The 56,742-nt window shown below is 69.6% G+C and carries 48 protein-coding genes, 1 other RNA gene and 1 pseudogene (2 of these 50 cut by a window edge); 35 read left to right on the top strand and 15 right to left on the bottom strand.

Features of this window, described 5'->3' with window-relative positions; all coding sequences use genetic code 11:
* Positions 1–657, top strand: partial view of a phosphoserine phosphatase SerB gene (gene serB, locus O5O54_RS04620; RefSeq protein ID WP_279479347.1) — the 3' portion only. The gene continues 225 nt to the left of window position 1, outside the view; only the last 657 of its 882 coding nucleotides appear in the window; the start codon falls outside the window, past its left edge; its stop codon occupies positions 655–657.
* Positions 657–1,217 carry a GNAT family N-acetyltransferase gene (locus O5O54_RS04615; protein WP_279479345.1) on the top strand — a complete coding sequence of 187 codons (561 nt, stop codon included), beginning with the start codon at positions 657–659 and terminating at the stop codon, positions 1,215–1,217. The genes serB and O5O54_RS04615 overlap by 1 nt, the downstream gene beginning before the upstream one ends.
* Here the strand turns inward: O5O54_RS04615 and O5O54_RS04610 are convergent.
* The 5 genes from O5O54_RS04610 to O5O54_RS04590 form a co-directional block, all read right to left on the bottom strand.
* Positions 1,214–2,824 (bottom strand): Do family serine endopeptidase, encoded by a 1,611-nt coding sequence (locus O5O54_RS04610; protein WP_279479343.1) that lies wholly within the window; start codon positions 2,822–2,824, stop codon positions 1,214–1,216. The genes O5O54_RS04615 and O5O54_RS04610 overlap by 4 nt on opposite strands.
* Positions 2,825–2,946: 122 nt before the next feature.
* Entirely contained in the window at positions 2,947–3,981 is a 1,035-nt protein-coding gene (locus O5O54_RS04605; protein ID WP_279479339.1) for a protease modulator HflC, read from the bottom strand.
* On the bottom strand, positions 3,978–5,207 hold the full coding sequence (gene hflK / locus O5O54_RS04600) for an FtsH protease activity modulator HflK (RefSeq protein ID WP_279479337.1): 1,230 nt from the start codon (positions 5,205–5,207) through the stop codon (positions 3,978–3,980). The genes O5O54_RS04605 and hflK overlap by 4 nt, the downstream gene beginning before the upstream one ends.
* A 134-nt stretch (positions 5,208–5,341) precedes the next feature.
* On the bottom strand, positions 5,342–5,869 hold the full coding sequence (locus tag O5O54_RS04595) for a dihydrofolate reductase (RefSeq protein ID WP_279479336.1): 528 nt from the start codon (positions 5,867–5,869) through the stop codon (positions 5,342–5,344).
* Between the two features lie 4 nt (positions 5,870–5,873).
* On the bottom strand, positions 5,874–6,668 hold the full coding sequence (locus tag O5O54_RS04590; protein ID WP_279479335.1) for a thymidylate synthase: 795 nt from the start codon (positions 6,666–6,668) through the stop codon (positions 5,874–5,876).
* Between the two features lie 213 nt (positions 6,669–6,881).
* On the opposite strand from O5O54_RS04590, the gene ssrA reads away from it, so the two are divergent.
* The 4 genes from ssrA to O5O54_RS04570 all read left to right on the top strand — a co-directional run bounded on the left by ssrA (position 6,882) and on the right by O5O54_RS04570 (position 8,320).
* Positions 6,882–7,240: a transfer-messenger RNA gene (ssrA, locus tag O5O54_RS04585) on the top strand.
* A gap of 52 nt (positions 7,241–7,292) precedes the next feature.
* Positions 7,293–7,895: an SspB family protein gene (locus O5O54_RS04580; protein ID WP_279479333.1), complete on the top strand. Its 603-nt coding sequence runs from the start codon at positions 7,293–7,295 to the stop codon at positions 7,893–7,895.
* Positions 7,896–7,898: 3 nt separating this feature from the next.
* Positions 7,899–8,099: a DUF4169 family protein gene (locus O5O54_RS04575; RefSeq protein WP_279479330.1), complete on the top strand. Its 201-nt coding sequence runs from the start codon at positions 7,899–7,901 to the stop codon at positions 8,097–8,099.
* Entirely contained in the window at positions 8,096–8,320 is a 225-nt protein-coding gene (locus O5O54_RS04570) for a ribbon-helix-helix domain-containing protein (protein ID WP_279479329.1), read from the top strand. Before O5O54_RS04575 ends, O5O54_RS04570 begins: the two co-directional genes overlap by 4 nt.
* 6 nt (positions 8,321–8,326) lie before the next feature.
* On the opposite strand, the gene O5O54_RS04565 is transcribed toward O5O54_RS04570, so the two are convergent.
* Positions 8,327–12,091 carry an AsmA-like C-terminal region-containing protein gene (locus O5O54_RS04565; RefSeq protein WP_279479327.1) on the bottom strand — a complete coding sequence of 1,255 codons (3,765 nt, stop codon included), beginning with the start codon at positions 12,089–12,091 and terminating at the stop codon, positions 8,327–8,329.
* Between the two features lie 182 nt (positions 12,092–12,273).
* Between O5O54_RS04565 and O5O54_RS04560 the strand changes: the two are divergent.
* Positions 12,274–14,850: pseudogene (locus O5O54_RS04560) on the top strand (ATP-dependent helicase); the annotation flags it as partial.
* A 170-nt stretch (positions 14,851–15,020) separates the two neighbouring features.
* Here O5O54_RS04560 and O5O54_RS04555 read toward each other — a convergent pair.
* The 3 genes from O5O54_RS04555 to O5O54_RS04545 all read right to left on the bottom strand — a co-directional run bounded on the left by O5O54_RS04555 (position 15,021) and on the right by O5O54_RS04545 (position 17,793).
* Entirely contained in the window at positions 15,021–15,638 is a 618-nt protein-coding gene (locus O5O54_RS04555; RefSeq protein ID WP_279479323.1) for a hypothetical protein, read from the bottom strand.
* Positions 15,635–16,111, bottom strand: coding sequence for a hypothetical protein (locus O5O54_RS04550; RefSeq protein WP_279479322.1), 477 nt, complete (start codon positions 16,109–16,111; stop codon positions 15,635–15,637). Before O5O54_RS04550 ends, O5O54_RS04555 begins: the two co-directional genes overlap by 4 nt.
* A 167-nt stretch (positions 16,112–16,278) precedes the next feature.
* A complete protein-coding gene (locus O5O54_RS04545) occupies positions 16,279–17,793 on the bottom strand; it encodes a chromosome partitioning protein ParA (protein WP_279479320.1) in 1,515 nt (504 codons plus the stop codon).
* A 221-nt stretch (positions 17,794–18,014) separates the two neighbouring features.
* On the opposite strand from O5O54_RS04545, the gene O5O54_RS04540 reads away from it, so the two are divergent.
* Entirely contained in the window at positions 18,015–18,512 is a 498-nt protein-coding gene (locus O5O54_RS04540) for a BA14K family protein (protein WP_279479317.1), read from the top strand.
* Positions 18,513–18,639: 127 nt separating this feature from the next.
* Complete coding sequence (locus tag O5O54_RS04535) at positions 18,640–19,128, top strand: BA14K family protein (protein ID WP_279479315.1); 489 nt, start codon at positions 18,640–18,642, stop codon at positions 19,126–19,128.
* Between the two features lie 4 nt (positions 19,129–19,132).
* Here O5O54_RS04535 and O5O54_RS04530 read toward each other — a convergent pair whose 3' ends face one another.
* A complete protein-coding gene (locus O5O54_RS04530) occupies positions 19,133–20,953 on the bottom strand; it encodes an aminopeptidase P family protein (RefSeq protein ID WP_279479314.1) in 1,821 nt (606 codons plus the stop codon).
* A 194-nt stretch (positions 20,954–21,147) separates the two neighbouring features.
* Here O5O54_RS04530 and O5O54_RS04525 point away from each other — a divergent pair, with 194 nt between their 5' ends.
* From O5O54_RS04525 to O5O54_RS04515, 3 genes are read left to right on the top strand one after another with little or no spacing between them, the layout of a single operon-like run.
* Entirely contained in the window at positions 21,148–22,944 is a 1,797-nt protein-coding gene (locus O5O54_RS04525) for an acyl-CoA dehydrogenase C-terminal domain-containing protein (RefSeq protein ID WP_279479312.1), read from the top strand.
* Between the two features lie 22 nt (positions 22,945–22,966).
* On the top strand, positions 22,967–23,209 hold the full coding sequence (locus O5O54_RS04520; protein ID WP_279479310.1) for a hypothetical protein: 243 nt from the start codon (positions 22,967–22,969) through the stop codon (positions 23,207–23,209).
* Positions 23,209–24,417, top strand: a complete 1,209-nt coding sequence (locus O5O54_RS04515; protein WP_279479308.1) for an acetyl-CoA C-acetyltransferase — start codon at positions 23,209–23,211, stop codon at positions 24,415–24,417. Before O5O54_RS04520 ends, O5O54_RS04515 begins: the two co-directional genes overlap by 1 nt.
* Before the next feature lie 8 nt (positions 24,418–24,425).
* Here O5O54_RS04515 and O5O54_RS04510 read toward each other — a convergent pair whose 3' ends face one another.
* Positions 24,426–25,211, bottom strand: a complete 786-nt coding sequence (locus O5O54_RS04510) for an EAL domain-containing protein (protein ID WP_279479306.1) — start codon at positions 25,209–25,211, stop codon at positions 24,426–24,428.
* A gap of 149 nt (positions 25,212–25,360) precedes the next feature.
* Between O5O54_RS04510 and O5O54_RS04505 the strand changes: the two genes are divergently transcribed.
* Positions 25,361–27,562, top strand: coding sequence for an FAD-dependent oxidoreductase (locus tag O5O54_RS04505; protein ID WP_279479304.1), 2,202 nt, complete (start codon positions 25,361–25,363; stop codon positions 27,560–27,562).
* Between the two features lie 22 nt (positions 27,563–27,584).
* Here the strand turns inward: O5O54_RS04505 and O5O54_RS04500 are convergent, their stop codons facing one another.
* The gene (locus O5O54_RS04500) at positions 27,585–28,616 is read right to left on the bottom strand and encodes a YihY/virulence factor BrkB family protein (protein ID WP_279479302.1); all 1,032 of its coding nucleotides are present in this window, start codon (positions 28,614–28,616) and stop codon (positions 27,585–27,587) included.
* A 314-nt stretch (positions 28,617–28,930) separates the two neighbouring features.
* Here O5O54_RS04500 and O5O54_RS04495 point away from each other — a divergent pair, with 314 nt between their 5' ends.
* From O5O54_RS04495 to O5O54_RS04475, 5 genes are all read left to right on the top strand, one after another.
* Positions 28,931–29,575, top strand: coding sequence for a helix-turn-helix transcriptional regulator (locus O5O54_RS04495; RefSeq protein WP_279479300.1), 645 nt, complete (start codon positions 28,931–28,933; stop codon positions 29,573–29,575).
* Positions 29,576–29,663: 88 nt separating this feature from the next.
* Positions 29,664–29,876 (top strand): dodecin, encoded by a 213-nt coding sequence (locus O5O54_RS04490; RefSeq protein ID WP_279479298.1) that lies wholly within the window; start codon positions 29,664–29,666, stop codon positions 29,874–29,876.
* 84 nt (positions 29,877–29,960) lie between these two features.
* The gene (locus O5O54_RS04485; protein ID WP_279479296.1) at positions 29,961–30,788 is read left to right on the top strand and encodes a phosphogluconate dehydrogenase C-terminal domain-containing protein; all 828 of its coding nucleotides are present in this window, start codon (positions 29,961–29,963) and stop codon (positions 30,786–30,788) included.
* Between the two features lie 13 nt (positions 30,789–30,801).
* Positions 30,802–31,830 carry a Gfo/Idh/MocA family oxidoreductase gene (locus tag O5O54_RS04480; protein ID WP_279479294.1) on the top strand — a complete coding sequence of 343 codons (1,029 nt, stop codon included), beginning with the start codon at positions 30,802–30,804 and terminating at the stop codon, positions 31,828–31,830.
* 1 nt (position 31,831) lies between these two features.
* Positions 31,832–33,757: a hypothetical protein gene (locus O5O54_RS04475; RefSeq protein WP_279479293.1), complete on the top strand. Its 1,926-nt coding sequence runs from the start codon at positions 31,832–31,834 to the stop codon at positions 33,755–33,757.
* Here the strand turns inward: O5O54_RS04475 and O5O54_RS04470 are convergent.
* The gene (locus O5O54_RS04470) at positions 33,745–34,458 is read right to left on the bottom strand and encodes a transcriptional regulator NanR (RefSeq protein ID WP_279479291.1); all 714 of its coding nucleotides are present in this window, start codon (positions 34,456–34,458) and stop codon (positions 33,745–33,747) included. The two genes, O5O54_RS04475 and O5O54_RS04470, sit on opposite strands and share 13 nt — an antisense overlap.
* A 120-nt stretch (positions 34,459–34,578) precedes the next feature.
* On the opposite strand from O5O54_RS04470, the gene oiaX reads away from it, so the two are divergent.
* Both oiaX and O5O54_RS04460 read left to right on the top strand, forming a co-directional pair.
* Positions 34,579–35,856 (top strand): 3-oxo-isoapionate-4-phosphate decarboxylase OiaX, encoded by a 1,278-nt coding sequence (gene oiaX / locus O5O54_RS04465; RefSeq protein WP_279479288.1) that lies wholly within the window; start codon positions 34,579–34,581, stop codon positions 35,854–35,856.
* Between the two features lie 3 nt (positions 35,857–35,859).
* Positions 35,860–37,185 (top strand): four-carbon acid sugar kinase family protein, encoded by a 1,326-nt coding sequence (locus O5O54_RS04460; protein WP_279479287.1) that lies wholly within the window; start codon positions 35,860–35,862, stop codon positions 37,183–37,185.
* Here the strand turns inward: O5O54_RS04460 and O5O54_RS04455 are convergent, their stop codons facing one another.
* Entirely contained in the window at positions 37,186–39,003 is a 1,818-nt protein-coding gene (locus tag O5O54_RS04455; protein ID WP_279479285.1) for a glycoside hydrolase family 15 protein, read from the bottom strand. It lies immediately after the preceding gene.
* A 347-nt stretch (positions 39,004–39,350) separates the two neighbouring features.
* Here O5O54_RS04455 and O5O54_RS04450 point away from each other — a divergent pair, with 347 nt between their 5' ends.
* The 11 genes from O5O54_RS04450 (at position 39,351) to O5O54_RS04400 (ending at position 51,003) form a co-directional block, all read left to right on the top strand.
* Positions 39,351–39,560: a cold-shock protein gene (locus tag O5O54_RS04450; protein ID WP_055890979.1), complete on the top strand. Its 210-nt coding sequence runs from the start codon at positions 39,351–39,353 to the stop codon at positions 39,558–39,560.
* A gap of 21 nt (positions 39,561–39,581) precedes the next feature.
* Positions 39,582–39,878, top strand: coding sequence for a hypothetical protein (locus O5O54_RS04445; RefSeq protein ID WP_279479278.1), 297 nt, complete (start codon positions 39,582–39,584; stop codon positions 39,876–39,878).
* Between the two features lie 52 nt (positions 39,879–39,930).
* Entirely contained in the window at positions 39,931–40,392 is a 462-nt protein-coding gene (locus O5O54_RS04440; protein ID WP_279479276.1) for a CYTH domain-containing protein, read from the top strand.
* A gap of 82 nt (positions 40,393–40,474) precedes the next feature.
* Positions 40,475–41,422, top strand: coding sequence for a CHAD domain-containing protein (locus tag O5O54_RS04435; RefSeq protein ID WP_279479274.1), 948 nt, complete (start codon positions 40,475–40,477; stop codon positions 41,420–41,422).
* A 59-nt stretch (positions 41,423–41,481) separates the two neighbouring features.
* The gene (locus tag O5O54_RS04430) at positions 41,482–42,261 is read left to right on the top strand and encodes a pseudouridine synthase (RefSeq protein ID WP_279479273.1); all 780 of its coding nucleotides are present in this window, start codon (positions 41,482–41,484) and stop codon (positions 42,259–42,261) included.
* The gene (locus tag O5O54_RS04425) at positions 42,258–43,415 is read left to right on the top strand and encodes a winged helix-turn-helix domain-containing protein (RefSeq protein WP_279479272.1); all 1,158 of its coding nucleotides are present in this window, start codon (positions 42,258–42,260) and stop codon (positions 43,413–43,415) included. Before O5O54_RS04430 ends, O5O54_RS04425 begins: the two co-directional genes overlap by 4 nt.
* Before the next feature lie 113 nt (positions 43,416–43,528).
* Positions 43,529–44,665: a GGDEF domain-containing protein gene (locus tag O5O54_RS04420; protein ID WP_279479269.1), complete on the top strand. Its 1,137-nt coding sequence runs from the start codon at positions 43,529–43,531 to the stop codon at positions 44,663–44,665.
* Positions 44,666–44,883: 218 nt separating this feature from the next.
* On the top strand, positions 44,884–46,107 hold the full coding sequence (locus O5O54_RS04415; protein WP_279479267.1) for a YeeE/YedE family protein: 1,224 nt from the start codon (positions 44,884–44,886) through the stop codon (positions 46,105–46,107).
* A gap of 73 nt (positions 46,108–46,180) precedes the next feature.
* The gene (gene lepA / locus O5O54_RS04410; protein ID WP_279479265.1) at positions 46,181–47,995 is read left to right on the top strand and encodes a translation elongation factor 4; all 1,815 of its coding nucleotides are present in this window, start codon (positions 46,181–46,183) and stop codon (positions 47,993–47,995) included.
* Positions 47,996–48,145: 150 nt separating this feature from the next.
* Complete coding sequence (gene purU, locus O5O54_RS04405) at positions 48,146–49,030, top strand: formyltetrahydrofolate deformylase (RefSeq protein ID WP_279479263.1); 885 nt, start codon at positions 48,146–48,148, stop codon at positions 49,028–49,030.
* A 200-nt stretch (positions 49,031–49,230) separates the two neighbouring features.
* Positions 49,231–51,003: an HWE histidine kinase domain-containing protein gene (locus O5O54_RS04400; protein ID WP_279479261.1), complete on the top strand. Its 1,773-nt coding sequence runs from the start codon at positions 49,231–49,233 to the stop codon at positions 51,001–51,003.
* 268 nt (positions 51,004–51,271) lie between these two features.
* Here the strand turns inward: O5O54_RS04400 and O5O54_RS04395 are convergent, their stop codons facing one another.
* The gene (locus O5O54_RS04395) at positions 51,272–52,657 is read right to left on the bottom strand and encodes an HD-GYP domain-containing protein (RefSeq protein WP_279479259.1); all 1,386 of its coding nucleotides are present in this window, start codon (positions 52,655–52,657) and stop codon (positions 51,272–51,274) included.
* A gap of 233 nt (positions 52,658–52,890) precedes the next feature.
* On the opposite strand from O5O54_RS04395, the gene O5O54_RS04390 reads away from it, so the two are divergent.
* The 4 genes from O5O54_RS04390 to O5O54_RS04375 form a co-directional block, all read left to right on the top strand.
* Entirely contained in the window at positions 52,891–53,385 is a 495-nt protein-coding gene (locus O5O54_RS04390; RefSeq protein ID WP_279479257.1) for a MarR family winged helix-turn-helix transcriptional regulator, read from the top strand.
* 101 nt (positions 53,386–53,486) lie between these two features.
* Positions 53,487–55,127 carry a glucan biosynthesis protein G gene (locus O5O54_RS04385; RefSeq protein ID WP_279479256.1) on the top strand — a complete coding sequence of 547 codons (1,641 nt, stop codon included), beginning with the start codon at positions 53,487–53,489 and terminating at the stop codon, positions 55,125–55,127.
* Entirely contained in the window at positions 55,124–55,459 is a 336-nt protein-coding gene (locus O5O54_RS04380) for a hypothetical protein (RefSeq protein ID WP_279479252.1), read from the top strand. The genes O5O54_RS04385 and O5O54_RS04380 overlap by 4 nt, the downstream gene beginning before the upstream one ends.
* 230 nt (positions 55,460–55,689) lie before the next feature.
* A protein-coding gene (locus O5O54_RS04375; RefSeq protein WP_279479251.1) for an OpgC domain-containing protein crosses the window boundary here: on the top strand, positions 55,690–56,742 show its 5' portion. Its footprint extends 123 nt past the window's final position; only the first 1,053 of its 1,176 coding nucleotides appear in the window; its start codon is at positions 55,690–55,692; the stop codon falls past the right edge of the window.

Here is a 56,742-nt window from a genome sequence, read left to right as displayed (position 1 = left end):
CGCCGCAAGAGGATTCTCCTGGCCGACATGGATTCCACCATGATCGACCAGGAATGCATCGACGAACTGGCCGCCGCGATCGGCATCAAGGATCAGGTGGCCGCCATCACCGCCCGCGCCATGAACGGCGAGATCGCCTTCGAGCCGGCGTTGCGCGAGCGCGTGGCGCTCCTGAAGGATCTCCCGGTCTCCACGATCGCCGACGTCATCGCCGACCACATCACGCTCGCCGAGGGCGGCGCGACACTGGTGCGCACCATGAACGCCAACGGCGCGCACACGGCGCTGGTTTCCGGCGGCTTCACCGCGTTCACGCAAGTCATCGCAGAGCGTCTCGGCTTCGCCGAGAACCGCGCCAACATCCTGGACGTCTCAGGCGATGCCTTGAGCGGCACCGTGGCGGAGCCGATCCTTGGCGCCGAGGCGAAGCTCTCGGCCCTTCAGGACATCGCCGCCCGGCTCGGCACGACGCCGGCCGACGCCATTGCCGTCGGCGATGGGGCGAACGACCTGCCGATGATCCTCGCCGCCGGCACGGGCGTCGCCATCCACGCCAAGCCGGCGGTGGCCGCCAAGGCTCCACACCGGATCGACCACGGCGACCTGACCGCCCTCCTTTTCCTCCAGGGCTACCACGCGAGCGAATTCGCCGGCTGATGGACGGCCTCCAGACCGACCGCCTCACCCTGCGCCGCTGGCGCGCGGCGGATCGGCCGGTGTTCCACCGCCTCAACGGCGACCCCGTCGTCATGCGCTTCTTCGACAAGCACCTGACGCGCCAGGAGGCCGACGCGACCATGGACCGCTGGAACGCGGGCCTCGACGCCAACCGCATGTCGTTCCTGGCCGCCGAGCGCCGCTCGGACGGAACGGTGATCGGCACGATCGGCCTGTCGCCGGTGGTCGAGGACATCTATTCCTTCGCCCCGACGGTGCAGATCGGCTGGCGCCTCCTCCCGGAAGCGGAGGGGCAGGGCTATGCCACGGAGGGCGCGCGGGCCTGTCTCGCCTACGGCTTCGACACGCTCCACCTGCCCGAGATCGTCGCCCAGTGCGTGGTCGAGAACCGGGCGTCAGAGGCCGTCATGCTGCGCCTCGGCATGCGCCTTCGCGGGACCTTCGACCATCCCAAGGTCTCGGCCGGGACGCACCCGCATCTCGTGCGCCACAGCCTCTATGCCCTGTCGGCCGACGACTGGCGGGCGGCCCAAACCTAGTCGATCGGCACCACCGTGAAGCGCAGGTCGCCCGAGCGGTCGGCCAGCAGCAGAAGCGCGTTGCGGCGACCGTCGGCCTTCAGCTTGGCGAGCTTCTCGCGCGCGTCGGCGGCGTCCTTGACCGCCTCCTGGCCGATCTCCTTGATGATCGTGCCCGGCTCGATGCCCTTCTCGCCGGCCGCCGAGTTCGGCGCGACCTCGGTGACCACGACGCCCGTGAGGTCGTCGCCGAGGTCGAAGCGCGACTTCAGTTCGTCGTTGACGTCCGAGAGCTGCAGGCCGAGCGCGGCCGCGGGGGCGGGAACGCTCGGCGCCGCGGGATCGGCGTCGGCGGGCGCCTCGTCCTCGCCCTCGTCCGTCGCGTCCGCATCTTCCAGGCGTCCGAGCGTCACTTGGACGGAAACCGGCCGGGCGGGCTGGTCGAGGCTTTCCTTGCGCAGGATGTCGAGGGTCACCGTCTTGCCGACGGCGGTCTCGGCGACGATCCGCGGCAGGTCGCGCGAGGTCGCGACCTCGCGCCCGTCGAAGCGGGTCACCACGTCGCCGATCTCGATCTGGCCGTTGTCGGCCGGCCCTTCCGGGATGATGCCCATCACGAGCGCGCCCTTGGCGCTCGGCAGGCCGAGCCCTTCGGCGATCTCGTCCGTCACCTCCTGGAGCCGGATGCCGAGCCAGCCGCGGCGCGTTTCACCGAACTCGCGCAGCTGCGCGACGACGTTCTCGGCGAGCAGCGAGGGAATGGCGAATCCGATGCCGATCGAGCCGCCCGTCGGCGAGATGATCGCCGTGTTGATGCCGATGACGTTGCCGTACATGTCGAACAGCGGCCCGCCGGAATTGCCGCGGTTGATGGCGGCGTCCGTCTGGATGAAGTTGTCGTAGGGGCCGGCCTGGATGTTGCGCCCGCGCGCCGAGACGATGCCGACCGTGACCGAGCCGCCGAGGCCGAACGGGTTGCCGATCGCCATGACCCAGTCGCCGATGCGCACGGCGTCGCTGTCGCCGAAGCCGACGGCCGCAAGCGGCGTCGGCGATTCGACCTTGAGGACCGCAAGATCCGTCTTGGGATCGACGCCGACCACGGTGGCGTCGAGCTGGCGCCCGTCGGCGAAGTTGACGGTGATCTCGTCGGCGTCGGCGATGACGTGATTGTTGGTGACGACGATGCCCGATGGGTCGAGCACGAAGCCGGAGCCGAGCGACTGGACGCGGCTCGACCCGTCGCCTTCGCGCCCGTTGAGAAGATCGTTGAAGAAATCCTGGAGCGGCGAGCCGTCGGGGGCGTTGAGCGGCGGCGTCGCCGGGGCGGGCGCGCCCTCCACCTTCTGCGAGGTCGAGATGTTGACCACGGCTCCGAGCAGCCGGTCGGCGAGGTCAGCCACCGACGCCGGCCCGATCATGCGCGGCTGCGCCGAGCCGGGCTGAGCCGGCACGCCGGGCGCGGCCGGGTCGATGGTCGTGGCGGTAGGCGGCTGGGGCGCGATCGGCTGCCCCTCCGAGGGAGGCGCGATCACGCCTTGCGCGCGCGCCGGGCCGGCTGGATGGATCAGAAGCGCGAGCGCCGCTCCGGACAGAGCGAGGGCGAAGCGGGCGGTCGTGCGGGACATCCGGGATTCCTCGGGCCGGGAGCATGGGCGGCAGGCCTCTGAGTAGAAGCCAAGCCGATAAAAACGTCTGAATCAAGAAGCCCGCCGCTGGGGACCAGCGGCGGGCTTCGGGGTCGGGACCGTCAGTTGGCCGGCGCGGGCGCCGCCGGGGCAGCGGGCGCTGCGGGTGCCGCAGGCGGCGCAGGCGGCTCGGCCGGAGGTGCGGCGGCTGCGGGCGCCGCGGCCTGGGCGGCCTGGGCGGCCGGTGCCGGAGCCGCACCCGCGACAGGCGTTCCGCCGGGACCGCCGGCATTGTCGAAGTAGCGGAAGAACTCCGAATCGGGGCGCAGCAGCATGGTCGTGCCGCCGTTCTCCAGCGCCGTGCGATAGGCCTGCATGGCACGGTAGAACTGGAAGAACTCCGGATCGCGCTGGTAGGCGGCGGCGAAGATCGAGGAGCGTTCCGCCTCGCCCTCACCCTGGAGGATCTCGGCGTCGCGCCGCGCATCCGCCACGGTCTCCGACACCGAGCGGTCGGTGGAGGCGCGGATCTCGCGGGCCGACACGCGGCCGCGCGCCCGCACCCGTTCGGCCTCGGCCAGACGCTCGGCGCGCATGCGCGCGAAGGTCTGCTGCGAGACGTCGTCGGTGAGATCGGTGCGGCGGATGCGCACGTCCACGAGGTTGATGCCGAGCTGGGTGGCGTCGGGACGGATCTGGTCGCGGACCTCGACCATCATGGCCGCGCGCTCTTCCGAGAGCGCCGATTCGAAGTTGCGTCGGCCGTAGACCTGGCGGACGGCATCGTCGAAGCGGTTGCGAAGTCGCTGCTCGGCCTGGTCGACCGAGCCCGAAACCGCCTGGCGGAACCGGGCGGCGTTGTCGATGCGGTACACGAGGAACGCGTCCACGATGTAGAAGGCGCCGCCCGAGACCTGGACGCGCATGTTGTCGAGGTCGAGGCGCAGGAGGCGGTTCGGCAGGACCTGGATGTTGTCGGCGCCCGCGAAGTTGAAGGGCAGCTTGAAGTAGAGGCCGGGGTCGGTGACGACGCGCTGGATCTGGCCGAAGCGCGTGACGACGGCCTGGTTGCCCTCGCGCACGACGAAGACCGAGTTGTAGAGCACGAAGAGCGCGGCCAGGACGACCGCAAGAAGTGCGTAGACGCGGTTGCTCATCGGGTGCCCCCCTGGATGCTGGACAGGTTGGTCCCCTGATTGTTGCCTTGCGTGTTGGCGGGAGCGGTCGGGTCGGGCGTCGTGGTGCCGCTCGGCTGGATGGTGCGCGTGCCGCCGACGGCGTTGGGCGCTGCGGCGCTCGGGCGTGGGAGCTCGTTCAGCGGCAGGTAGGGCACGACGCCTTGGCCGCCGCCGGTGGCGGGGTCCATGATCACCTTGGACGAATTGCCGAGCACGCCTTCCATGGTCTCGAAGTAGAGACGCTGACGAGTGATCTCCGGCGCCTTCTCGTATTCGCCGAGGATGGCGGTGAAGCGCTGCGATTCACCCTGCGCCTCCTGCACGACGCGGTTCTTGTAGGCGGCGGCGTCCTCGCGGATCTGCACGGCCTCGCCCTGCGCGCGGCCGAGCTGCTCGTTCTGGTAGCGGCGCGCCTCGTCCACGAACTGCGCCTCGTTCTGCTCGGCGCGCTGCACCTCCTCGAAGGCGTCGGCGACGTCGGACGGCGGGGCGGCGTCCTGGATCGAGATCGTGTTGACCTGCAGGCCGGCGCCGTAGGTGTTGAGCGTGTCCTGCGTGATGGCGCGGACCTGCTGGGCGATGCCGGCGCGGTCGTCGCGGAAGACGTCCTCGACTGGGCGGCGCCCGACCACCTCGCGCATGGCGCTTTCCGCCACCTGGCGCAGCAGCGCCGGCGGGTCCTGCACGTTGAACAGGAAGTTGCTGGGGCTCGCGACCTGGTAGTTCACCGTGAACTGCACGTCGACGATGTTCTGGTCGCCCGACAGCATCAGGCCGGAGCCCTCGCCGCCCTGGTTGGAGCCGATCACCATCTGGCTCTCGGAGGTCTTCACCGTCTCGACCGTCTCGAAAGGCCACAGCACGAAGTGCAGGCCCGGCTCCGAGACCTGCTCGTTGGGCTTGCCGAACAGGAGCTCGACGCCGACCTCGTCCGGCTGGACGGTGTAGACGGCGTTGAGCAGCCAGACCACGGCGAGACCGGCGAGCGCGAGGCCCGCGATCGCCGCGCCGCCGCCGTTGCCGGGGCCGCGCCCGCCGCCGGGCATCGCGCGGCGGAGCCGGTCCTGGCCGCGACGCAGGATGTCCTCGAGATCAGGCGAGTTGTTGTTGCCGCCGGGGCGCGGCCCTTGCGGTCCCTGCCCCCAGGGCCCACCGCCACCGCCGCCTTTCCAGCCGCCGTTCCCCGTCTGATTGCTCCAGGGCATGGATGTCCTTCCGTCAAACCCAAGGCGCGCGCGGGCCAAACATGCCGCGCCGCGTCGTCAACTCCTTATAGGAACCGGAAAAACGCGTTTCAACGCGCGTCACGGGCGAATGATCGCCCACCCTGGCGCCATGGTTAGCGCAGCGGTGCGACCCGCTCCCACCGCTGGTAGCGCGTCGGGGCGCTGTCGCGCGGATCGATCGCGCCCGGTTCCTCCGCCACCAGCGCGAAACCGGCCTCGGCGAGATCGGGAAAGAAGGCGTCTCCCGCCGGCGCGGCGTCGATCACGGTGCGCTCGACACGGGCCGTCGCCCCCAGGAATTGCCGGTAGATCTCGGCTCCTCCGGCGATCACGATTTCGTTCGCGCCGCGTCGATCGGCCGCTCGGGCCGCCAGGTCCAGGGCCTCGTCCGTCGATCGGGCGAGAATCGCCCCCTCGAAGGGCAGGCTGGAGGCGCGCGTCAGGACGATCGTGTCGCGCCCGTCGAGGACGCGGCCGATGGATTCGAGCGTGCGCCGGCCCATGATCATCGGCTTGCCCATGGTGAGCGCGCGGTAGCGCTTGAGGTCGGAGCGGATCGACCAGGGCATGGCGCCGTCCAGCCCGATCACGCCGTTGGCGGCCGTCGCGACCACCGCGACGAGGGGAAGCGCGTCCGCCACCGTCTCAGACCGCCACCGGAGCGGCGATGTGGCCGTGCGCCTCGTAGCCTTCGATGGCAATGTCCTCGAAGCGGAAGGCGAAGAGATCGGTGACGTCGGGATTCAGTCTTAGGCGCGGCAGCGGCAAGGGCTCGCGCGTCAGCTGGAGGCGGGCCTGCTCAAGATGGTTGTGATAGAGATGCGCGTCGCCGAGCGTGTGGACGAAGTCGCCGGGCTCGAGGCCCGTCACCTGCGCCACCATGTGCGTCAGGAGCGCATAGGAGGCGATGTTGAAGGGCACGCCGAGGAAGATGTCGCCCGAGCGCTGGTAGAGCTGGCAGGACAGGCGCCCGTTCGAAACGTAGAACTGGAACAGGCAGTGGCAGGGCGGCAGGGCCATCTCGTCCACCATGGCCGGGTTCCAGGCCGAGACGATCAGGCGGCGCGAATTGGGGTTCTTCCGAATCTGGTCGACCACGTTGGCGATCTGGTCGATATGCTCGCCCTTCCCGTCCGGCCAGGAGCGCCATTGCGAGCCGTAGACGGGGCCGAGGTCGCCGTTCTCGTCGGCCCACTCGTCCCAGATCCGCACGCCGTTCATCTTGAGATACGCGATGTTGCGATCACCGCGAAGAAACCAAAGAAGTTCGTGAATGATCGACCGCGTGTGAAGACGCTTCGTCGTCACGAGCGGGAAACCTTCAGACAGGGTGAAACGCATTTGGTGACCGAAAACCGAACGCGTACCCGTGCCCGTCCGGTCCATCCGATCTACCCCGTCGTTCAGGACGAGCTTCAGAAGGTTCTGGTAAGTGTGCATGATGCAGCTCCGCTGGGTGCGGAATTAGGCCGCAGAAGTGGTTTCCAACCAGCAAAGCAAGCTGGTTAACAATCAGCTAACCCCTTGTTTCAGATTCAGTTTTCAGAGTCGAGTCCGTTATGCGGACACGATGCGTTCTAAAATCCTGAACGGACAGGAGGGACGAGGCGGCACGCTGATGCGGCGCGAGATGCCCGCATTTAGCTTATTTCCTGTCTTTTCAGCGACCTGCCAAATCCCTATATTCGGCGCGCCGGGGCTTGCTCCGGCTATGGCGATAAACGGCCGATGGAATAAACCTTTCGGACCCGGGGGCGGTACCCGGCGCCTCCACCTGAGCCCAGCCTCGTCGCTGGGTTGAGGCGGGGGCGAAATAGGATCGACGAGGGTGTAAAGATCGTTCTTTCGCTCGGCATGGTACCACCGTTATCGGGCTGAAAAAGTAGTTGCCAACGACAACTATGCGGAAGCCCGTCTCGCCGCTTAATGCGGTGCGATAGCTTCGAATCAAGCCCTAGGGGTTCGCACTTCTAGGCGGGGCTCGGAGGTGCCTGGCAACAGAAACCTCCACTTCCTTTCGGGCGCCGTCGCCCGCAGTCAGGCGTTGCGAATTCAGGACCACCGATGGGCCAGGACCTTATCCGATACGATGTTCTGGCGCAGGACGCCCTGCGCGGCGTCATCCGCAAGGTGCTGGGCGAGGTGGTCAAGACCGGCCTGCCCGGCGAGCACCACTTCTTCATCACCTTCCTGACCTCGGCGCCCGGCGTGCGCCTCTCGTCGCGCCTGCGCGAGAAGTACCCGGAGCTGATGACCATCGTCATCCAGCACCAGTATTGGGACCTCTCGGTCAACGACACGTCCTTCGAAGTGGGCCTGTCCTTCTCCGACATTCCCGAACGCCTGCTGATCCCGTTCTCGGCGATCCGCGGCTTCTACGATCCGGCCGTCAACTTCGAGCTCGAGTTCGACGTGCGCGACATGGATGCCGCCAATTCGCAGGACGAGGGTGCCCCGGCGCCCACCGCGCTCGCGCCCGTCTCGCCGACGGCGACCGCCATCAAGCCGCTGCCTTCCAAGGCGGCCGCCCCTGCGGCCAAGCAGCCGGCCAAGGCGGCGAAGGACACCAAGTCCGAAACCGCCGAGGCGCCCGCCGACGACAAGCCGCAGGGCGAGAAGTCCTCGGCCGACGTCGTGTCGCTGGACGCCTTCCGCAAGAAGCCCTGACCTTTGGGCGAGGTCGTCAACCTGCGCCTCGCCCGCAAGCGCGCCGCCCGCGCGGCCGACGAAGACGCGGCGGCCCGCAACCGCGCGCGCCACGGCCTGTCGAAAAGCGAGCGCGAGGCCGCGCGGCGAGAAGCGGCCGAAACCGACCGACACTTGGACGGCGCCCGGCGCGAGCGCGCGGACGACACATCGCCGTCCGAATGACGGACAAGCGCTCGCTGTCGATCCGGGGACACCGGACCTCGATCAGCCTCGAGGACGCCTTCTGGACGGAGCTGCGTGCCATCGCCGCCCGGCGCCATTCGAGCCTTGCCGCCCTGATCGCCGAGATCGACGCCGAGCGTCCGCCCGGCACCAACCTGTCGTCCGCGATCCGCCTGCGGGTGCTGGCCGACGCGCTCGCGCGCGCCGGCGACGGCGCCTGACGCGACTCAGAGCTGGTTGGGGTTGCTGACGCCCGGCAGTCCGCCGAAGCCCGTGCCGGGCGATGCCGGAGGCGGCGGCAGCGGTTGCAGCTCGAAGTCGGCCGGCGGCGAGGGACGCGGCGTGGCCGCCCGCGCCGCGGCTTCCGCTTCGGCCTGCGCGGCGGCTCGGGCCGCCGCCTCGCGCGCGGCCGACTCCTGCGCGGCGGCCCGGCGAGCCGATTCGGCCGCCTCCGCCGCCCGAGCCGCTTCCATGCGCCGGCGCTCCTCCGCTTCGCGCCGCGCCGCCTCCTCGCGCTCGGCGGCTTCGCGCGCCAGGCGCTCCTGCCGCAGATCCTCGCGCAGCCGCTCCCTTTCACGATAAAGGCGCGCCTCGCGCCGCAGCCGCACGGTCTCGCGCAGGTCGTCCTCGATCGCCTCGATCCGCTCCTCTTCGCGCCGCGCGGCGAGTTCGGACAGGTAGGCGGCCAAGGGCTCGACGGAGGCCTGGAGCACGGGCGCGTCGAGCGGACCCTGGATCCGATAGGCGACCGACGGCGCGGTCCCTTCCACGGTCTCGTCGGCCGGCGGCGTCATCTGGAGCGCGAGTTCCGCCTCGACGCGCCCGGCGCGCAGATCGAGGGCACCCGTCCCTTCCAGCACGGCTCCGGCGAAGTCGCGGCGCAGCGGCGCGGTGCGCAGGACGCCCGCCCCGAGCGTCCAGTCGGCGGTGAGGTCCCCGAGCGATGCGCTGGCGCCCGCCGACAAGCGGTCCACCAACGCCGCCACGGCCGGCAGGCCCGGCTCGAAGCCTTCGGCTTCCGACGCTTCCACCACAGGGGCGAGAAGGTCCGGCCTTACGCCCCGCAAGGTGCCGTCCGCCAGGGTCAGACGTCCGCGTCCGTCGAGCGATGCGAGAAGGGCGGGCCAGGATTCGCCCCCGCCCGTCAACATCCCGGACAGGTCCAGCCGGCCGGCCAGAAGTCCCGCGCCGGCATCCAGCGGCCGTCCGGCCAGGGCCATGTCGAGACGGGTCGAGAGGATGCCGGCCGCATTGCGCACCTCGCCGCCTCCCGAAAGGCGCCCGCCGCCCGCCAGCTCGGCCGACAGGTCGGAGGCGGCCAGCCGCGTGCCGTCTCCCTCGACCGTCGCGGACAGGCCCGACAGGGAGAGGCCGAGCCCTTGCGCGCGCTTGGCCCCGAGCGCCAGCCGGAAGGCGCGCCCCGGCAGGAGCGGCGCGGCAAAGGCGGGCGGCTGGCCGCCCTCCCCCGCGACGGCGGCGGCCAGATCGACGCCCGTCGCCAGGCGGCCGAGCCAGTCGAGCGACAGGTTGGACATGGCGAGCCGACCGGAGACCGGCCCGCCGGCCGGCGCGGTCAGGGCGCCGGAGAGGCGCGCTGTGCCCAGCGTCGCGGCGAGGCCGTCGACAGACCAGCTTCCGTCGGCGAGCGAGACGGTCGCCTCGCCGGAGGCGGGCAGGTCGTCCAGCGGCTGGCCGAAGGCGAGAGCGAGCCGGGTCGCCCAGGAGGCGAGATCGTCGCTGCGCAGCCGAAGGGCGAGGACGGCGGCGCGAAGCCCCTCCGAGCCGATCGTCGCCGATCCGTTGGCCGAGAGATCGGTGCCCGGCGCGGCCAGTTGGATCGAGACGTCCGACGCGGCGCCGGGCTCGCCCGAGAGGGCCAGCGTCGCGCTGAGCGGCATCGTCTCTCCCAAGGGAAGGACGGCAAGGCCCGCCTGCGCCAGAAGCACGTCGGCATCGGCCTGGTTGAGGTGGAGGTCGAGGCCGAAGCGTCCGTTGCGCTCGGCGGCGGCGAGCCCGTTCTCCAGCGCGACGCGCAGGTTCAGCTCGGTGCCGGCCGCCGTGCCCCAAAGCTCCACCGCCAGATCGTCGCGGTTCGTTCCCTGCGACGCCGCAGTGCCGGTGAGGGACAGGGGTGCGAGCGACGGGGCGCGCCGGGCGAGCGCTTCGACCAGCGGGCTCGCGGGCAGGCGGGCACGCAGGAACTCGGCAAGCCGGGCGGGATCGGCCGAGGCGATCTCAAGGCTGAGATCGGGTCGCGGCGTGCCGAACGGGTCGGCCAGCGTGCCCTCGACATGGAGGTCGGTGCCCGCGAAGGCCGTGGCGTCGAGGCTCGCGATGTCGGCAAGGCCCCGATCGAAGGTGAGGTCGGCATCGAGGCTCGCGGCCTCGACATCGCCCCATCGTGCCGGGCCGGCGGAGAACTGCAGCTCGAACCGTTCCCCCTCGCGCGGCGCGCCGCCCTGCAAGGCCAGGAGACGCGCCAGGGCGCCCACGGGTTCGAGATCGACGTCGGCACCGCGCAGGTCGATGGTCGTGTTGTTGCCCTCCGGCCGCGCCGCCCGGCGGATGGCGCCGGTCAGGCTTCGCCCGTCGAGATCGATCTCCAGCCCGTCGAACCGCTGGTCGGCGGCCGAGAGGTCCACGTCGGCCGAGAAGCCGGCGCGCCCGAGGCGCGTCAGGGCCGGGTCCGCGGCGCCGGCCGCCCAGCCGAGAAAGGCGGCGGGCTGGCGCGCGGCGAGAAGCAGGTTGCCGCGAAAGCCCGCCTCCCCTTCCGTGCGCAGGACGCCCGAGGCCTCGACCAATGTGCGGCCGGGCAGTTCGGCGGAGAAGGACTGGAGCGACCAGCCTTCCGTGGCGGGCGATCCGGCGAGCGACACGCTGCGGATCGTCGTGTCGCCCACCGTGACCAGCGGCAGCGACAGGCGCACCCGGCCGGGCATGCCGGGGGTCGGCAGGCGCTCCAGCGCGGCGCGCAGGGCCTCAATGCGGGCGGGAAGGCCGGGCGGCTCCCCCGCAGGGGCGCTCGGCGGGGCGATCCGGTCGACGTCGATCGCCTGGCCGTCAAGCTGGAGATCGAAGCGCGGGATCGAGCCGACGTCCACCAGGGCCGAACCGGTGGCGACATAGGGAACTTCGGCCGCCCCCACTTCGGCCCGGAGCTCCGTCGCGCGCAGCGACGTCGGCGTCAGGCCGAGCTCCGTGGTCAGGCGCAGCGGCGGCAGGAGCGGTGCCGGCGCCCCGTCCGGCCGCTCGGCCGTAGGGTCGATCGGGCTCAGGAGCGCCAGCGTCCCGTCGGCGAGCGGCTCGCCGGGAAGGCTGGAGATCACGGCATCCAACGTCGCGCGCAGGTCGAGCGCCTGCGAATCGAGCGTCAGCCGGAGCGGCAGGCGGCCGTCCCCGGCCCCGGATCCCGTGGAGAAGGAGGCGGCCAGCGGCCGGCCGTCGGCAAGGAGTGTCGCGCTGCCCGCGAAGGGACCGCGAAGGGACTGGGCGGACAGGGTGGCGTCGATCGCCGTCAGGGCGATGCGGCGCGACGAGCGGCGGTCGGCCAGCACCGCCGAGCCGTCCGCGACCACGATCCGCTCCAGAACCACGGTTTCGGACGGGGGCGCCGCGCGCGAGCCCACCGGCCAGCGGATGGTGCCGTCGCCCTCCACCGGGACGCTCAGCGCCGGGCCGTCGAGCCGCATGTCGAAGATGCGGATCTCGCCGGACAGGTAGGGCGCGAGTTCGGCGTCCATGCGGAAGGCGCGAACGGTCAGGACGGGGTCGGTGGGATCGTCGCCCACCACGACATCGGTGAAGGATAGGGAGGGAAACGGCAGGAGCCGCGCCGAGGCCGTGCCGCGCACCTCCACCCTCTGGCCGAGAATGCGCGAGGCCTCCGCCTCGAAGCTCGCGCGGTAGCTCGTCCAGTCGACGAAGGACGGTCCGACGAGAAGCGTCAGGAGCGCGAGGACGAGAAGGCCGCCCAGCGCGATGAAGAGCTTCATGCGACCTGCCTTTCCTCGCGAGCCCCGCCCTGAACGGGCTTCCCTCTGTTTCTGCGGCATAAGCCGCGGCAAGAGCAAGGCAGCAAGGGTCGCGACCAAGCGGAAAGCCGGGGAATGTGGCCGGCGGCGCGGGCTTTCGATGTTCCCCTAGTGTTCCCGGCGGAATCGATTAAGTAGAGGCGATGGACGAGACCCGAGATCAGAACGCCGCGCCCGAGGGCCGGCCGAAGGGCGGCATCGCGGCGCGGGCTCTGGCCGCGCGCGGCGGCCCGGTGGCGCAGGGAGGCCCCGACTATCTCTCCGGGCTGAACCCCGAGCAGCGCGCCGCGGTGGAGACGACGGAAGGGCCTGTCCTGGTTCTGGCCGGCGCAGGCACCGGCAAGACGCGCGTGCTTACCACCCGCATCGCCCATATCCTGACGACGCGCCGCGCCTTTCCCTCGCAGATCCTCGCCGTCACCTTCACCAACAAGGCCGCGCGCGAGATGAAGACGCGCATCGGCCATCTCGTCGGCGGCGAGGTCGAGGGCATGCCCTGGCTCGGCACGTTCCACTCGATCGGCGTGAAGATCCTGCGCCGGCACGCCGAGCTGGTGGGCCTCAAGTCCAACTTCACCATTCTCGACACCGACGACCAGATCCGCCTGATCAAGCAGCTGATCCAGGCCGAGAATCTCGACGACAAGCGTTGGCCCGCCCGCAGCTTCGCCCAGATGATGGACGGCTGGAAGAACAAGGGCCTGACGCCGGACAAGATCCCGGAAGGCGACGCGCGCGCTTTTGCCAACGGAAAGGGGCGCGAGCTCTATCGCGCCTATCAGGACCGGCTCCTCAGCCTGAACGCCGCCGACTTCGGCGACCTCCTGATGCATCCGATCGCGCTGTTCCAGAACCACCCGGACGTTCTGGCCGACTATCACCGGCGCTTCCGCTATATCCTGGTGGACGAGTACCAGGACACCAACGTCGCGCAGTATCTCTGGCTGCGGCTCCTCGCCCAGCATTCGGACGCGCGCGCCCAGAACGGCCAGGACAAGGTGAACGTCTGCTGCGTCGGTGACGACGACCAGTCGATCTACGGCTGGCGCGGCGCGGAGGTCGATAACATCCTGCGCTTCGAGCGCGACTTTCCCGGCGCGACCGTGATCCGCCTGGAGCGTAACTACCGTTCGACGGCCCATATTCTCGGCGCCGCCGCGGGCCTCATCGCCGTCAACGAGGACCGGCTCGGCAAGACGCTCTACACCGACCTCAAGGATCCCGAGCACGAGAAGGTCACGGTCAACGCGGGCTGGGATTCGGAGGAGGAAGCGCGCGCCATCGGCGAGGAGATCGAGCAGCTCCAGCGCAAAGGCTCCAAGCTCAACGACATGGCGATCCTGGTGCGCGCCTCGTTCCAGATGCGCGAGTTCGAGGACCGCTTCGTCACGCTTGGCCTCAACTACCGGGTCATCGGCGGCCCGCGCTTCTACGAGCGGCAGGAGATCCGCGACGCGCTCGCCTATTTCCGCTGCGTCTGCCAGCCCGCCGACGACCTCGCCTTCGAGCGCATCGTCAACACGCCGAAGCGGGGCCTCGGCGACGCCGCGATCCGGCTCCTCCACGAATACGCCCGCGCCAAGGGACTGCCGCTTCTCGCGGCGGCGGCCGACCTCGTGCAGGGCGACGAGCTGAAGGCGCGCCCGCGCGCGGCGCTGGCCGAAGTGGTGCGCAACTTCGAGCGCTGGTCGGGGCTCCTCTCCACCATGCGCCACACCGATCTCGGCGAGATGATCCTCGACGAGTCCGGCTATACCGAGATGTGGCAGGCGGACCGCTCGGCCGAGGCGCCGGGGCGGCTGGAGAACCTGAAGGAGCTGATCCGCTCCATGGACGACTACGAGAGCCTGCCGGGCTTTCTGGAGCACATCGCTCTCGTCATGGACGCCGAGCAGAACGCCGAGACGGACGCGGTCTCGATCATGACGCTCCATTCGGCCAAGGGGCTGGAGTTCGAGACCGTGTTCCTGCCCGGCTGGGAGGAGGGCCTCTTCCCGCACCAGCGCTCGCTGGACGAGGGCGGGCGCTCGGGGCTGGAGGAGGAACGCCGCCTTGCCTATGTCGGCATCACGCGCGGCAAGCGGCGGGTGAAGATCTGGTTCGTCTCCAACCGGCGCATCCACGGCATGTGGCAGTCCACCATCCCCTCGCGCTTCCTGGACGAGCTGCCCGAGGACCATGTCGACGTCATGGAGCCCTCCGCCTCCTATGGCGGCTACGGGGCGGGCGGCATGGGCGGCTACGGCGCCTCGCGCTGGGACGGCAACGCCTTCTCGACCTCTTCCTACGGCACGCCCGGCTGGCGCCGCGCCCAGGCGGCGGGCAGCGCCGGCACCTACGCCGGCGGGCGCGGACGGTCGATCGAATACGGCGAAGGGGGCGTGTCGGGCTCGGATGCGCGGGCGCGCGCCGCCGCGACGGCCGACAAGTACATCGCGCGGGACGGGGTGGGCGGAAAAGGTCGAGGCTTCGAGGAGGCCCCCGGCGGGGGCGCCGACCGGTCGGGCTTCGCAGGCCGGCTGACCGACCCGTTCTCTGCCAATCGCTCGCGCGGGGCCAACCAGCCGCCGCGCAAGGGCGGCGGCCTTTACTCCTCCGCCCGCGCCGGCGGGCCGCGCGAGATCGAGGGCACGCTGGTCGCGAAATCGGTGGCCGACGAGCCGAGCCGTTTTTCGGTGGGAGACCGTGTCTTCCACCTCAAGTTCGGCAACGGCACCGTGGCGCTGGTGGAGGGCAACAAGCTGACGGTGGACTTCGACCGCGCCGGCCAGAAGCGCGTGCTCGACGGGTTCGTGGAGCCGGCCTGACGGCCGGCAGAACTTGTCCGACGGGCACGCGACCGAACGCTAAAGCGGTTTGAACCGTATCCGGGCCCGATGGCGGACCGGCGTCAGGAGACGCCGGACAGGAGCTCGTGGACCCGGCGCAGATAGGCCTCGGTCTGGCGGCACTTGGTTTCGGCTTCCACGGCGCGCTGCTCGGCGCGCTTGGCGCGCATGTCGGCTTCCCACTCGTGGTACTCGGCGTCGCGCAGCGCCGCCTCGGCGGCGACTACCTTCTCCTCCGACTGGCGAAGCCGCTCCTCGAGCGACTGGATATGGGTCTGGAGCCGATGGTGATCCTCGGCGGCCCGGTCGGCGAGCGCCTTGGACTGCTTCTCCAACTGGACGAAGCGCTTCTCGTAGGCCCGGATCGTCGCGGCCGTTCGCTCCACCAGCGTCAGCGTGCGCGTCCAGTCCGTCGGCGAGGGCTCGATGGTCAGGTGCCCGACCGCCAGCGCGATCGCCCCGGCGGAGGGGGCTTCGGGCGGGGGCATGTCGAGCGTCGCGCGGGGCGATGCCGCGTCCGGCGCGTCGGAGCCGCGGAAAAGGGTCGCGACCTCCGCCACCCGCACCGTGTCGGCCTGCTCCGCCTCGCTCCGCCGCCCGCCGGTCGGTCCGCCCTCCGATTTCGCCATGGACACGACCTCGTCTTCGGGGAGGGAGACCGTCTCGCGAACGGCGCTCATTCGTCGTCTTCCAGCCGGCCGCTGGCGAGAGCGGCCCGCAGCTCGGCCTCGGCGCTGTCCTCGCCGGCGAGAACCGGGGTGAAGCTGCCGACGATGGCGTCGTGCATCTTGGCGAGCCAGGCCTCGGCCTCCGATGCGCGCGCTTCGGCCAGGCGCGCCCGCGCTTCGGTTTCGGCGATGCGGACTTCGGCATCGTCGAGCTGTTCCTGAAGCGAGCGGATCTCCTCGCTGGCGCGCTCGGCGTCGAGCCGGTGCTCGATCTCCATCTCGGTGGCGCGCTCGTCGCGGATGCGGATCGCCTCGCTGGCCTCGCGGACGAGGTCCAGCGCCGCCGACCAGTCGCGCGCGGCCCCGGACCTGTCGTTGTTCGAGACCAGGACGAAGCTGCCGTCGCCGCGCCCGGAGCCGGAATGCTCCGTCACGCTCTGCCGCAGGCTCACGCCGATCTCCTCGCTCGCACTATTCGCCATCATGCCGATCCTTTGCCGCCGCTCACGCATCGTCTCCGAGGGTCCGGTGAGGACCTTCGGACATTTACCCGCATCCGTTCAATAGGTTGCGGCGCATTTCCTTGGTCGGAGCCCCGTTCGGCCGGCGCGATCCTCGGCTCGCACCCGCCGGGCGAAGCACGGCCGACCCTTTACTCCCCCTTTTCGGGCATCATGAAGGGGCGCACGTTGGAATGGGCGTCGCCGCCCGGACCCTCGGGCATCCCGTCGCCGTAGAGGCCCGCATCGCCGCGCGTGCGCGTCGCCCGCTTCAGCGTCTCGTTCTGGCGCTGCAGGGCCGTGCGGTTCTCGCGCGCGATGTCGAGCGCACCCTGGGCCAGCGTGCGCTCGGCCTTCTCGGTCTGCAGCTCCTCGATCAGGCGGCGGTTGGTCGCCTCCAGGGTCTGGCGCTCCTGCTCGAAGCGCAGGGTGAGCGCCTCGACGCGGTCGGAGAGATTGTTCGCCCGCGAGGTGACGCCTTCGAGCGCGGCATCCTTGGCGGCCAGCGCCTTGACCAGCATGTCGCAGCGCGCTTCCAGCTCCGTGCGCCCCTTCTGGGCGTCCTGGAGCTGCGCGAGGAGGCGCGAGGCCTCCGTCTTGCTGGCTTCCAGGCGCCGGTCGAAGGTGGTGCGCTCGGCGATCGCCTCCTTGTTGGCCCGCTCGGCGGCGCGCATGGCCTCCTCGCGCTCGCGGAGCTGGCCGCGCACCTGGGCGAGGATCTGGTCCGTCGCCATCAGGCGTGCCGACAGGGCTTCGATCTTCATGCCGGCGCTGGACCGCTCGGTCTTGATCGCGGCAAGTTCTGCCTCGAGCTGGGTGACGGCGCGCTGGCGGCCCGCCTGCTCGGCGGCGATCTGGGTCTCCTGCAGCGCGATCGTCTGGAGATGCGCCTCGATCTGGGCTTCCAGCTCGTCGTTGCGGGTGCCCGAGGTGACCAGCTCGGCGGCCTGCTCCTCGGCAAGGCTCTGGAGCCGGCGGTTCTCCTGCTCCAGGATCTGGCGGCGCTCGGAGACCTCGGCCAGCATCCGCTCGGCGTCGGCCAGCGCCTGATCGGACACCTGCGCCTCGGCCCGGAGCGTCTTCACCTCCAGGGCGAGCGACTGGTTCTGCTCGACCTCGGCGAGAAGCTGGCGCTCCAGCGCGTTGGCATGGGTGGTCTTCTCGCGCAGCGTGAGGCGCTGCTCGTCGAAGGCGGTTTCCTGCTCGCGCAGGAGGTTTTCGAGGCGCGTCGCGCGCGCCATCGCGGTGGACAGCTCGCTGGAGGCGGTGGAGTAGCGGCCGAGCAGCGAGTCCACCTCGCGGCGCAGCGCCTGTCCGCCTTCCATCTCCTGCTGGAGCAGGGCCTCGAGCTCGAGGATACGCGACTTGGAGCGCGGCAGCTCCTCGGCGATCGTCTCGATCGGGCCGATGAGCTGGGCGAAGTCGTCCGTCAGGCTGCGCAGGTCGGTGAGACGCTCGGCCATCTCGCCGATGCGCACCTTCAGCATCTCGTTGCGCTGGCCGATATTGTCGAGCGGAGGCACGAAGCCCCCATGGCCCGCCGGGGCGGGGTTGGAGACACGTGGCTGCACCGGTTCGATCGCCTTTCCGAAATCGATCCGCTCTCCTGCGCTCTCGCTCGGGCGCTGGCCGTCACGCCGAAAGAAGAACGACAGCGGTGAGCTCATCCCTATCGACTCCCCTTGGACCGGATGTCTCGCGGTCTTGCCGGGGAACCCCGGTCTCCGCAACATGATTTACGAAATATTAATCAATTTTTCCAGATGCGTGCGTCGAGGTCACAGCCTCGCCGCCGAAGCTGCGGCGTGACGGCTCCGGCTCGTTCAGGAACCGTTCAGGTTGAAAACGGTTCTTCGGCCATCACAGAACAGTTGTCCGGAGATTACCCATGCGCATTCCGAAATGGCTTGCCGGGCGCACACTGGCGGTCGCGCTCGCGCTGACCATGGTGCCGGCCGCCCTCCCCTCCACGACGCCGCTGGTCGGCGTCACGGCTGCCAAGGCCGATCCCTACTACCGCTACGGCCCGCACTACGGTCCCGGCGGCTTCCGCGGCGCCGGCTGGGGCGGCCACCGCTACCACGGCGGCCCGCGTTACTACGGCGGCCCTCGCTACGGCTACGGCCACCGCGGCTATCACCGCCGCCACAACGGGGGCGCGGCCATTGCCGGCGCGATCGTCGGCCTTGGCGTCGGCGCGGCCATCGCAAGCACCGCGCAGCCCCGCTACATCGAGCGCGCGCCGCGCTACTACGCCGCACCCGCCTATCGGGCGGAGCCGTGGACCCGCGAATGGTACCGCTACTGCTCGCAGCGCTACCGCTCCTTCGACCCGCGCTCGGGCACATTCCAGCCCTATCACGGCCCGCGGCAGTTCTGCCGCTGAGCCGGACGGCCTCTCCATGACCTCATGCGGCCGCACCTCGAAAGGGTGCGGCCGCATCGCTTTCGGAACCAGGACGGCTCCACGCACCTTTAGCGCGAGGATCAATCCGCGAAGGGGGGGACGGGCGATGGGTGAATGGAGCCGGGCCGCGATGGCGGCCCTTGCCGCGGCGGGCCTTTCGGCAGGCCTGACCGGTGCGGCGGTTGCTGGCGAGTATGTCGGTCTCGATCCCTACAACCGGCCCGTCTTCGTGCGTCCGGGGCCGATCCCGACCGTTCCCCTCGCCGTCTCGCCGCCCGTCTACGAGCGCGATCCCGGCATCTACGGCGGCCCGCAGGTGACGGGGCCGATCTTCTACGCCCACCCCGCCCCGCCGGTTCCGGGCGTCTATCGCGACAACCCCGCGCTCACGGCCGGTTCGGTGCTGGCCTTCGACCTCGACGCGGCGCTGGCCGCCGCCGAGCCGCCGCGCGGGGTGACGCTGGTGCGCAAAGGGGCGCGCCCCGCTCCCTTCACCGGCCCGTGGTATCGCTACTGCGAGACGCGCTACCGCTCCTTCGACGCCGAGACCGGCACCTACCAGCCCTCCTCCGGCCCGCGCCGTCTCTGCCGCTGAGCGGTCAGAGCGGCCGCGTCGCGGCCTGCAGCCAGGCCTTCGCCTCGCCGTCGAGGCGCGGGCCGATCTTTTCCAAGACCTCGGCATGATAGGCGTCGAGCCAGGCGCGTTCCCCGTCGTCGAGATGATCCGGGGCGATCATCCGGCGGTCGATGGGCACGAAGGTCAGTGTCTCGAAATCGTGGGCGTCGAGGTCGCCGCCGGCGATCCGCTCCGCCGGACGGACCAGGATCAGGTTCTCGATGCGGATGCCGAAGGCCCCCTCGCGGTAGTAGCCGGGCTCGTCCGACACGATCATCCCCGCTTCCAGCACCGCCATGCCGCGCTTCGAGATCGACTGCGGCCCCTCGTGGACGGCGAGATAGGAGCCGATCCCGTGGCCCGTGCCGTGGGCATAGTCGCAGCCCGTGCGCCATAGGGCGAGGCGGGCGAGCGGGTCGAGGTCGATGCCCCGCGTGCCGACGGGAAAGCGCGCTCGCGCGACGGCGATCATGCCCTTCAGCACCAGCGTGAACTTGATCCGGGCCTCCTCGCTCGCCTCTCCGATCGCGACGGTCCGGGTGATGTCGGTGGTCCCGTCGAGATACTGCGCGCCGGAATCGATCAGGAACACCTCGCCCCGGCCGAGAACCCGGTTCGACTGCCGGTTCACGCGGTAGTGCGGCAGGGCGGCGTTGGGGCCGCTGGCCGAGATCGTGTCGAAGGACAGGTCGCGCAAGGGCTGCCCGTCCGCCTCGCCGAAGCGGGTCCGGAAGCCCTCCAGGGCTTCGGCCGCCCCGATCTCGTCGACCGTTCCGGGCGCCTGGGCGTCCAGCCATGAGAGAAAGGCCGAGACCGCCGCACCGTCGCGAAGGTGCGCCCGCCGCGCGCCCTCGATCTCGACCGCGTTCTTGCGGGCGCGGGGCAGGCGCGCGGGATCGGTGCCGGCAACGACGGTTCCCCCCGCCCCTTCCACCACCTCGCGCAGGCGGTCGGCCGCGAGCGCGTGGTCCAGCATGACGCGCTGCCCCGACGCGAGACGGGCCAGCGCCGGCTCCAGCGCGTCCGGGGCGGCGATGTCGACGAGGGCCGCCAAGGCACCCGCGACCTCCTCCCTGAGCTTGTCCGCGTCGATGAACAGGGTCGGGCGCCCGTCCTGCGGGATCAAGGCGAAGGACAGCGGCAGCGGCGTGTGCGGCACGTCGGAGCCGCGGATGTTGAAGGTCCAGGCGACGGACGAGGGGTCGGTGAGGACGGTGGCACCGGCGCCGGCCTTTGCGAGGGCGGCGCGGATCTCGTCGAGCTTCTCGTCGGAGGCGCGCCCGGCATACGTGATCGGATGGAGCGACACGAGGCCCTTGGGCGGCAGCGGCCGGTCCTGCCAGACGCGATCGAGCGGGTTGTGCTTCAGGGCCACCAGCTCGCCGCCCGCGTCCGCCATCGCCGTGCGCAGCGCCGCCACTTCGCCGACCGTGTGCAGCCACGGGTCGATGCCGATGCGAAGCCCCTTGGCGTGCTCGCGAAGATAGGCGCCAAGCGGCGTGTCGACCGAGCTTTCGATGAGGAACACGGCGGCATCCACCTGCGCGCGCACCTGCACCGTGTAGCGCCCGTCCACGAAGATCGCGGCGCTCGCGGGAAGAACCAGCGCCGTGCCGGCCGAGCCCGTGAAGCCGGTGAGCCAGCGCAGCCGGTCGGCCGACGCGGGGATGTATTCCCCCTGGTGCTCGTCGGCCCGCGGCACCACGAACCCGTCGACGCCGGCCTGCCTGAGGCTCTCGCGCAGGCGCTCGACGCGCGAGGCGCTCTCGGTGGAATCGGACGCTTCGTCGAAGCTCTGGAACATGGGGCCGCCCCTTCCTTGCATTGTCACCGTCCTGTGTTTCAGTCTCCGGCGGCGATCTCAAGACCCGATCAAGCATCCGCGAGGATCGAGGCCCGGGGAGGCCGGCCCCGCTTGATCGAAGGCCGGAACGGGAGTACAGATCGCAAAGTGACGTTTACGCAAACGTCAAAGATTTGACGCTGGGAGTTCCGTCAATGCCGGTCTATCAGGCCCCCGTCGCCGATACGCTCTTCGTGCTCAACCACCTTCTCGGCTGGGAACGCCACGGCAACCTGCCGGGCTTTGCCGATGCGACGCCGGACGTCGTGGAAGCCATTCTCGGCGAGGCCGGCAAGTTCGCCACCGACATCTTCCTGCCGCTCAACCAGTCGGGCGACCGCGAGGGCTGCCATCGCGCCGCCGATGCCTCGGTGACGACGCCGAAGGGCTTCAAGGAAGCCTACAACCAGTTCCGCGAGGCGGGCTGGGGCGGCCTGTCGGCGAACCCGGACTATGGCGGGCAGGGCCTGCCGCACACGCTGGCGGCGGCGGTCAACGAGTTCCTGTCCTCGGCCAACATGGCCTTCGCCATGTATCCGGGCCTCACGCGCGGCGCGATCGCCGCGATCGAGAGCCACGGCTCCGACGAGCAGAAGGCGCTCTACCTGCCGAAGATGGTGGACGGCATCTGGACCGGCACCATGAACCTCACCGAGCCCCATTGCGGCACGGATCTCGGCCTCCTGCGCACCCGCGCAGTGCCGGCGGAGGACGGAACCTACAAGATTTCCGGCCAGAAGATCTTCATCTCGGCCGGCGAGCACGACCTGTCGGAGAACATCGTCCATCTCGTGCTCGCCCGCATCGAGGGCGCGCCGGAAGGCGTGAAGGGCATCTCGCTCTTCATCGTGCCGAAGTTCCTGCCCGACGAGGCCGGCAACCCGGGTGCGCGCAACGGCGTGTCCTGCGGCTCGCTGGAAGAGAAGATGGGCATCCACGGCAACGCCACCTGCGTCATGAACTACGACGGGGCGACGGGCTGGCTGGTCGGCGAGGCGCACAAGGGCCTGCGCGCCATGTTCACCATGATGAACGAGGCGCGGCTCGGCGTCGGCGTCCAGGGTCTCGCGATCTCCGAGATCGCCTACCAGAACGCCGTCGCCTACGCCCGCGACCGCCTGCAGGGCCGTGCCCTGTCGGGCTCCAAGCACGGCGAGAAAGCGGCCGACCCGATCATCGTCCACCCCGACGTGCGCCGCATGTTGATGACCATTCGTTCGATCAACGAGGCGGGCCGGGCGCTGATCCTCTGGACCGCGCTCAAGGGCGACCTGTCGCACCGGGCCGAGGACGCCAAGGTGCGCGAGGCGGCCGACGATTGGATGGGCCTCCTCACCCCGGTCATCAAGGGCGTCCTCACCGACAAGGGCTTCGAGAACGCGGTCCTGGCGCAGCAGGTCTATGGCGGCCACGGCTATGTCCAGGAATGGGGCATGGAGCAGTTCGTGCGCGACGCGCGCATCGCCCAAATCTACGAGGGCGCCAACGGCATCCAGGCGCTCGACCTCGTCGGTCGCAAGCTGGCGCTGAACGGCGGGCGGGCGATCCAGGCCTTCTTCAAGGAGGTCGGCACCTTCTGCGAGGAGCACCGTTCCAACGAAGCCATGGCGCCCTTCACCAAGTCCTTGAAGAAGGGCCTCAACGACCTCCAGTCGGCCACGATGTGGCTGATGACCAACGCCATGGCCAAGCCCGACAACGCGGGCGCCGCCTCCACCGACTACATGCACCTCTTCGGCCTCGTGGCGCTCGGCTACATGTGGGGCCGCACGGCGGAGATCGCGACGGCGCAGCTGGCGGCGGGCGCCGGCGACGATACATCGTTCCTGGAGAACAAGCTCGTCACCGCGCGCTTCTTCATGGACCGGCTGATGCCCGAGACGGCGGCGCACCTCGCCCGCATCTCGACGGGCGCCGAGTCCATGATGGCGCTCGACGCCGACGCCTTCTGACCACGCCGGAAGGAGATTCTAGGTGCGTGAGCATTTTGTCGAATGGGTCATCGCTGCGCTGAAGGCATATGACGGCGAGGCGACGATCGTCGAAGTTTGCAGACACATCTGGGAGCATCACGAAGGGCAGCTTCGTGAGGCAGGCGACCACTTCTTCACGTGGCAGTATGATGTCCGATGGGCAGCCAATCAGCTAGCTCGAAAGGGCTTTCTCGAATACGGCCGCCGCGGTCGCAACAACCTTTGGATACTTAAGGGCAAGTGATGACCGACGCTTTCATCTACGACCACGTGCGCACCCCGCGCGGCCGCGGCAAGAAGGACGGCTCCCTCCACGAGGTGCCGGCCGTCCGGCTCGGCGCCAAGGTTCTAGAAGCCTTGCGCGAGCGCAACGGCCTGCCGACGAAGGAGGTCGACGACATCATCTTCGGCTGCGTCGACCCTGTGGGCGAGGCCGGCTCGGTGATCCCCAAGGCCTCGGCCTTCGAGGCGGGCTACGACTTCGCCGCCCCCGGCATGCAGATCTCGCGCTTCTGCGCCTCCGGTCTCGACGCGGTGAACCTCGCCGCCGCCAAGGTCGCGGCGGGCTCCGACGAGCTCGTGATCGCGGGCGGCGTCGAATCCATGTCGCGCGTCGGCATGGGCATGTCCGGCGGCGCCTGGATCATGGATCCGTCCGTCGGCATCCCCGCCTACTTCATGCCGCAGGGCGTCTCGGCGGACCTCATCGCGACCAAGTACGGCTTCAGCCGGGACGACGTCGACGCCTATGCCGTGGAATCGCAGAAGCGCGCTGCCAAGGCCTGGGACGAGGGCCGCTTCGGGCGCTCCGTCGTGCCGGTTCGGGACCAGAACGGACTGGTGATCCTGGCGCATGACGAGCACATGCGTCCCTCCACCGACATGCAGTCGCTTGGGAGCCTCAACGCCTCCTTCGCGATGATGGGCGAGATGGGCGGCTACGACGCAGTCGCCATCCAGGCGCATCCCGAGGTTGAGGCGGTGAACCACGTGCACCACGCCGGCAACTCGTCCGGCATCGTGGACGGCGCCGCGGCGGTGCTGGTCGGCTCCAAGGCCGGCGGCGAGACGCTGGGCCTCAAGCCCCGCGCCCGCATCCGCGCCTTCGCCTCGATCGGCTCCGACCCGGCCCTGATGCTGACCGGCCCGGTGGACGTGACGGAAAAGCTCCTGAAGCGCTCCGGCATGGCGCTGTCGGACATCGACCTGTTCGAGCTGAACGAGGCCTTCGCGGCCGTCGTCCTGCGCTACCTCCAGGCCTTCGAGATCGACCCGGCTGTCATGAACGTCAACGGCGGGGCGATCGCCATGGGCCATCCGCTCGGCGCCACCGGCGCGATGATCCTCGGCACCGTGCTCGACGAGCTGGAGCGCCAGGACAAGCAGACGGCGCTCGTCACCCTCTGCATCGGCGCCGGCATGGGCACGGCGACGATCATCGAGCGGGTGTGATGGCGGCCTCAGGCCACCATGCTGCGGCTCGGCCGGTGCGTCGCGCGGATCGACATGTCGATCGCCGGCAGCGCCTCGAAGGCCGGACGGGCGAACCAGTAGCCCTGGAACAGGGTGATGCCGGCGGCCTTGAGCACGGTGAACTCGTCCTCGGTCTCGATGCCCTCGGCCAGGACCTGGATGCCGAGTTCGCGGCAGGCCGTGGCGATGGTCGCCACGATCACCTGGCGCGGGCGGCTGACCTCGATGCCGCGAATAAGCTTCATGTCCAGCTTGATCAGGTCGGGCTGGAAGTCCGCCAGGAGGCCGAGGCCGGCATAGCCGGCACCGAAGTCGTCCAGCGCCGTGATGAAGCCCTGGCGGCGGTACTCGGTCAGGATGTTCTGGAGGTGGCCGGTATCGACAATCTCCTCGTTCTCGGTGAACTCGAACATCAGCGACTGGAGCGGGAAGTCGTGGCGGCGGGCCGCGAGCAGCGTCGCGCGCAGGCACGCGGCCGGCTCGTAGACGGCGTTGGGCAGGAAGTTGATCGACAGGCGCGTGTTCTCGCCCCGCGGAAACAGGTTGGCGGCCAGTTCCAGCGCCTTGACCCGGCAGGCCTGGTCGAAGCGGTAGCGCTGCTCGTCCGAGACCTTGGACAGGATGGCGTAGGCCCCCTCGCCGGCCGTGCCCCGGATCAGCGCCTCGTAGCCCCAGACTTTCGCCGAGGTGATGTCGAAGATCGGCTGGAAGGCCATCGAGAAGTCGAAGTCGAGGGGCTTGCCCGATTGGCACCCTTTGCAGTCCGCAGCCATCGTCCTTCGGTCCCGTCCTCGATGCGATGGGGCCGATTCTATTCACCAAGTCTTTTGAAACACTGAAGGTCCTCGGACTTCGGTGACCTGTCTAAGCAATTCCGCAGAGCTTTGCCGCATGCGGATCGATCGTTCGGGAGAACAAGCGCATGGACCTTCGCAACTTCACCGTAGAGACCGACGCGGACGGGCTGGCGCTGGTCACCTGGGACATGCCCGACCGCTCGATGAACGTCTTCACCGAGGAGGTCCTGCGCGAGATCGATACGCTGGTGGACGCGTTCGCCGCCGATCCGTCGGTCAAGGGCGTCGTGCTGGCTTCCGGAAAGCCGGGCTCCTTCACCGGCGGCGCCGACCTCAACATGCTAGGCGCCATGTTCGCCGCCTTCGAGGCGAAGCAGAAGACGGATCCCGAGGGCGCCGTCGCCGAACTCTTCGAGCGCTGCGGCGAGATGGGCCGGATCTGGCGCAAGCTGGAAACCTCGGGCAAGCCCTATGTCTGCGCGATCAACGGCACCTGCATGGGCGGCGGCTTCGAGCTGGCGCTCGCCTGCCACGGGCGCGTCGCCGCGCAGAGCGCCAAGATGGGCCTTCCGGAAGTCAAGGTCGGCATCTTCCCCGGCGCCGGCGGCACCCAGCGCGTGCCACGCCTGACGGACACTCAAAGCGCCCTTCAGATGCTCCTCAAGGGCGAGACGCTGACGGCCGCCAAGGCCAAGGGCATGAAGCTGATCGACGAGGTCGTGCCCGACGACCAGTTGATCGAGGCGGCGAAGGCCATGCTGAAGGCGGGCCTCAAGCCCGTGAAGGCCTGGGACGAGAAGGGCTTCAAGCTGCCGTCCGGCCCGGTCTATTCGCCGGCCGGCGCGCAGGTCTGGCCCGCCGTCGCCTCGCTCTACCGCAAGGAGACCGCCGACAACTATCCCGGCGCCCGTGCCATCGTGAAATGCGTCTATGAGGGCCTGCTCGTCCCGATCGACGTAGGCCTCCGGATCGAGCAGCGCTACTTCACGGAAGTCCTGCGCAGCACCGAAGCGGCGATGATGATCCGCTCGCTGTTCGTGTCCATGCAGGCGCTGAACAAAGGCGCGCGCCGCCCGGCCGGCGTGCCGGAGCAGACGATTCGAAAGGTCGGCGTGATCGGCGCCGGCTTCATGGGCGCCGGCATCGCCTATGTCGCGGCCAAGGCCGGCATCGAGGTCGTGTTGGTCGACCGCGACCAGGCTGCCGCCGACAAGGGCAAGGCGCATTCGGCAAGCCTCATGGAAGGCCTCGTCAAGAAGGGCCGCGCCAAGCCCGAGGAGGCCGAGGCGCTTCTCGCCCGCATCCAGGCGACGCCGGACTACGCGGCCCTCTCCGACGCCGACCTCGTGATCGAGGCCGTTTTCGAGGACCGCGACGTGAAGGCGGAGGTGAGCCGGCGCGTGGCCGAGGTGCTGAAGCCCGACGCGATCTTCGCCTCCAACACCTCCACCCTGCCGATCACGAGCCTCGCGGAAGCCTTCCCCGACGCCTCGCGTTTCGTCGGCATCCACTTCTTCTCGCCGGTCGACAAGATGATGCTGACGGAGGTTATCCTCGGCAAGGAGACGGGCGACAAGGCGCTCGCCGTCGCGCTCGACTTCGTGCGCGCCATCAAGAAGACGCCGATCGTCGTCAACGACACGCGCGGCTTTTTCGCCAACCGCTGCGTGCTTCGCTACATGACGGAAGCCTACGACATGCTGGTCGAGGGCGTACCGCCGGCCATGATCGAGAACGCGGCGAAACTCGCCGGCATGCCGGTCGGCCCGCTCGCGCTCAACGACGAGACGGCGGTGGACCTTTCCCAGAAGATCATGAAGGCGACGATCCGCGACATGGGCGAAGGGTCGATCGACCCGCGCCACTTCGCGCTCGTCAACGCGATGGTGGACGAGGAAGGCCGGCTCGGCCGCAAGGCCGGCAAGGGCTTCTACGACTACCCGGCCAAGCCCGCCAAGAAGCATCTCTGGCCGGGCCTCAAGGACAAGTTCCCCCAGCAGAAGGCCGATGCGGTCGATTTCGAGGAGCTGAAGCAGCGCTTCCTCGTGACCATGGCGCTGGAAGCGGCGCGCACAGTGGAGGAAGGCGTCGTCACCGACCCGCGCGAGGCCGATGTCGGCTCCATCCTCGGCTTCGGCTTCGCGCCCTATACGGGCGGCACGCTGTCCTACATCGATGGCATGGGTGCGAGCGCCTTCGTGGCGCTCTGCGAGAAGCTGGCCGCCAAGCATGGCGAGCGGTTCCGCCCGACGCCGCTCCTGAAGGAGATGGCCGAGCGCGGCGAGAGCTTCTATTCCCGCTTCGCCCCGGCCAAGGCCGCCGCGTAAGGCAGGCGAACCGGCGAGGGGGTCAGGCCCCCTCGCGCTTCTCCCGCGAGAGCGACCGGCCGATCGTGTCGGCGACGCGCGCCCCGCGCTCGCCGAGCGGCTTGTCGGGCGCGTCGGTCGTGTCCATCGCGGTCTGGTGCTCCATCTCGGCGTTCACCTCGGCGCCGACGATGAAGATGATCGACGAGATCCAGACCCACATCATGAAGCCGATGACGGCACCAAGCGAGCCGTAGGTCATCGAGTAGTTGGCGAAGGACCGAAGGTACCAGGAAAAGCCGATCGAGGCCGCGAGCCAGACGCTGGCCGTCAGGATGGCGCCGAACAGAACCCAGGTCCAGCGCGCCCGGTTGCGGCTCGGCCCGTAGCGGTAGACCATGCTGATGGCGCCGACGATCAGCACGAACACCACCGGCCAGCGCGCGGCGGCGATCAGCTCGTCCGTGTAGCTCTGCGCGCCGACGATCGCCATGAAGGCCGGCACGACGCCCACCGAGACGAAGAGCACGGTGGCGATGAAGAAGGCGCCGATCGTGAAGCAGAAGGCGACCGCGTTCAGTTTCAGGAACGAGCGCTGCTCGTGCTCGCCATAGGCGACGTTCATCGCCTCGAACAGCGTCTTGATGCCGTTGTTGGCGCTCCAGAGCGAGAAGAGAAGGCTGGTCACGAAGCTCGCGGACAGCGAGGCCGGGTCGCGCGTGACGAGATATTCGAGCTGCGAGGTGAGGATGTCGGTGCCCGCCTGCGGCAGGAAGCGCCCGATGAAGGCGATGTGGTCAGCGATCGTCGTCGGGTTGGCGACGATGCCGTAGAAGGAGACGAAGACCGCGAAGGCCGGGAACAGCGCGAGCAGCAGGTAGAACGTGGCGCCCGCCGCGATCAGCATCACGCGGTCCTCGAAGAACGAGTAGTAGAGCCGCCAGATGATGTCCTTCCAGCCGCGCCAGGGAATGCCGAAAGGCCCCGTCGCGTCGCGGCCCCGCCCCGGCTCGCTCGCACGCATGCGCGTTTCCTCGGTCGTATTGGGGGCGAAGCGGAAGCCGATCGTACTCATCCCAGTCCTTCGAGCCAAAACGGCCGCGCGGGCGACCGGGCGGCCCATGAGCCGCCACGATCCATTCGCAGAAATGCCGCATTTGGCCTCCGGGTTCCCGGTCCGCCGTGGAAAGATCGGGAACGGGCCGATCCGCCGCACCAGTGCGAACCCGTGGAAAACCGGCGCCCCGGAGCGGTTTCGAGCCCTTCCGCGGCGTCCGACTTATCGACAGGACGGGAGTCACATCTTAGACAGAATGGGCCGAGGACTATATTCCTCAGACGGGAAGCGGCACCCTGCCGCTCCGGGCCACCAGCCGAAGGGTTTGCCGCATGCTGTCGCATGACAGGATCTGGGCCGCGATCGACGGCCTCGCCGCACGGCTGAAGATGTCGCCCTCGGGGCTGGCGCGCAAGGCGGGGCTGGATCCCACCACCTTCAACAAGTCCAAGCGCACCGCCCCGGACGGGCGGCCGCGCTGGCCCTCGACGGAATCGATCGCCAAGGTGCTGGAGGCGACGGGCACGAGTTCGGAGGCCTTCTTCGCGGGGCCGGACGCGGCCCTGCGCGCGCTCGGCCCCCTCCCCGCGCCGCGCAACGCGGTGCCGCTGCTCGGCTTTGCGGAGGCGGGCGGCGGCGGCTATTTCGACGATGCCAGCTTTCCCGCCGGACAGGGCTGGGAGGAGGTGGAACTGCCGGGCGCCGACGATTCGCTCTATGCGCTCGAAGTCTCCGGCCAGTCCATGATGCCGCTCTATCGCGACGGGGACGTCGTGGTGGTCAAGCCGGGCGCGCCGGTGCGCCGGGGCGACCGGGTCGTGGTGCGCACCAAGGGCGGCGAGGTCATGGTCAAGATCCTCCAGCGCCAGACGGCGCGCACGATCGAGCTCGCCTCCGTCAACCCGGAGTTTCCTGACCGCCAGTTCCCGCTCGCCGAGATCGAGTGGATCGCCCGCATACTCTGGGTCAGCCAGTAGGCGGCAACCCTTTGCGCGAGGGATGGCGCCCCTAGAACGGAAAGGGCCGGCCGCACGGGCGGACCGGCGTCCAGCAGGGAGAGCGCCCATGTCCGAGCACACCTACAAGATCGTCGAGATCGTCGGCTCCTCGCCGGAATCGGTCGAGCAGGCGATCGAGAACGCCATCGCCGACGCGGCCAGGACCGTGCGCAATATCCGCTGGTTCGAGGTCACGGAAACCCGCGGCCATGTCGAGGGCGGCCGCGTAGCGCATTATCAGGTCGGCCTGAAGATCGGCTTCACGCTCGAAGAGTCCTGATCGCCTCTCAAACTCGTCATACCAGTTGACGAGTTCATCACGCCGTGCGAACCCATGGAGGCAATCCAGACTGAAGGATCCTCCATGACTTCGATCGCCCTGTTCGGGGCCGGCGGAAAGATGGGCACCCGCCTTGCCGGCAATCTCAAGGGGTCGCGCTTCGACGTGCGCCATGTCGAGCGCTCCGAGGCGGGCCGCGAGCGGCTGCAGGCGCATCTCGGCGTCACCTGCGTCGACGAGGACGCCGCCCTCGCGGGTGCCGACGTCGTCGTCCTCGCCGTGCCCGACACGCTGATCGGAAAGGTCCTGTCCGGCATCGAGGCCAAGCTCAAGCCCGGCACGATGGTGGTGATCCTCGACGCCGCCGCGCCCTTCGCCGGCCACCTGCCCGAGCGCGCCGACCTCACCTATTTCGTCACCCATCCCTGTCACCCGCCGATCTTCAACGACGAGACCGACGAGGCTGCCAAGCGCGACTTCTTCGGCGGCGTCGCGGCCAAGCAGCATATCGTCTCCGCGCTGATGCAAGGCCCCGACGAGGCCTATGCGCTGGGCGAGGAGATCGCCAAGGTGATCTGGGCACCGGTGATGCGCTCGCACCGCATTACGGTGGAGCAGATGGCGCTCTTGGAGCCCGGCCTGTCCGAGACCGTGACGGCGAGCCTTCTCGTGGTGATGCGCGAGGCGATGGACGAGGTGGTGGCGCGCGGCGTGCCGAAGGAAGCCGCCCGCGACTTCCTACTCGGCCACATGAACGTGCTGGGCGCCGTGATCTTCGAGGAAACGCCGGGCGTCTTCTCCGACGCCTGCAACAAGGCGATCGAGTTCGGCAAGCCGGCCCTGATGCGCGACGACTGGAAGCGGGTCTTCGAGCCGGACGAGCTGATGGCCTCCATCCGCCGCATCACCTGAGCGGGATCGTCCCATGAGCGAGCTACGCGGCGCCCTGATCGGCTGCGGCTTCTTCGCCGTCAACCAGATGCACGCCTGGGGCGACATCCCGGGCGTCTCCATCGTCGCGATCTGCGACCGCGACGAAACGCGATTGCGTGAGATGGGCGAGCGCTTCGGCGTCGCCCGGCGCTTCACCGACGCGGAGGCGATGCTGCGCGAGGTGCGGCCCGACTTCGTCGACATCGCCACCACCGCGCCGAGCCACCGCGCGCTGGTGGAACTCGCGGCGTCGCTGACGATCCCCGCGATCTGCCAGAAGCCCTTCGCGCCCACCATGGACGACGCGCGGGCGATGGTCGTCGCCTGCGAGAGCGCCGGCGTGCCGCTGATGATCCACGAGAACTTCCGCTGGCAGTCGCCGATCCAGGCGGTGCGGCGGGTCTTGGACTCCGGCGAGATCGGGGCGCCCTTCTTCGGCCGCGTCTCGTTCCGCTCCGCCTACGACGTCTATGCCGGCCAGCCCTATCTGGCAGAGGGCGAGCGCTTCATCATCGAGGACCTCGGCATCCACGCCCTCGATATCGCCCGCTTCCTGTTCGGCGACGTCGCGCGCATCACCGCGCGCACGAAACGCGTGAACTTGGCGATCCGCGGCGAGGACGTCGCGACCATGCTCCTCGATCACGAGGCGGGCTTCTCCTCCGTGGTGGACTGTTCCTACGCCACGAAGCTGGAGACCGAGCGCTTCCCGCAGACGCTGGTCGAGATCGACGGGGCGGACGGCACGATCCGGCTGGACGAAGGCTATCGCCTGACCGTGACCGGCCCGAACGGCACGCGGCACGAGGACGTCTCGCCGCCGCTCCTCTCCTGGGCCTCCCGCCCCTGGCACAACATCCAGGAGAGCGTCGCGCTGATCCAGCGGCACTGGGTCGAGTCCTTGAGCGCCGGCACGGAGCCCGCGACGTCCGGTCGCGACAACCTGAAGACCTTCGCCTTGGTCGAGGCCGCCTATCGCAGCGCCGCGACCGGCGCGACGCTCGACCCGTCGGAGGTCTGACATGGCGGACGCGCTGAAGCTCTTCGGCACGCGCGAGGAGGTCGCCCCCGCGCGGCGTCTCCGGGCGGGGCGGCTCACGGCCGATCTCGTCTCCGGCAACCTGCGCGGGATCGCGTTTGCCGGCGTCGAGGTGCTGCGCGCCGTCTCCTATGTCGTGCGCGACCGCGACTGGGGCACCTACGATCCGCCGATCCGCGACCTCCATGTCGAGGAAGGCGGGAACCGCTTCCGGGTCCGCTACCGGGCCGAGGTCGAGGCGCCGGACGGCGCGCGCCTCGCCTACGAGGCCACGATCGAGGGCGAGGCCGACGGACGCCTGTCCTTTGCGGTCGAGGCCCGGCCCGACCGGCCCTTCGAGACCAACCGCTGCGGCTTCTGTGTGCTGCATCCGATCGAGGGCGTCGCCGGCACACCGCTCCGCGTGGAGCACACCGACGGACGGGTGGAGGAGGCGCGGTTTCCCGATCGGATCGAGCCCTGGCAGCCCTTCCAGGACATTCGCGCGCTGACGCACGATCCCGCACTCGGCCTTTCCGCCACCTGCCGGATGGAGGGCGATGCCTTCGAGATGGAAGACCAGCGCGCCTGGTCGGACGCGTCCTACAAGACCTACGTGCGCCCGCTGGCCAAGCCCTGGCCCTACCGGATGGAGGCGGGGGTCGCCGACCGTCAGTCGGTGACGCTGCGCATCGAAGGAGCCGAAGGTTTTGCCGGCGCCGAGTCCCGGGACGAAGCCGGCCCGGTCCGGCTCCGGCTCGGGGCCCCTCTTCCTCGCCCCATGCCGCGCTTCGGCCCCGCCGTCGCACCCGAGGAGGCGGAGGCGGTGCTCGACCGGCCCGAGCGGCTGGCCGATCTCGCGCCCGCCTTTCTGCTCTTCCATCTCGACCCGCTCGCCGGCCACGGCTCGGGCGCGCTGGAAGCCTTCGCCCGCATCGCCGCCCTGGCGCCGCAGGCCGAGCGCGTGCTTGAACTCGTCCTGCCCGGCCGGGACGACCCGCAGGCGGAACTCGCCGACGTTGCCCGGATGGTCGAAGCGTCGGGCCTCCGTCCACAGGCGCTCGTCGTCAGCCCCGATGCCGATCGCCGGTCGACGCCGCCCGGCAGCGCCTGGCCGGCCTGCCCGCCGCTGGACGCGGTCTACCGCGCCGCCCGCGCCGCCTTTCCGGGCGTCACGCTCGGCGGCGGCATGGTCAGCTATTTCACCGAGTTGAACCGCAAGCGCGTGCCGCTCGAAGGCCTCGACTTCGTCACCCATGCGACCAACCCGATCGTCCACGCCGCCGACGATCTTTCGGTGATGCAGACGCTGGAGGCGATCCCCTTCATCACGCGCTCGACCGAAGGCTTCGTCGACGCCAAGCCCTACCGTCTCGGACCGACGACGATCGGCATGCGGCAGAACCCCTACGGCTCGCGCACCATGCCGAACCCGGACGGGCGGCGCGTTCCGATGGCGCACGACGACCCGCGCGCGAGAGGCCAGTTCGGCGCGGCTTTCCTGGTCGGCTACGCCGCGCGCCTCGCGGGCTCCGCCGTCGAGGCCTGGGCGGGTGCGAGCCTTGCCGGCCCGCACGGGCTTTTTCTCGACGGGGGCGGGGTCGCGCCGGCCTATCACGTGGCGCGGGGGCTCGCCGCGGTCGGTGGCGCCGAGCGGCTGGAGCTTCGCTCCGGCCGGCGCGGGACGGTGGACGGCTTCGCCGCCCGCCGCGCCGACGGCCGGCGTGAGGTCTGGCTCGCCAACCTCACGCCGGAAACGCAGGACGCTGTGCTGGAGGGGATCGCCCCCGGCGCCACCCTCTCGCTGCTCGATGAAGCCGCCTTCGACGCGGCGGCCGGCGGCGCGATGCCGCCGGAGCGGCCCGTCGAGGAGCCCTTGCGCCTGCCGCCCTATGCGGTCGCCCGGCTCGTCCTCGCTCAGGCGCTCTGATGGCGGAACTGTTCGCGCGAGCGCTCGAGATGGCGCACCATCGCCGCCTCGGCGGCATCGGGATCGCCGGCGGCGATGGCCTGGAGGATCTCCTCGTGCTCCAGGAGGGTGACGTTCTCCCGGCCGCTCCAGATCAGGAGCTCGTTGTGGTACTGGCGCAGCCATCCGAGCATGGATTCGGCCACCGCCTCGAAGATCGGGTTGCCGGGAATGGCGGCGATCCGCGCGTGGAAGCGCATGTCCGTGCGCACGAAGAGTTCCGGCGTGCCGAGCGCGTCGCGCTGCTCGGCCAAGAGCGCGGCGAGCGCCTCGACATCGGGCGGATCGGCGCGCTCGGCGGCCTGGCGCACGATGCCCCGCTCGAAGAAGATGCGCGCCTCCTTCAGGTGGCCGAGCGCGGCGGGCGATGTGGTCAGCATGATCTCGGCCGCCCGGTCCACCTGCCCGAACAGCGAGCGCGGCGTGAGGCTGAGGACCTTGGCACGCTCCCCGTGCGAGATGGCGACGAGCCCCATGCCGTTCAGCGTCTGCATCGCCTCGCGGATCGCCGGCCGGCCGACGCCGAAACGCTCCATCAGCTCGCGCTCGGAGGGCATCTGGTCGCCGGGCTTCAGCTCGCCCGACGTGATCATCGCCTTCAGACGCTCGTAGACTTCCGCGGACAGCTTGCGGCGGACGATCGGTTCGAACGGCTTCACCATGCCTGACGCTTCCGCTCCCGATCCTTGCGCCGCCGAATGCGGCGGCCTCTGCGCTGGTATCGCGACCATACCAGATGCGCCGCCCCCGCGCTTCCCCTCCCCTTCCCACAGGCCTCGCCCATGAGCGACGACATCGTCCTGACCTACCGGATCGAGACGCCGGGCAGCGTCGAGAAGCTGGCCGCAAAGATCGCGAGCGACCAGTCCACGGGCACCTTCGTTCCGCTGCCGGGCGAGACGCCGGAGCTGAAGGCGCGCGTCGCCGCGCGGGTCCTGGCCGTGCGGCACCTGGAGCCCGCTTCCGAACCCGCCTTCGGGCGCAGTCATGACGACCTCGCAGAGCCCCGCGTCTTCCAGTGCGGCGAAGCCGACATCGCCTTTCCCATGGAGGCGATCGGCACCGACCTCGCCGCCCTGATGACCATCGCCATCGCCGGCACCTTTTCCATCAAGGGCTTCAGCGGCATCCGGATCACCGGCCTGAAGCTGCCGGAGGCCTTCGGCCGCGCCTGGCCCGGGCCGCAGTTCGGCATCGAGGGGTCCAAGCGGCTCACCGGCGTCTCGGGGCGCCCGATCATCGGCACCATCGTCAAGCCGGCGCTGGGCCTGCGCCCGCCCGAAAGCGCGGCCATGGTGCGCGAGCTGGTGGAGGCCGGCGTCGACTTCATCAAGGACGACGAGAAGCTGATGAGCCCGGCCTATTCGCCGCTCGACGAGCGTGTGAAGGCGATCATGCCGGTCGTGCTCGACCACGAGCAGCGCACGGGCAAGAAGGTGATGGTCGCCTTCGGCATCTCCGCCACCGACCCCGACGAGATGATGCGAAACCACGACACGGTGCTGGCCGCCGGCGGCAATGCGGCCGTCGTCAACATCAACTCGATCGGCATGGGCGCCATGGCCTTTCTGCGCAAGCGCTCGGGGCTGGTGCTCCATGCCCATCGCAACGGCTGGGACATCCTCACGCGCCACCCCTCGCTCGGGCTCGACTTTTCGGTCTACGAGACAGTCTGGCGCCTCCTCGGCGTCGACCAGTTCCAGATCAACGGCATCGGGGCGAAGTACTGGGAGCCGGACGAGTCCTTCCGCCGCTCCTACGCGGCGCTGCGCCGCCCGCTGTTTCGCGAGGACGACCGGCCGCTCCCCGTCGTGTGTTCGGGCCAATGGGGCGGGCAGGCGCCCGAGACCTATGCCGCGGCGCGCTCGACCGACCTCCTGTACCTCTGCGGCGGCGGCGTCGTCAGCCATCCGATGGGCCCGGCGGCGGGCGTGCGCGCGGTCCGGCAGGCGTGGGAGGCCGCCGTGGCCGGCATCGACCTTGCGACCTTCGCCGCCGACCGCCCCGAACTCGCCGCCTCGCTCCGCGCCTTCGGCGGGCCGGACGCCAAGGGAGCCTGAGCCATGACCGCGCCTCTCCTCGCCTTCTACGGCGACGACCTGACCGGCTCGACGGACGTGATGGAGTCGCTGGCCTCCAGCGGCATCGAGACGGTGCTCTTCACCGAAGTGCCGACGCAGGCGCAGCGGGCGAAGTTTCCGGACGCCCGGGCGATCGGCCTTGCCGGCACCAGCCGCAGCGAGACGCCGGCCTGGATGGACGAGAACCTGCCGGCCGCCTTCGCGTGGCTGAAGTCGCTGGGCGCCGACCTCACCCACTACAAGGTCTGCTCGACCTTCGATTCGAGCCCGGCCATCGGCTCGATCGGGCGCGCCGCCGAGATCGGGCGCGCCCTGTTCGGCGATCGCCCCGTGCCGCTCGTCGTCGGCGCGCCCCCGCTCAAGCGCTGGACCGCCTTCGGCCACCTCTTCGCGGGTTACCGGGGCGAGACCTACCGCATCGACCGCCATCCCGTCATGAGCCGCCATCCGGTGACACCGATGCGCGAGGCCGACCTCGCCCTGCATCTCGCCGAACAGACGACTCTTTCCGTCGCCCTCTTCGACCACCTCGCCCTAACGGTGCCGGACGCCGACGCCCGGCTCGACGCGATCCTCGCCACCGATCCCGGCCTCGTGCTTCTCGATGTCCTGAACACGGAAACGCAAGGCGCGGTGGGGCGCCAGCTCGAACGGTTGGCGCAGGCGGGCTGCCGCTTCGCCGTCGGCTCCTCCGGGGTCGAATACGCGCTGACGGCGCATTGGGCGAAGACCGGCCGCATCGGCGCCCCCGCCGCCTTCGCGCCGCTCCCGCCGGCGGAGCGCATCTCGGTCGTCTCGGGAAGCTGCTCGCCCACGACAGAGCGCCAGATCCGGCATGCCGGCGAGAACGGCTTCGAGCCGATCGCCTTCGACCCACGCGCCATCGTGGCCGGCGACACGGCGGCGGTCGAGGCCGTCGAGGCGCGGGCCGAAACCGCGCTCCGAGCCGGTCGCTCGGTGATCGTCCACACCGCCATGGGGCCGGAAAGCGACATCGGGGCGGAATTTGCCGAAACGGAGGGCGCGCGCCACGCCATCGGGCGCGGGCTCGGCCGGCTCCAGGCGGGCCTGGTGCGACGCCTCGGCCTCGGCCGCGCGGTGATCGCGGGCGGCGACACGTCAAGCCACGCGCTGCGCCAGCTCGGCATCCACGCGCTCACCACCCGCCTGCCACTCGCCGACACGCCGGGCTCGCCCCTGGCGCTGGCCCACAGCGACGATCCGGCCTTCGACGGGCTCGAGATCGCGCTGAAGGGGGGCCAGGTCGGCGGCGACGACTATTTCTCGCGCATCCGCGACGGGCGCTGATCAGAGATCGCAGCCGTCGAGGGTCGCGGCCGTCTGGATCAGCGCGAGATGGCTGAGGCCCTGCGGCATGTTGCCGAGATAGGCGAGCGACTTCGGATCCACCATCTCGGCCAGGATGCCGGCACCCCGGTCGCCCAGCGCGTCGAGCACCTCGTCGAAGCGCAGACGCGCCTCGTCGCGGTGGCCGAGCAGCGCCAGCCCCTCGATGATCCAGAAGGTACAGGCGAGGAAGCAGCCCTCGTGGCTCTCCACGCCGTGGTAGCGATAGTGGAAGAGGCCCTTTCGCAGCTTCGCGTCGAGCGCCCGCAGCGTCTTTTCCAGGCGGTCGCGCCCGTCGAACCCGAAGCGCACGGCGAGCGCGAGCGAGGCGTCGAGTTCGTCTCCGCCCGGCACCATGACATAGGACTGGTGCCGCTCCGACCAGCAATTGGCGTCCACCCAGGCGGCGATCCGGTCGCGCGAGCGAGCCCAGCGCTCCCGGCAGGTGGAGGGGATGTGGCCGCCGTCGGCGAGTTCCACCGCGCGCGCCAGCGCCTGCCAGGCGCTGATCTTCGACATCGTGTAATGCCGGCGCTCCGAGAGTTCCCAGATGCCGGAATCGGGCTGGCGCCAGGTCTCGGCGCAGCGGTCGGCGACGCCCGCCAGCACCGCCGCGCTGCGCGGGTCGAGCACGTTGCCGCCCGCCACGAAGCGGGCCGCCGTCTCGAAGATGTCGCCGTAGATGCCGTGCTGGTGCTGGCCGGCGGCCTGGTTGCCGCGCCGGACGGGGCGGCTGCCGCGATAGCCCGGCACGTCGATCTCCACCTCCTCGCCAAGAAGCCCGCCTTCCAGCGTATAGCAGACCAGTGCGCCGTGCTCGGCCAGCCGCTTGATCAGCCAGGTAAAGGCGCCCTTGGCCTCGGCCGAGGCGCCGATGCGCAGGAAGGCCTTGATCGTGTAGGACGCGTCGCGAACCCAGGCGTAGCGGTAGTCGTAGTTCTTTTCGCCCCCGATCCCCTCCGGCAGCGAGGTCGTGGCAGCCGCGGCGATCGCCCCGGTCGGCGAGTAGAGAAGGAGCTTGAGCGCCAGCGCGCTGCGGATCACCTGCGGTCGGTAGGAACCGTCGAACTGGATCCCGGCGCACCATTGCCGCCATTCGCCGTCGGTCACGTCGATGCGGGCGTCGATCCGCTCGGGCGCCTCGACCACCAGCGGCTCGTCCTCGCCTGCCACGATCGCGACCACCTCGCGCGCGCCGGCTACGACGCTGACCCGGCCCCGGATCTCGCCGTCGCCCTCCTCCTCGATCACCACGCCGTCGCTGGTGCGCAGGAGGCCGATCACCGAGCCCGCATGGAAGGTCGTGGCGTTGGCGTTGGCGAAGAGAAAGGGGCAGATCGTGTCGGCCTGCGTGCCGAAGACGAGGCGCAGCTCGAACGCGACCTCGCCCTCCAGCCCCTCGATCCGGCGCGCCAGTTCGCACCAGGGCAGCCGGCCGCCCGAGCCGCTGTTGAGCGACTCCACCAGCCGCGCCCGCCCCCCCGGTCCCTCGAACACCGTTTCCAAGACGTTGGAGTCCGGGCGGTAGGTGCGCTGCGCCCGGTAGTCGCCGACCGGCGTCAGGGAGAAGAAGCCGCCGCGCTCCTCGTCGAGGATGCGATCGAGCATCGGGGCCGAGTTCATGTTGGGCACGCACCACCAGTCGATCGACCCGTCGAGCCCGACCAGCGCCACGGATCGCCCGTCGCCGAGCGCCGCGTAGGCTTCGAGCGGCAGGGCCTTCGGCCGTCCCGGCAGCGCGACGGTGGGATCCAGTGCCGGTTTCACGCGGTTCAGCATGAGACGGCCTGGATGCGGTGCGAGGGCATTTCGAGGCGCATACGCTGCGACGGGAGGCGGAGGGGCGAGGCGGGATCCATCATCGTAACCAAATGCGTGGGCGCCCAAGGAAGATCCTGCGGCAGAGGCGCGCATGCGAGGCGATGACACATCATATTGTCCGACTGAAGAGATAACCCCGGCTTGCCTTTTTCTTCGGGCACGGGCATATCGAAGCGGTCGTGAGATGGCCGGACGTTTGGCCCTGCGCCGCCAGCGCGGCGCCTGCTTATCCCGTTTCATCGCGATATTCGAAACTGGAGCGCGCCGGAAGGCCGCCGACGAACGCTTGCGTAGAAAGGTGTCCCATGGCTACGGGAACCGTGAAATGGTTTAACTCCGACAAGGGCTTCGGCTTCATCGCCCCCGATGATGGAGGTCAGGACGCCTTCGTGCACATCACGGCGGTGCAGCGCTCGGGCCTCGACGGCCTGACGGACGGCCAGAAGGTCAGCTTCGAGCTCGTCGCCGACCGCAAGACCGGCAAGCTCGCCGCGCAGAACCTCAAGGCTCTCTGAGCCCTGTAAAGCCGGCCCCGCGTGGCCCGCGATCCCGCCCGCCGAACCATCGGCGGGCTTTTTTTTGCGTGCCGCCAGCTCCGCGCAGGCTTGGCGTGCCAGCATCATCCCGTCGCCCGGCTTCGACCACGGATGAACTGGCGGACCGCGACGACGACCACCGCCAAGATGGAACCCTGCGCCTTCCGGCTGCAGGGTTTTTTCTTGGGCGTCGATCCGTTGGCGGATTTCGGCGTCGGCCTGACGATCATGCCCGACCTGCGTGATCTTCGCGCCCCTCCCCTTCATCCGCAACGAGCGAAAGGAACTGTTCGTTGAGGACGACTGATGGCGCTTGACGGAACGGGCCGGCGCGCGACCTTGAACGCTCATGGGAATCGAGATCGAGCGAAAGTTCCTCCTCAACGGCGACGGGTGGCGCCAGGAGGCGGACGAGGGGACGCGGATACGCCAGTTCTACTTGGCGGTCCGCGAGGATCTGACGGTCCGGGTGCGTCTGCGTGAAGGGCGAGGCGCCATGATGACCGTGAAGACCGGCGCGGGCCATGCCCGCGGCGAATATGAATATCCCATCCCCGAAGCCGACGCGGCCGAGCTGGAGGCTGCCCGCGTCGGCCTAGTCGTGTCCAAGCGCCGTCATCTCGTGCCGCTTGGCGATCTCACGATCGAGGTGGATGTCTTCGAGGGCGCGCTGGCGCCCCTGGTCATGGCCGAGATCGAGCTGCCCGCCCTTCACCATCCTGTGGCGCTCCCCGACTGGATCGGCAGGGAGGTGACGCGCGACCCGCGCTACACCAACGCCGCCCTCGCGCTGAACGGACGCCCGGATTGACGATTCCCGGCGCAGGGCGCCGTGTTTCCCCCCTGCTGCGCCCTAGATGGGTACTTCGGCCGTTCCGGCCGCAGAGGAGAGCATGGCCTACCGCTTCGACCCCCGTATCCCCGTCGACGCCTCCATCCGGCGCGCCGCCCAGGAACAGATCGACAAGGCGGTCCGCGACCTGTCGGACGGCGAGGATAATCGGCACGAGGCGGTCCACGAGGCCCGCAAGCGCCTGAAGAAGCTGCGGGGGCTGGTGCGTCTCCTGCGCGCGGCCGAACCCAACTTCGCCGCCGCGGAGAACGCGCGCTATCGCGATGCCGGCCGCACCCTTTCGGGCGTGCGCGACCGCACGGCGCTGATCGAGGCGCTGGACGGGTTGGAGGCGCGCTTCGCCGGCGAGGTCGAGAGCCCGTCCTTCGCCGTGGTGCGCACCGCGCTGGAACTCAAGCGCCAGGCCGCGATCGAAGCGCAGGGCAGCGCCGAGGACGTGGCGGCCGCCGCGATCCGCAGCCTCAAGGAAGGGCGGCTGGCACTCGACGCGCTGGTGCTCGGCCGCAAGGCCGGCCGCAACCGCGGCCAGGTCGTCTCCGCCATCGAAGCCAACTATCGCCGCGGCCGGCGCGACCTGAAGACGGCGCGCCGCAGCGGCCATGCGGAAGACTTCCACGATCTGCGCAAGCGGATCAAGTATCTCGGCATGCACCTCAAGCTCCTAGAGGATGTCTGGCCTGCCGTGATCGCCCCCTTGCGCGAGGAGGCCGACCGGGCGGCCGACGCGCTCGGCCGCGACCACGACTATGCCGTGCTCCATGCCGAGATGCTGGCCGATCCGCGCTCCTTCGGCGCGCGAGCCGATCTCGACATAGTGCTGGCACTCCTCGACCGACACCAGACCGAACTGCGCGCGGAAGCCGCGGAGACCTGCGGCCGGCTCCTCGCGGAAACGCCCGAGGCTTTCGCCGCCCGCATCGCCCGGCTTTGGGACCTCGCGGCAAAGGCGCCCGATCCGGCCGCCCCGCCGGAGCCCGCTGCGCCCTGAGGGCTTGCACTGAGGGTCGCGGCGTCGCAATCAGGAACAGACCCGCCGCGCCGATCGCCATGCCGCCCAGGAACCGCACCTCGTCCCGTCCGCAACCCGCCCGAGCCCGCCAGGCGGGCGACGGCGGCCATGGCCTGGCGCGCGTCCTGTCCAAGCTCGGCTACTGTTCGCGCAGCCAGGGCGAGGCGCTGGTCCGCGAGGGCCGCGTACGGCTCGACGGGCGCGTGGTGCGCGATCCCGAGCACCGCACCCATGCGGCCACCGCCCGGATCGAGGTGGACGGGCGCCCCGTGCGCGCCGAGGCGCCGGTGCTCCTGATGCTGAACAAGCCGCGCGGCCTCGTGACCACGCGCGACGACCCGGAGGGGCGCGAGACGATCTATCAGTGCCTCGACGGGCTGGACCTGCCGCATGTCTCGCCGGTCGGACGGCTCGACAAGGCGAGCGAGGGGCTGCTCCTCCTCACCAACGACACGGGTCTGGCGCAGCGCCTGCTCGATCCCGCCTCGCACGTTCCCAAGACCTATCACGTCCAGATCGACCGCGCGGCCGACGACGCGCTCCTGGCTGCCATCCGTGCGGGCGTCGAGGACCGGGGCGAGCGGCTCGGGGTGCGCTCGGCTCGCTGGCTGCGTGAGGGCACGCGCAGCGCCTGGGCCGAGATCGTGCTGGACGAGGGTCGCAACCGCCACATCCGCCGCCTCCTCGCCGCGTTGGGCGCGCAGACGCTGCGCCTCGTGCGCGTCTCGATCGGCGACCTCCCGCTCGGGGACCTCCCCAAGGGCGCGGTCCGCCCCCTGACCGAGGCCGAGCGCGCCCTTCTGGAGCGGCAGGCATGACGCTGTCCCTCTCGCCCGCCGAAGCGCGGCGCGTCGCGCTCGCCGCACAAGGCTTCGGTAAGGGCCGGCCCGAGCGGGCGGGCGCGCTGCATCTGCGCCGCAACCTCGACCGGCTGGGGCTGCACCAGATCGACAGCGTCAACGTCCTTGCCCGCGCGCACTACCTGCCGGCCTTCTCGCGGCTCGGCCCCTACGACACCGCCCTTCTCGACCGCGACGCCTGGGGCCGGCCGTCGGAGCGGCGGGTCTTCGAATATTGGGCGCACGAGGCCTCGCTCCTGCCCCTCGACCTCCATCCGGCGCTGCGCTGGCGCATGATGCGGGCCGACCGGGGCGAGGCCGGCTACCCCGGCATGCGCGCCTTTGCCGGCCCGCGGCGAGCGGAGGCGATGGCGCTTCTCGACCGCATCCGCCGGGACGGACCCTCGAGCGCCTCGGATTTCGAGACGGGGCGCACCGGCTGGTGGGAATGGTCCGAGCCCAAGCGCATGCTGGAATGGCTCTTCTATGCCGGGCACCTGACGACGCGCACGCGCCGGCGCAGCTTCGAGCGGGTCTACGACCTCCCGGAGCGCGTGATTCCGCCTGCCATCCTGGCGCTGCAGACGCCGGACGAAGGGGAAGCGCATCGCATCCTCGTGGAGCGTTCGGCCCGGGCGCTCGGAATCGCGACCTTCGGCGAGCTCAAGGACTATTTCCGGCTGGGACCGCCGGAAACGCGCAGCGCCGTCGCCGACCTCGTGGAAGACGGCACCCTCCTGTCCGTTTCGGTGCCGGGCTGGCCCGCCGCCTACCTTCACAAGGATGCGCGATCCCCGCGCCGGGTCGCGGCCGCGGCCCTTCTCGCCCCCTTCGACCCGCTGGTCTGGGAGCGGGCGCGCGCCGAGCGCCTGTTCGGCTTTCGCTACCGGATCGAAATCTACGTCCCGGCGGCCCAGCGCAAGCACGGCTACTACGTCCTCCCCTTCCTCCACGGAGAGCGCCTCGCCGCGCGCGTCGACCTCAAGGCCGACAGGGCCGGCGCGCGGCTTCTGGTGCCGTCCCTGCACTTGGAGCCGGACGCCCCGGCCGACACGCGCGCGGCGCTGGAGGCGGAACTGCAGCTTCTCGCCCGCTGGCTCGGTCTGGCGGAAGTTCGGCACGCCGAGGGGTAGCCGTGCCCCGAAGGTGCGTGGAGCCGCAATCCCCCGGACGCTCGCGGTCGTTAACCTCCCCGTCGGACCGAGCCCTTATGATGGGTCGAGAATGACGGATCCGGGCTGCTGCGATGGACCTACACACGCTCCACGTGTCAAGCGCGATCACCAACGTCACCTGCTGCCTGATTCTCGCGGTCGCTTGGCTGGTGCGAGTGGAGAAGCGTTATCTCGGCTGGTGGTCCGCGGCGTTCTTCGTCTTTGCCGCCGGTCTCGCCCTGCAGATGGCAGGGAAGGCCCATCCCGCCCTGGGAGGCCCCACCTATGGGCTGCTGGTCGCCGGTTCGCTCCTCATCCTGGCTGGATTCCGTGGCTTCGACGGACGACGCCCCTTCTCCAAGCTGATGCTCTCGTCGCTGCCGGTTCCGCCGCTGGTGCATGCCCTGCTCCTCGCCGCCTTTCCCGGTGGCAGCGAGCCGGAACTCGTCACCTTCGTCCTCAGCTGCGCGATAACCATCCAGGTGCCGCTCTACGTCCTGTGCCGCAACCGGGATCGACTGGCGTTCCGATGGATGGCCGGCACGACCTTCGCCGTGCAACTCGCCACCACGGTTTCCGTCGTCGTCTGGGGCTCGGTGAACCTGACGCCGGAAAACGTCACGCTCGCCATCTCGCTCACCGATCAGGTCTGCAGCACGATCGCCATCGCCTGCATCTTCGGAATGGTGATGGAGCGCGACAATCTCCGGCTCGACCGGCTCGTCCATCGCGACGCCCTGACCGGCTGCCTGAACCTGGCGGGCCTCAGAGCCTACGAGGCGAAGGCTTCCGGGCCGATGGGCGTGATGGTCGCCGATCTCGACCACTTCAAGGCTCTCAACGATCGCTACGGCCATGCCGCGGGCGACGAGGCGCTGCGAGAATTCGTCCGCCGGGCCGAGACCTGTCTGCCCGAGACCGCGATCCTCGCACGGTCCGGCGGCGAGGAATTCGTCGTGCTGCTGCCAGGTGCCTCGCTCGAAACGGCAAAGGCCGCCGCTCAGCACCTGCGGGAGGCGGTCGCCGGGCGGTGCGTTGATCACGACGGTCAGGCGGTCCGCATGTCCGCGAGCATCGGGGTTTCCCGAATCGCGGGCTCGGACACGATTCGCAACGGCATCACGAGGGCCGATGCGGCGCTCTACGCCGCCAAGCGGGCAGGCCGTAACCGGGTCGCGATCCAGGGTGAGGCGATCGCGGAAGGCCCGAGGCAGGACGCCGTCGCCTGATGTCCGCAGCCGGCAGGCTCGCTGGCAGGTCGGCGGAAGGCCGATGCGCGCACGCAACGACCTGCCCGCCGCCCGATCCACGCAAAAGCCGTCCGCTTCTCCCTGGCAACTCGGATGGTCATGCCTCGCGGTCACAATAAGCGAGGCTTATCTATCGATCATCCACGATGAATGAGGCGGGTCGGACGAAAGCGGCCGGCCACGCCTGGAGTTGACCGATGACCGATGCCACCCTTCGTCCCGCGCCCGCCGTCCTGCCCGGCCCGCCGGGGCTTGCGGCCTTCGCGACGCTTCTCCTCGGCAGTCTCGCGCTGGGCGCAGCCTACGGTCCGCGCCAGGGCGCGCTGCTGCTGCTCGGCGGCGCGCTGGGCCTGACGCTCTATCACGCCGCCTTCGGCTTCACCTCGGCCTGGCGGGTCTTCATCCTGGAACGGCGCGGGCGGGGCCTTCGGGCGCAGATGGCGATGCTGGCGCTCGCCGTCGTGCTGTTCTTTCCCGCGCTCGGGGCGGGTACCCTGTTCGGCCAGCCTGTGACCGGCCTCGTCTCGCCGCTTTCGACCGGCGTCGTCGTCGGCGCCTTCCTGTTCGGCATCGGCATGCAGATGGGCGGCGGCTGCGCCTCCGGAACGCTGTTCACCGCCGGCGGCGGCAACGCGCGCATGCTGGTGACGCTGGTCTTCTTCATCGTCGGCTCGGTGCTCGCCACGGTGCATTTCGACTGGTGGCTGGCGCTGCCCTCGATCCAGCCGGTCTCGCTGGTGCACACGCTCGGCCCCCTGCCCGGCATCGGCGTTTCGCTCGCCCTCTTCGCCGCGATCGCCGCCCTGACCGTGTGGGCCGAACGGCGTCGCCATGGCGCGTTGGAGACCGAGGCGCGGCCGGCCACGAAGGGCTTCGCCCGCTTCGCGCGCGGCCCCTGGCCCCTGATCGCCGGGGCCCTCGCCCTCGCCGTCCTGAACTTCGTGACGCTCGCGCTCGCCGGTCGGCCCTGGGGCATCACCTCCGCCTTCGCGCTCTGGGGCGCCAAGGGCGCGCAAGCCATCGGCTTCGATCCCTCGGCCTGGGCCTACTGGCAGACACCTGCCAACGCCAAGGCCCTGTCGAACAGCGTCTTTGCCGACGTCACCTCGGTGATGGACTTCGGCATCATCGCGGGCGCCATGCTGGCGGCGAGCCTTGCCGGCCGGTTCGCGCCGAGCCTTCGCATCCCGCTGCGCTCGCTCGCCGCGGCGGTCGTGGGCGGGCTCCTTCTCGGCTACGGCGCGCGCATCGCTTATGGCTGCAATATCGGGGCCTATTTCTCCGGCATCGCGAGCGGGTCGCTGCACGGCTGGCTCTGGCTCGTCGCGGCCTTTGCGGGCAACACGGTCGGCGTGCGCCTTCGCCCGTTCTTCTTCGACGAGCGGCGCGGCGAGCGGATCGCGCGGGGCGACGGCGCCTGAACCGCTCCGGATCGGGAATGGCGGCGCAAAACCCCATTCCCGTCAGCCTCGCAAAGCCTTATAGGCGTTTGTCATGAGCCAGACGCCGCTTTCCCGCATCCGCAACTTCTCCATCGTCGCCCATATCGACCATGGCAAATCGACGCTCGCCGACCGGCTGATCCAGCTCACCGGCGGCCTCGACGCGCGCGAGATGGCGGGCAAGGAGCAGGTTCTCGATAACATGGATATCGAGAAGGAGCGCGGGATCACGATCAAGGCGCAGACCGTGCGCCTGACCTATCCGGCCAAGGACGGTGAGACCTACGTCCTCAACCTCATCGACACGCCGGGCCATGTCGACTTCGCCTACGAGGTCTCGCGCTCGCTCTCGGCCTGCGAGGGCGCGCTGCTGGTGGTGGACGCCGCTCAAGGCGTCGAGGCGCAGACGCTCGCCAACGTCTATCTGGCCTTGGACAACGACCTCGAGATCGTGCCGGTCCTCAACAAGATCGACCTGCCCGCCGCCGAGCCCGACAAGGTGAAGGAGCAGATCGAGGAGGTCATCGGCATCGACGCCTCCGAGGCCGTGATGATCTCGGCGAAATCGGGCATCGGCATCGAGGAGGTGCTGGAGGCCATCGTCAAGCGCCTGCCGCCGCCCAAGACCGGCGACCGCGACGCGCCCCTCAAGGCGATGCTCGTGGATTCTTGGTACGACGCCTATCTCGGCGTCGTCGTGCTCGTGCGCGTCATCGACGGCGAGCTGAAGCGCGGCCAGACCATCCGCATGATGGGCACGGACGCCAAGTATCCCGTCGATCGGGTCGGCGTCTTCACGCCCAAGATGGTCAACATGGACGCGCTCGGCCCCGGCGAGCTCGGCTTCATCACCGCCTCCATCAAGGAAGTGGCCGATACGCGCGTCGGCGACACGATCACCGAGGACAAGCGCCAGACGGCCGAGATGCTGCCCGGCTTCCAGCCGGCCCAGCCCGTCGTCTTCTGCGGCCTCTTCCCGACGGACGCCGCCGCCTTCGACGACCTGCGCGCGGCCATGGGCAAGCTGCGCCTCAACGACGCAAGCTTCTCCTTCGAGATGGAATCCTCGGCCGCGCTCGGCTTCGGCTTCCGCTGCGGCTTCCTCGGGCTCCTGCATCTGGAGATCATCCAGGAGCGCCTGAGCCGCGAGTTCGACCTCGACCTCATCGCGACCGCGCCGTCGGTAGTCTACGAGATCCGGATGCGCAACGGCGAGATGGTGATGCTGCACAATCCGGCCGACATGCCGGACACGATGCAGATCGAGGCGATCTACGAGCCCTGGATCAAGGCGACGATCCTGACGCCCGACGACTATCTCGGCAACATCCTGACGCTCTGCCAGGAGCGGCGCGGCATCCAGGTCGACCTGTCCTATGTCGGCAAGCGCGCCATGGTCACCTACGAGCTGCCGCTCAACGAGGTGGTCTTCGACTTCTACGACCGCCTGAAGTCGATCTCCAAGGGCTACGCGTCCTTCGACTACCAGCTCGCCGACTATCGCGAGGGCGACCTCGTGAAGCTGTCGATCCTCGTCAACGCCGAACCGGTGGACGCGCTCTCCATGCTGGTCCACCGCACCCAGGCCGAGAAGCGCGGCCGCGCCATGTGCGAGAAGCTGAAGGAGCTGATCCCCAACCACCTCTTCAAGATCCCGATCCAGGCGGCGATCGGCGGCAAGGTGGTGGCGCGCGAGACCATCTCGGCGCTCCGCAAGGACGTGACCGCCAAGTGCTACGGCGGCGACGCAAGCCGCAAGCGCAAGCTCCTCGACAAGCAGAAGGAGGGCAAGAAGCGCATGCGCCAGTTCGGCAAGGTGGACATCCCGCAGGAAGCCTTCATCGCCGCGCTGAAGATGGACAGCTGATCGCCCCGCCGGGCCGAAACGTCCGGCGACGCCACGAGCAGAGAGGGCTTGCGGCCCGCAGGCCTGCCTCTTCCTGCGAATGTGGCTGGCCTTGCCGCCGCCCGCATGCCATGAGCCGCTCGACACGACTTGGAGAGCGGGCCGACCACGATGCAGCAGTTTGTCCTGACGGTGACCTGTCCGACGGCGCGCGGCATCGTGGCGGCGATCTCGACCTACCTCGCCGGGCGCGGCTGCAACATCGTGGACTCGGCGCAGTTCGACGACCTGGAGACCGGCCGCTTCTTCATGCGCATCGGCTTCCGCTCGGAAGAGGGCGTCGGCTTGGAGGCGCTGCGCGAGGGCTTCGCGCCGGTCGCCGTTCCCTTCTCAATGGATTACGAGATCTTCGACGCCGCCGTGCCGATGAAGGTGCTCCTGATGGTGTCGCGCTTCGGCCATTGTCTCAACGACATCCTCTACCGCTGGCGCATCGGCGCCCTGCCCATCGACATCGTCGGCGTCGTCTCCAACCACCTCGACTACCAGAAGGTCGTCGTGAACCACGACCTGCCCTTCCACCACGTGCCGGTGACCAAAGCCAACAAGCCGCAGGCGGAAGCGCGCATCCTGGAGATCGCGGAAAGCGCCGGCACCGAGCTGATCGTGCTCGCCCGCTACATGCAGGTCCTGTCCGATGCGATGTGCCAGCGCATGTCCGGCCGCATCATCAACATTCACCACTCGTTCCTGCCGAGCTTCAAGGGCGCCAATCCCTACAAGCAGGCCTACGAGCGCGGCGTGAAGCTGATCGGCGCCACGGCCCACTACGTCACGGCCGACCTCGACGAAGGCCCGATCATCGAGCAGGACGTCGCTCGCATCACCCATGCGCAGTCGGCGGCGGACTACGTCTCGATCGGCCGGGACGTCGAGGCGCAGGTGCTCTCGCGCGCCATCCACGCCCATATCCACCATCGCACCTTCCTGAACGGCGATCGTACCGTGGTCTTCCCGGCCTCGCCCGGCGGCTACGCCTCCGCCCGGATGGGCTGAGAGGTGTCCGTCGCCGCCCGCCCCTGTCAGTCGCGCCGTCGAAGCCTAGATTCCGTGACCTGTTGCTCCTGAAACGGTCGATGCACGAAATCCATTCCGACACGGCGCCCGACGAGACACCGCATCCCCGCCGTGAGGATGCACGCGTCCGCGCCCTCCGTCACAGCGGCCTTTTGGAGCGTGTGGGCGAGCGACAGTTCTTGCTGATCGCCGAGCATGTGCGCGTGATGCTCGGCGTTCCCGTCGCCATCGTCACCCTGGTCGGCAGCGAACGACAGTTCTTCGCCGCCAGCCCCGGCCTTCCCGAACCCTGGGCGAGCCACGGCGAGACGCCGCTCGACATGTCCTTCTGCCGCCATGTCGTGGAGGAGGGCCGCCCCGTCGTGGTGACCGATGCCCGCCTCGACCCGGACTTCTGCAACAACCGCGCGATCGACGTGCTGGGCGTCGTCGCTTATCTCGGCGTGCCCCTGCGGCTGGCCAGCGGAGAGCTGGTCGGCGCGCTCGCGGCGATCGACGGAGCCCCGCGCACCTGGACGGACGGCGATCTCGCGCGGCTGTCCTCGGCCGCCGAGCTGGTCATGGCCGCGATGTCCGAGCGCCTCTCCGAAGCGCGCTGGCGCACGATCTTCGAGCAGCTCGAGGAGGCCTTCATCCTCGGCCGGGTGCTGCGCGACGCGGACGGCCGGGTGGTGGACTGGGCCTACGAGGAGGTCAACCGCGCCTGGTACGCGCTGACGGGCATCCCCGAGGGCAGCGTCGTCGGGCGAAGCGTGCGCGAGGTGCTGCCGAACATCGAGCCGGAATGGATCGAGGACTTCGCCACCGTGGTGGAGACCGGCCAGCCGAGCCGTTTCACGCGCCGCGTCGGCTCGCTCGGCCGCTGGTACGAGGGCATCGTGCGCCCCTTCGGCGACGACCGCTTCACGGTGATCTTTCTCGACGTCAGCGACCGGATCGACCAGGAGCGGGCGCTTCGGATCAACGAGGCGCGGGTGCGCACCCTGGTGGACGACATGCCGGTCGGCGTCCTTCTCGCCGAGGCGCCGACCGGCCGGGTGCTCCTGGCGAACCGGCGGCTGGACAGCCTGCTCGGGCCGCGGGCGCCCTCGGCCGACGCTGATGCCGAAAACCGCTTCGCCGGCTTCCACGAGGACGGCAGTCCCGTCGGCCGGGACGAGCATCCCCTGGCGCGCATCGTCTCGGGCGAGGCGGACGCCGCCTCGCTGGAAATGCGCACCGGTCGCCCGGAGGACGGCGGCCGCTGGATCGAGGTCCAGGGCAGCGCGGTCAAGGACGGCGGCGGCCAGACGGTGGCCGCCGTGATCGCCGTCAGCGACATCGAGAGCCGCAAGCGCGACGACGAGCAGCGCAAGCTCCTCAACCACGAGCTCGCCCACCGCCTCAAGAACACCCTGGCCGTGGTGCAGTCGATCGCCACGCAGACCCTGCGCGGCGCGCCGGACCTGGCCAGCGCGCGCGCCAGCCTCGGCCAGCGCATCCGTACCCTGTCTCAGGCGCACGACATCCTCCTTGCCGGGCGCAGCGACGGCGGCTCGGTGGAGGCCATCCTGCGCGCGGCCGTCGCGCCCAACGACCCGGAGGAGCGCATAGCCCTGTCCGGCCCGCCGGTGATGATCGGCCCCAAGGCCGCCCTGTCGCTCGCCCTGGTCGGACACGAGCTGGCCACCAACGCCGTGAAGTACGGCGCCCTGTCGGTGCCGGGCGGCTCGGTGCGGGTCGAGTGGTCGGTGGGCAAAAGCGAGGGCGAGGCGGTCCTCACGCTTGTCTGGCACGAGGCGGGCGGGCCGCCGGTCCAGCGTCCGGAGCGCATGGGGTTCGGCACCAGGCTGATCGAGATGGGCCTGCCGGGCTCCTCGGCCGGCGCCGTGGTCATGGACTACGAGCCGGGGGGTCTGCGCTGCAGGCTGGAGGCGCGGCTCGGCGAACTCCAGTCGTACGAGGAGATCTGATACCGACGCGCCTGTGAATTGACCTGTTTCGTGGGCCTTGGCGGACTTTCGGGTAGGAGCGACGCGCCGGGCGTACAAGGGGGCACGTCCAAGCGCGGCGACGCACTCCGAAAGACCGCCAAGGCCCGCCCGCAGGGCCGAGCCTCCTCCGTCGTGGTCGTCGTCGGGCTCGGGGTCACGGCCGGAAGGCCGCTCCCCTCGCCCTCCTCGTCCACGACGAAGGCCGCGCCGGCGAAACAGATCAATTCATTAGGCGCGTCGGTATGACTCAGGCCGCCCGCGACAGGTCCCCTTCGATCCGGCCGAGGGCGCGTGTGAGCGCCGCGAGGCAGCGGGGGTCGAAGGCCGTGCCGGAGTCGCGCTCCATCAGGTCCAGCGCCTGCGGCACCGTCATGGCCCGCCGATAGGGCCGATCGGCCGTGAGCGCGTCGAACACGTCGGCCACCGACACGATGCGCGTGTCGAGGTCGATCTCGTCGTCTTTCAGGGCGCGCGGATAGCCGCGCCCGTCGAGCCGCTCGTGATGGGCGCCGCCGACCCGGGCCATGTCGCGGAAGGCCGGGACATGGGCGAGGATCCGCTCCGACAGTTCGGCATGGGTGCGCACTTCGCGCAGCTCGTCCTCGTCGAGCCGCCCGTTCTTGTCGAGAACGGCATTGGACACGCCGAGCTTGCCGAGATCGTGGAGCAGCGCCGCCCGGCGCAGCCAGCGTCGGCGCGCCTCGCCGTAGCCGAGTTCGCCCGCCACGAGGTCGGCATAGATCGACACGCGTTCCGAATGGCCGGAGGTGAAGGGGCTCTTGGCATCGACGATCTGCGCGAAGGCGCGGGCGACGTCGTCGAGATAGGATTCGGTCACGGGAACGAGGCCCCGCCCCTGTTCAAGCGCGAAGACGCGGGCGGAAAGTCCGGGAGCCGCGAGATCCTGCCAGAAGCCGGGAGCGGACGCCGCGGCCTCGAAACACGCCACCGCGTCCGGGTCGAACCAGGTTCCGGCGCGCGCCCGCGCTTCATCCAGCGCCGCTTGCGGTCCCGCCGCCGTATGGAACACATCGACGATCTGCGCCAAGCGGGCGATTCGCGCGAGGACGGGAATGGCCTCACCCGCGAGACCGACCGGCTTGCCGGTGCCGTTCCAGTGCTCGTCCAGCGCCTGAATGCCGGCGCTCACCGAGGCGGGAAAGCCGAGCGAAGCGGCGATCTCGGCCCCGCGATCGCAGCGGGTCTGGATCAGATCGACGGAAATCTCCCCGCCGTGCCGCGCGATGTGGAGGATGGCCCGGAGCCGGTCCCCCAGCGGCGAGCGGCGGCCGGTATGTGACAGGACGAAACCCAGAACCTTGGGCAGGCTGGTCCCCAAGGTCTTGAAGTCCCGCTTGAAGGCGAGATCGTCAGCGAGATACAGCTCGCAGATGCGCGCCGCGTTGCTGGAACAGCCGAGGTCCTTGAGGAGGACGGTGTAGTAGAGTTCGCCGAGTTCCGCCTCGGTCAGCCCCATGCGGCGTCCGATCGACAGGCCGATCCAGGCGGCGCGCGCGCAATGGCCGATCGGCTGCCCCTCCGTCAGATCGAGCGCGAAGGACAAGGCCCCCAGCAGCTTGGACAGACGCACGCTCGCCGCCGCTTCGCCGCAGTGGGCCTCCTCGATCCACATACCTGTCTCACCCTCCGATCCGGGATAACAGGTTGTATCGCGCCCGAAGTTTCTGCGGGATGACCTTGCATCGACGACTTTCAAACACACTGAACGAAGGCTTGCCGCCTCATTTCCCGCGCCAGACACCTCCGGTGGTTGCAAAAACATCCATTTTTTCGTTCGCCGGTTTATTTGTCAGACTTACAAGTAGTTTAATGCAACGCGTTGTCGGGGTCCCGCATAAAGGGTGCATGAGCCAAACTCTCGTTTCGTCCGACGCCGCGCTCGCTTCGTCGTCCTCCGCCCCGGCAGGCGAGGGAGGCATGGTGCAGCACCTTCTGTCGATCTCGAAGTCGACCAGGGCCTTTCTGTCGCTGCTCCTGATGGAGATCGATCTCCATCCGGGCCAGGATCAGCTCCTGGCGCGCGTGGAGCCCGGCGTTCCCATCAGCGTCTCCGCCTTGGCGGATCAGCTTTCGGTCCGGCCTTCGACCGTATCCAAGATGCTGGACCGGCTGATGGAGAAGAACCTGGTCGAGCGCACCGCCCACAGTCACGATGCGCGCCGCACCATGGTCATGCTCACCCCGGCCGGCGAGGCTCTCAGGGGCCGTGTCAACGCCCTGTGGGAAAAGCTGGAAGGCGATCTCAACTCGGCCGTCGCTCCGGAGCGTCGCGGCGATCTCCTGGAGGCTCTGCGGGAAGCCGACAGTCTTCTGGCGGCCAAGCTTCGCCGATTGCGGTGACAGGGCGCCCGGCTCCCATCGAGCCGATGCGCTAGGCAGGCGGCGGCTTTTTGCATATGCTAAGGGCCTTGCCGCACTTCCGAAAGAAGCCTGCCATTTCCGTGACGACACAGACCCCGACCTCACGCCGCACGGCTCTGAAATACGGACTGGGCGGCGTCCTCGCCCTTGTCTGGGCACAGCGCGCCGCAGCACAGGAGCCTCCGGCGCCGGGCGCGCCTGCGCCGGCGGCCCCGGCCCCGGCCGCGCCCCCCGCCCCGCCGCCTACCGTGGTGGACCTCAACGCCTTCTCCTTCGACGCCCTGTCCAACGCGATGCGCGCCCGTGCGGCCGCGCCCTGGTCCGAGCCCGCGCGCGACCTGCCCCAGCCGATCGCCGACCTCGATTACGACGGCTACCGCCGCATCCTCTACCGTCGCGACCAGACGGTCTGGGCCAACGAGCCCATGAACTTCCACCTGCAGGCCTATTTCCCCGGATTCCTGTACAAGGATACGACGCGCCTCTTCATCGGCGACGGCACCCATTTCCAGCCGCAGATCTTCTCGGGCGCGAACTTCGAGTTCCTGGCGCCGCTGGACCCCTCCGCCTTCGTGAACCTGCAGCTTCCGGGCGTCGCCGGCTTCCGCCTGAACTACCCGCTGGACCGGCCGGATCTCTACGACGAGCTGGTCTCGTTCCTCGGCGCCTCCTACTTCCGCGCGCTCGGCATGAACAACCGCTACGGCCTGTCGGCGCGGGGCTTGGCCATCAACACGGCGACGGCGGCCGCCGAGGAATTCCCGCGCTTCACCGCCTTCTACATCGTGAAGCCGCAGCCGGGTCAGGAGACGATCCAGATCTTCGCCGAGCTGGAGGGGCCGAGCCTGGCCGGTGCCTATTCCTTCTTCATCCGGCCAGGCGTCGAGACGCAGATCGACGTGACGGCCCGGCTGTTCTTCCGCAGCGAGGTGGAGCGGCTCGGCGTCGCACCGCTGACCTCGATGTACCATTTCGGCGAGAACGACCACAACGTGCGCGAGGACTTCCGGCCGGAGGTCCACGACAGCGACGGTCTCTTCATCCTGCGCCCCAACGGCGAACGCCTCTGGCGCCCCCTGAAGAACCCCGATGAGCTCGCCCTATCCTATTTCAGCGAGACTTCCCCGAAGCTCTTCGGCCTGCTCCAGCGCGACCGCGACTTCTCCCACTATCAGGACGTCGAGGCGCATTACGAGCTGCGCCCCTCCCTGGTGATCGAGCCGATGGGCGACTGGGGCCGGGGCATCGTGCAACTGGTCGAAATCCCCACCGATTCGGAGGTCAACGACAACATCGTCGCCTTCTGGGTGCCGGAGGAGAAGCCGGCGGCGGGCTCGCAGTTCGAGTTCCGCTACCGCATGCACTGGGGCTTCGTCGACGAGATGGAGAGCCACCAGGCGGTCGTCGGTGGCACCTATGCAGGGCTCGGCGGCAATGCGGCCGATACGGGCGAGACCAACCTGCGCCGCTTCGAGATCAACTTCGTCGGGGGCACGGCGGAGAACCTACCGGGCGATGCCGTGGTGGTGCCGATCCTCGAAGTGCCCGACACGGCCCGCCTCGTGCATAGCGGCGTGAGCCGGCTGCCGGGCGGCGGCTGGCGCTTGTCGATCGAGCTGGAGAAACTCGATGCCGCGCCGGTCGAGTTGCGCGCCAAGCTGTCCTTCAACCAGCGCATCATTTCCGAGACCTGGCTCTACCAATGGACGGGTCGGCCGTGAGTCTGCCTCCCGCCACCCTCGAGGGGCGTCCGGCGATCGATGCCTCCCGTGCGCCCGAGCGGTTCTTCGATGCGCGCCCTGCCGGCATGCTGGTGGACCGGCCGGACCTTTCGGAGGAGGACCTCCTGACGGCGATCGCCGAACGGCTGGTCTTCGAGGGCCGCACCGGTCCCGAGCCGCAGGTCGTCGTCGAGGCCGCGCGGCTCGGCAAGCGCAAGGCCCTCGCCTTCCTGCGCAAGCTCCTGCTGCCCCCGCCGCGCGCGCCGCTTTCCATGCCGGTGCGCCCGATCCTGCGCGAGCACATGACGCGCACGGACGAGGACATGCGCTGACGCCCATACGGCTAAGCGTTTTGTGATCGGCGCGTGAACGGCCGCCCGCCGGCCATAGGCCTTTGGGAACAGGCGTTTGCATCGTGCGCTTTGGGGGCGCGCGCCGGCGCCGGCCGCTCCCTGCCTTGCCCTCGCCCGATCCGGGCGCGATATCCCCTGAAGGGACATGAAGCCGGTTCGGCCCGACAGGGCCGGGCGGGCGACAAGCGTCGGAAGCGTTCAGAGTATCCATGCCAATACCCTCACGGCGCCTAACCGCGCCGCGCGATCATCGCATCGACTTCTATCGCGGCGTCGCGCTCCTGATGATCTTCGTGAACCATGTGCCCGGGGTTCTCTGGGAGCACTTCACGTCGCGCAATTTCGGCTTTTCCGATTCGGCCGAGCTCTTCGTCTTCCTGGCGGGCGTGTCCTGCGCCTTCGCCTACGGGCGCAGCTTTCTGGAGCGGTCCGGCCTCGTCGCCGCGATCCGCGCCTTTCGGCGGGCGGGCGTCCTCTATCTCAACCACATCGCGCTCACGATGATCGTGGTGAGCCTCTACGCCTTCGCCGCGCTCGCCACAGGCGACGGGCGCTATCTCATGCAGCTCGGCTTCGGCTATTTCCTGTCGCGCCCCGTCGATACGCTCGCCGGCATTGCGACGCTCGGCCACCAGTTCGCCTATCTCAACATCCTGCCGATGTATGCCGTGCTCCTCCTCATGCTGCCGGCCATGCTGGCCGTGGTGCGCCGGTTCGGCCTCGCGGGCCTCCTGGCGGTGTGCGGCGCCATCTGGCTCGCCTGCGGGGTCTGGCGCTTCAACCTGCCCAACCATCCCAATCCCGGCGGCTGGCAGTTCAATCCCTTCGCCTGGCAGTTCCTGTTCGCCATCGGCCTCGCGACGGGACTCGCCAAGGCCGGCGGCCACGCGCTGGTCGCCTATTCGCGCTCGCTCTACATCGCCGCGCTGGCCTATCTCGCCTTGTCCTTCGTCTTCGTCTCGGGCTCGCTCTGGGGATGGGAGCACGCGCTGCCCCTGCCCGAGTTCCTGCGCAGCTTCGACAAGACCTATGTCTCGGCGCCGCGCCTCCTGCATCTCCTGGCGCTGGTCTACGTCTTCGCCTATGCGCCGGCGCATTCGCCCTTCCAGCGGGTCGGCCGCGACAACCCGTTCGCGCTTCTCGGCCGACATTCGCTTCCGGTCTTCGCCGTCGGCACGGTTCTGTCGCTCTTCGCCCAGCTCCTGCGCCTCAACCGCGAGCCGTCGCTCGCCTTCGACACGGGCCTGATCGTGCTGGGCCTG

The organism is Aureimonas sp. SK2, assembly GCF_029813115.1.
Classification (GTDB): Bacteria; Pseudomonadota; Alphaproteobacteria; order Rhizobiales; family Rhizobiaceae; genus Aureimonas.
The sequence above is the reverse complement of the archived record's forward strand: the minus strand, read 5'-3'. Positions and strand labels throughout refer to the sequence as shown.

What these genes read in the sequence shown, in the direction of transcription:
- O5O54_RS04615 (WP_279479345.1), top strand. Translation starts at nt 657, where the DNA reads ATGGACGGCCTCCAGACCGACCGCCTCACCCTGCGCCGCTGGCGCGCG.
- O5O54_RS04610 (WP_279479343.1), bottom strand. Translation starts at nt 2,824, where the DNA reads ATGTCCCGCACGACCGCCCGCTTCGCCCTCGCTCTGTCCGGAGCGGCG.
- O5O54_RS04605 (WP_279479339.1), bottom strand. Translation starts at nt 3,981, where the DNA reads ATGAGCAACCGCGTCTACGCACTTCTTGCGGTCGTCCTGGCCGCGCTC.
- hflK (WP_279479337.1), bottom strand. Translation starts at nt 5,207, where the DNA reads ATGCCCTGGAGCAATCAGACGGGGAACGGCGGCTGGAAAGGCGGCGGT.
- O5O54_RS04590 (WP_279479335.1), bottom strand. Translation starts at nt 6,668, where the DNA reads ATGCACACTTACCAGAACCTTCTGAAGCTCGTCCTGAACGACGGGGTA.
- O5O54_RS04580 (WP_279479333.1), top strand. Translation starts at nt 7,293, where the DNA reads ATGGGCCAGGACCTTATCCGATACGATGTTCTGGCGCAGGACGCCCTG.
- O5O54_RS04570 (WP_279479329.1), top strand. Translation starts at nt 8,096, where the DNA reads ATGACGGACAAGCGCTCGCTGTCGATCCGGGGACACCGGACCTCGATC.
- O5O54_RS04565 (WP_279479327.1), bottom strand. Translation starts at nt 12,091, where the DNA reads ATGAAGCTCTTCATCGCGCTGGGCGGCCTTCTCGTCCTCGCGCTCCTG.
- O5O54_RS04555 (WP_279479323.1), bottom strand. Translation starts at nt 15,638, where the DNA reads ATGAGCGCCGTTCGCGAGACGGTCTCCCTCCCCGAAGACGAGGTCGTG.
- O5O54_RS04550 (WP_279479322.1), bottom strand. Translation starts at nt 16,111, where the DNA reads ATGATGGCGAATAGTGCGAGCGAGGAGATCGGCGTGAGCCTGCGGCAG.
- O5O54_RS04545 (WP_279479320.1), bottom strand. Translation starts at nt 17,793, where the DNA reads ATGAGCTCACCGCTGTCGTTCTTCTTTCGGCGTGACGGCCAGCGCCCG.
- O5O54_RS04540 (WP_279479317.1), top strand. Translation starts at nt 18,015, where the DNA reads ATGCGCATTCCGAAATGGCTTGCCGGGCGCACACTGGCGGTCGCGCTC.
- O5O54_RS04535 (WP_279479315.1), top strand. Translation starts at nt 18,640, where the DNA reads ATGGGTGAATGGAGCCGGGCCGCGATGGCGGCCCTTGCCGCGGCGGGC.
- O5O54_RS04530 (WP_279479314.1), bottom strand. Translation starts at nt 20,953, where the DNA reads ATGTTCCAGAGCTTCGACGAAGCGTCCGATTCCACCGAGAGCGCCTCG.
- O5O54_RS04525 (WP_279479312.1), top strand. Translation starts at nt 21,148, where the DNA reads ATGCCGGTCTATCAGGCCCCCGTCGCCGATACGCTCTTCGTGCTCAAC.
- O5O54_RS04515 (WP_279479308.1), top strand. Translation starts at nt 23,209, where the DNA reads ATGACCGACGCTTTCATCTACGACCACGTGCGCACCCCGCGCGGCCGC.
- O5O54_RS04510 (WP_279479306.1), bottom strand. Translation starts at nt 25,211, where the DNA reads ATGGCTGCGGACTGCAAAGGGTGCCAATCGGGCAAGCCCCTCGACTTC.
- O5O54_RS04505 (WP_279479304.1), top strand. Translation starts at nt 25,361, where the DNA reads ATGGACCTTCGCAACTTCACCGTAGAGACCGACGCGGACGGGCTGGCG.
- O5O54_RS04500 (WP_279479302.1), bottom strand. Translation starts at nt 28,616, where the DNA reads ATGAGTACGATCGGCTTCCGCTTCGCCCCCAATACGACCGAGGAAACG.
- O5O54_RS04495 (WP_279479300.1), top strand. Translation starts at nt 28,931, where the DNA reads ATGCTGTCGCATGACAGGATCTGGGCCGCGATCGACGGCCTCGCCGCA.
- O5O54_RS04490 (WP_279479298.1), top strand. Translation starts at nt 29,664, where the DNA reads ATGTCCGAGCACACCTACAAGATCGTCGAGATCGTCGGCTCCTCGCCG.
- O5O54_RS04485 (WP_279479296.1), top strand. Translation starts at nt 29,961, where the DNA reads ATGACTTCGATCGCCCTGTTCGGGGCCGGCGGAAAGATGGGCACCCGC.
- O5O54_RS04480 (WP_279479294.1), top strand. Translation starts at nt 30,802, where the DNA reads ATGAGCGAGCTACGCGGCGCCCTGATCGGCTGCGGCTTCTTCGCCGTC.
- O5O54_RS04475 (WP_279479293.1), top strand. Translation starts at nt 31,832, where the DNA reads ATGGCGGACGCGCTGAAGCTCTTCGGCACGCGCGAGGAGGTCGCCCCC.
- O5O54_RS04470 (WP_279479291.1), bottom strand. Translation starts at nt 34,458, where the DNA reads ATGGTGAAGCCGTTCGAACCGATCGTCCGCCGCAAGCTGTCCGCGGAA.
- oiaX (WP_279479288.1), top strand. Translation starts at nt 34,579, where the DNA reads ATGAGCGACGACATCGTCCTGACCTACCGGATCGAGACGCCGGGCAGC.
- O5O54_RS04460 (WP_279479287.1), top strand. Translation starts at nt 35,860, where the DNA reads ATGACCGCGCCTCTCCTCGCCTTCTACGGCGACGACCTGACCGGCTCG.
- O5O54_RS04455 (WP_279479285.1), bottom strand. Translation starts at nt 39,003, where the DNA reads ATGCTGAACCGCGTGAAACCGGCACTGGATCCCACCGTCGCGCTGCCG.
- O5O54_RS04450 (WP_055890979.1), top strand. Translation starts at nt 39,351, where the DNA reads ATGGCTACGGGAACCGTGAAATGGTTTAACTCCGACAAGGGCTTCGGC.
- O5O54_RS04440 (WP_279479276.1), top strand. Translation starts at nt 39,931, where the DNA reads ATGGGAATCGAGATCGAGCGAAAGTTCCTCCTCAACGGCGACGGGTGG.
- O5O54_RS04435 (WP_279479274.1), top strand. Translation starts at nt 40,475, where the DNA reads ATGGCCTACCGCTTCGACCCCCGTATCCCCGTCGACGCCTCCATCCGG.
- O5O54_RS04430 (WP_279479273.1), top strand. Translation starts at nt 41,482, where the DNA reads ATGCCGCCCAGGAACCGCACCTCGTCCCGTCCGCAACCCGCCCGAGCC.
- O5O54_RS04425 (WP_279479272.1), top strand. Translation starts at nt 42,258, where the DNA reads ATGACGCTGTCCCTCTCGCCCGCCGAAGCGCGGCGCGTCGCGCTCGCC.
- O5O54_RS04420 (WP_279479269.1), top strand. Translation starts at nt 43,529, where the DNA reads ATGGACCTACACACGCTCCACGTGTCAAGCGCGATCACCAACGTCACC.
- O5O54_RS04415 (WP_279479267.1), top strand. Translation starts at nt 44,884, where the DNA reads ATGACCGATGCCACCCTTCGTCCCGCGCCCGCCGTCCTGCCCGGCCCG.
- lepA (WP_279479265.1), top strand. Translation starts at nt 46,181, where the DNA reads ATGAGCCAGACGCCGCTTTCCCGCATCCGCAACTTCTCCATCGTCGCC.
- purU (WP_279479263.1), top strand. Translation starts at nt 48,146, where the DNA reads ATGCAGCAGTTTGTCCTGACGGTGACCTGTCCGACGGCGCGCGGCATC.
- O5O54_RS04395 (WP_279479259.1), bottom strand. Translation starts at nt 52,657, where the DNA reads ATGTGGATCGAGGAGGCCCACTGCGGCGAAGCGGCGGCGAGCGTGCGT.
- O5O54_RS04390 (WP_279479257.1), top strand. Translation starts at nt 52,891, where the DNA reads ATGAGCCAAACTCTCGTTTCGTCCGACGCCGCGCTCGCTTCGTCGTCC.